The organism is Modestobacter lacusdianchii, assembly GCF_054177765.1.
In genome coordinates this window covers 112,163-168,497 of sequence record NZ_JBJJTJ010000004.1, presented here as the reverse complement: position 1 = coordinate 168,497, position 56,335 = coordinate 112,163, and the positions used below count along the sequence as shown (strand labels likewise).

The 56,335-nt window shown below is 73.9% G+C and carries 55 protein-coding genes and 1 tRNA gene (1 of these 56 only partly in view); 23 read left to right on the top strand and 33 right to left on the bottom strand.

Translation table 11 applies throughout. The annotated features are described in order from the left end of the window. Positions 1-825, bottom strand: the 5' portion of a protein-coding gene (locus ACJTNH_RS04480; RefSeq protein WP_458173068.1) for a dicarboxylate/amino acid:cation symporter. The gene continues 564 nt to the left of window position 1, outside the view; only the first 825 of its 1,389 coding nucleotides appear in the window; the start codon lies at positions 823-825; its stop codon lies off the left edge, out of view. A gap of 456 nt (positions 826-1,281) precedes the next feature. Here ACJTNH_RS04480 and ACJTNH_RS04475 point away from each other — a divergent pair, with 456 nt between their 5' ends. The 3 genes from ACJTNH_RS04475 (at position 1,282) to ACJTNH_RS04465 (ending at position 4,359) form a co-directional block, all read left to right on the top strand. Then, entirely contained in the window at positions 1,282-2,013 is a 732-nt protein-coding gene (locus ACJTNH_RS04475; protein WP_458173067.1) for a YqjF family protein, read from the top strand. A 67-nt stretch (positions 2,014-2,080) separates the two neighbouring features. After that, a complete protein-coding gene (locus ACJTNH_RS04470; protein WP_458173066.1) occupies positions 2,081-3,262 on the top strand; it encodes a sensor domain-containing phosphodiesterase in 1,182 nt (393 codons plus the stop codon). Between the two features lie 68 nt (positions 3,263-3,330). Beyond that, positions 3,331-4,359, top strand: a complete 1,029-nt coding sequence (locus ACJTNH_RS04465) for a Gfo/Idh/MocA family protein (protein WP_458173065.1) — start codon at positions 3,331-3,333, stop codon at positions 4,357-4,359. On the opposite strand, the gene ACJTNH_RS04460 is transcribed toward ACJTNH_RS04465, so the two are convergent. Next, positions 4,356-6,425: a methylmalonyl-CoA mutase family protein gene (locus ACJTNH_RS04460; RefSeq protein WP_458173064.1), complete on the bottom strand. Its 2,070-nt coding sequence runs from the start codon at positions 6,423-6,425 to the stop codon at positions 4,356-4,358. The two genes, ACJTNH_RS04465 and ACJTNH_RS04460, sit on opposite strands and share 4 nt — an antisense overlap. Before the next feature lie 113 nt (positions 6,426-6,538). Between ACJTNH_RS04460 and ACJTNH_RS04455 the strand changes: the two genes are divergently transcribed. Then, entirely contained in the window at positions 6,539-6,859 is a 321-nt protein-coding gene (locus tag ACJTNH_RS04455; protein ID WP_458173063.1) for a hypothetical protein, read from the top strand. Between the two features lie 66 nt (positions 6,860-6,925). On the opposite strand, the gene murA is transcribed toward ACJTNH_RS04455, so the two are convergent. Beyond that, positions 6,926-8,221 carry a UDP-N-acetylglucosamine 1-carboxyvinyltransferase gene (gene murA, locus ACJTNH_RS04450; protein WP_458173062.1) on the bottom strand — a complete coding sequence of 432 codons (1,296 nt, stop codon included), beginning with the start codon at positions 8,219-8,221 and terminating at the stop codon, positions 6,926-6,928. Positions 8,222-8,312: 91 nt separating this feature from the next. Between murA and ACJTNH_RS04445 the strand changes: the two genes are divergently transcribed. Then, positions 8,313-8,921, top strand: coding sequence for a cob(I)yrinic acid a,c-diamide adenosyltransferase (locus ACJTNH_RS04445; RefSeq protein ID WP_458173061.1), 609 nt, complete (start codon positions 8,313-8,315; stop codon positions 8,919-8,921). 69 nt (positions 8,922-8,990) lie between these two features. Here ACJTNH_RS04445 and ACJTNH_RS04440 read toward each other — a convergent pair whose 3' ends face one another. From ACJTNH_RS04440 to ACJTNH_RS04370, 15 genes are all read right to left on the bottom strand, one after another. Next, positions 8,991-9,395 carry a DUF2550 domain-containing protein gene (locus tag ACJTNH_RS04440; RefSeq protein WP_458173060.1) on the bottom strand — a complete coding sequence of 135 codons (405 nt, stop codon included), beginning with the start codon at positions 9,393-9,395 and terminating at the stop codon, positions 8,991-8,993. A 54-nt stretch (positions 9,396-9,449) separates the two neighbouring features. Continuing rightward, positions 9,450-9,839 (bottom strand): F0F1 ATP synthase subunit epsilon, encoded by a 390-nt coding sequence (locus tag ACJTNH_RS04435; protein ID WP_222193973.1) that lies wholly within the window; start codon positions 9,837-9,839, stop codon positions 9,450-9,452. Positions 9,840-10,169: 330 nt separating this feature from the next. After that, the gene (locus tag ACJTNH_RS04430) at positions 10,170-10,418 is read right to left on the bottom strand and encodes a hypothetical protein (RefSeq protein ID WP_458173059.1); all 249 of its coding nucleotides are present in this window, start codon (positions 10,416-10,418) and stop codon (positions 10,170-10,172) included. Between the two features lie 400 nt (positions 10,419-10,818). Beyond that, a complete protein-coding gene (gene atpD / locus ACJTNH_RS04425) occupies positions 10,819-12,264 on the bottom strand; it encodes a F0F1 ATP synthase subunit beta (protein ID WP_458173058.1) in 1,446 nt (481 codons plus the stop codon). Positions 12,265-12,355: 91 nt separating this feature from the next. Further along, positions 12,356-13,327, bottom strand: coding sequence for a F0F1 ATP synthase subunit gamma (locus ACJTNH_RS04420; RefSeq protein WP_458173057.1), 972 nt, complete (start codon positions 13,325-13,327; stop codon positions 12,356-12,358). Position 13,328: 1 nt separating this feature from the next. After that, positions 13,329-14,966: a F0F1 ATP synthase subunit alpha gene (atpA, locus tag ACJTNH_RS04415; protein ID WP_458173056.1), complete on the bottom strand. Its 1,638-nt coding sequence runs from the start codon at positions 14,964-14,966 to the stop codon at positions 13,329-13,331. Between the two features lie 62 nt (positions 14,967-15,028). Then, positions 15,029-15,859 (bottom strand): F0F1 ATP synthase subunit delta, encoded by an 831-nt coding sequence (locus ACJTNH_RS04410; protein ID WP_458173055.1) that lies wholly within the window; start codon positions 15,857-15,859, stop codon positions 15,029-15,031. Beyond that, positions 15,859-16,434, bottom strand: a complete 576-nt coding sequence (locus tag ACJTNH_RS04405; RefSeq protein WP_458173054.1) for a F0F1 ATP synthase subunit B — start codon at positions 16,432-16,434, stop codon at positions 15,859-15,861. Before ACJTNH_RS04405 ends, ACJTNH_RS04410 begins: the two co-directional genes overlap by 1 nt. Positions 16,435-16,486: 52 nt before the next feature. After that, positions 16,487-16,714, bottom strand: coding sequence for an ATP synthase F0 subunit C (atpE, locus tag ACJTNH_RS04400; RefSeq protein ID WP_439957969.1), 228 nt, complete (start codon positions 16,712-16,714; stop codon positions 16,487-16,489). Between the two features lie 119 nt (positions 16,715-16,833). Next, complete coding sequence (gene atpB, locus ACJTNH_RS04395) at positions 16,834-17,661, bottom strand: F0F1 ATP synthase subunit A (RefSeq protein WP_458173053.1); 828 nt, start codon at positions 17,659-17,661, stop codon at positions 16,834-16,836. Next, positions 17,658-17,891 carry an AtpZ/AtpI family protein gene (locus ACJTNH_RS04390; protein WP_458173052.1) on the bottom strand — a complete coding sequence of 78 codons (234 nt, stop codon included), beginning with the start codon at positions 17,889-17,891 and terminating at the stop codon, positions 17,658-17,660. Before ACJTNH_RS04390 ends, atpB begins: the two co-directional genes overlap by 4 nt. 92 nt (positions 17,892-17,983) lie before the next feature. Next, on the bottom strand, positions 17,984-18,475 hold the full coding sequence (locus ACJTNH_RS04385) for a hypothetical protein (protein ID WP_458173051.1): 492 nt from the start codon (positions 18,473-18,475) through the stop codon (positions 17,984-17,986). Continuing rightward, positions 18,472-19,737 (bottom strand): glycosyltransferase family 4 protein, encoded by a 1,266-nt coding sequence (locus ACJTNH_RS04380; RefSeq protein WP_458173050.1) that lies wholly within the window; start codon positions 19,735-19,737, stop codon positions 18,472-18,474. Before ACJTNH_RS04380 ends, ACJTNH_RS04385 begins: the two co-directional genes overlap by 4 nt. A 4-nt stretch (positions 19,738-19,741) precedes the next feature. After that, a complete protein-coding gene (locus tag ACJTNH_RS04375) occupies positions 19,742-21,049 on the bottom strand; it encodes a serine hydroxymethyltransferase (RefSeq protein ID WP_458173049.1) in 1,308 nt (435 codons plus the stop codon). Between the two features lie 131 nt (positions 21,050-21,180). Beyond that, positions 21,181-21,822 (bottom strand): L-threonylcarbamoyladenylate synthase, encoded by a 642-nt coding sequence (locus ACJTNH_RS04370; protein ID WP_458173048.1) that lies wholly within the window; start codon positions 21,820-21,822, stop codon positions 21,181-21,183. Between the two features lie 33 nt (positions 21,823-21,855). Between ACJTNH_RS04370 and ACJTNH_RS04365 the strand changes: the two genes are divergently transcribed. Beyond that, entirely contained in the window at positions 21,856-22,671 is an 816-nt protein-coding gene (locus tag ACJTNH_RS04365) for an endo alpha-1,4 polygalactosaminidase (RefSeq protein ID WP_458173047.1), read from the top strand. Here the strand turns inward: ACJTNH_RS04365 and prmC are convergent. The 9 genes from prmC to argS form a co-directional block, all read right to left on the bottom strand. Beyond that, entirely contained in the window at positions 22,641-23,501 is an 861-nt protein-coding gene (prmC, locus tag ACJTNH_RS04360) for a peptide chain release factor N(5)-glutamine methyltransferase (RefSeq protein WP_458173046.1), read from the bottom strand. The two genes, ACJTNH_RS04365 and prmC, sit on opposite strands and share 31 nt — an antisense overlap. 11 nt (positions 23,502-23,512) lie before the next feature. After that, positions 23,513-24,589, bottom strand: coding sequence for a peptide chain release factor 1 (prfA, locus tag ACJTNH_RS04355; RefSeq protein WP_458173045.1), 1,077 nt, complete (start codon positions 24,587-24,589; stop codon positions 23,513-23,515). Between the two features lie 191 nt (positions 24,590-24,780). After that, positions 24,781-25,005, bottom strand: coding sequence for a 50S ribosomal protein L31 (rpmE, locus tag ACJTNH_RS04350; RefSeq protein WP_458173044.1), 225 nt, complete (start codon positions 25,003-25,005; stop codon positions 24,781-24,783). Positions 25,006-25,192: 187 nt separating this feature from the next. After that, complete coding sequence (rho, locus tag ACJTNH_RS04345; protein WP_458173043.1) at positions 25,193-27,466, bottom strand: transcription termination factor Rho; 2,274 nt, start codon at positions 27,464-27,466, stop codon at positions 25,193-25,195. A 282-nt stretch (positions 27,467-27,748) separates the two neighbouring features. Continuing rightward, positions 27,749-28,690 carry a homoserine kinase gene (gene thrB / locus ACJTNH_RS04340; RefSeq protein ID WP_458173042.1) on the bottom strand — a complete coding sequence of 314 codons (942 nt, stop codon included), beginning with the start codon at positions 28,688-28,690 and terminating at the stop codon, positions 27,749-27,751. A gap of 7 nt (positions 28,691-28,697) precedes the next feature. Continuing rightward, positions 28,698-29,789, bottom strand: a complete 1,092-nt coding sequence (thrC, locus tag ACJTNH_RS04335; RefSeq protein WP_458173041.1) for a threonine synthase — start codon at positions 29,787-29,789, stop codon at positions 28,698-28,700. Positions 29,790-29,826: 37 nt separating this feature from the next. After that, positions 29,827-31,122: a homoserine dehydrogenase gene (locus ACJTNH_RS04330; protein ID WP_458173040.1), complete on the bottom strand. Its 1,296-nt coding sequence runs from the start codon at positions 31,120-31,122 to the stop codon at positions 29,827-29,829. After that, complete coding sequence (gene lysA, locus ACJTNH_RS04325; protein WP_458173039.1) at positions 31,119-32,612, bottom strand: diaminopimelate decarboxylase; 1,494 nt, start codon at positions 32,610-32,612, stop codon at positions 31,119-31,121. Before lysA ends, ACJTNH_RS04330 begins: the two co-directional genes overlap by 4 nt. Beyond that, on the bottom strand, positions 32,609-34,270 hold the full coding sequence (gene argS, locus ACJTNH_RS04320) for an arginine--tRNA ligase (protein ID WP_458173038.1): 1,662 nt from the start codon (positions 34,268-34,270) through the stop codon (positions 32,609-32,611). Before argS ends, lysA begins: the two co-directional genes overlap by 4 nt. Before the next feature lie 216 nt (positions 34,271-34,486). On the opposite strand from argS, the gene ACJTNH_RS04315 reads away from it, so the two are divergent. The 3 genes from ACJTNH_RS04315 to ACJTNH_RS04305 all read left to right on the top strand — a co-directional run bounded on the left by ACJTNH_RS04315 (position 34,487) and on the right by ACJTNH_RS04305 (position 36,325). After that, positions 34,487-35,347 carry a DUF3105 domain-containing protein gene (locus tag ACJTNH_RS04315; RefSeq protein WP_458173037.1) on the top strand — a complete coding sequence of 287 codons (861 nt, stop codon included), beginning with the start codon at positions 34,487-34,489 and terminating at the stop codon, positions 35,345-35,347. A gap of 54 nt (positions 35,348-35,401) precedes the next feature. Beyond that, complete coding sequence (locus tag ACJTNH_RS04310; protein ID WP_458173036.1) at positions 35,402-36,115, top strand: DUF305 domain-containing protein; 714 nt, start codon at positions 35,402-35,404, stop codon at positions 36,113-36,115. 138 nt (positions 36,116-36,253) lie between these two features. After that, positions 36,254-36,325: transfer RNA gene (locus tag ACJTNH_RS04305), tRNA-Arg, on the top strand. 72 nt (positions 36,326-36,397) lie between these two features. Here ACJTNH_RS04305 and ACJTNH_RS04300 read toward each other — a convergent pair. Both ACJTNH_RS04300 and ACJTNH_RS04295 read right to left on the bottom strand, forming a co-directional pair. Continuing rightward, positions 36,398-38,035 (bottom strand): ABC-F family ATP-binding cassette domain-containing protein, encoded by a 1,638-nt coding sequence (locus ACJTNH_RS04300; RefSeq protein ID WP_458173035.1) that lies wholly within the window; start codon positions 38,033-38,035, stop codon positions 36,398-36,400. A 55-nt stretch (positions 38,036-38,090) separates the two neighbouring features. After that, positions 38,091-39,080 (bottom strand): adenylate/guanylate cyclase domain-containing protein, encoded by a 990-nt coding sequence (locus ACJTNH_RS04295; RefSeq protein ID WP_458173034.1) that lies wholly within the window; start codon positions 39,078-39,080, stop codon positions 38,091-38,093. A gap of 389 nt (positions 39,081-39,469) precedes the next feature. Here ACJTNH_RS04295 and ACJTNH_RS04290 point away from each other — a divergent pair, with 389 nt between their 5' ends. The 5 genes from ACJTNH_RS04290 (at position 39,470) to ACJTNH_RS04270 (ending at position 46,422) form a co-directional block, all read left to right on the top strand. Next, entirely contained in the window at positions 39,470-40,504 is a 1,035-nt protein-coding gene (locus ACJTNH_RS04290) for an ABC transporter ATP-binding protein (RefSeq protein ID WP_458173033.1), read from the top strand. Beyond that, a complete protein-coding gene (locus ACJTNH_RS04285; RefSeq protein WP_458173032.1) occupies positions 40,504-41,271 on the top strand; it encodes an ABC transporter permease in 768 nt (255 codons plus the stop codon). The genes ACJTNH_RS04290 and ACJTNH_RS04285 overlap by 1 nt, the downstream gene beginning before the upstream one ends. 216 nt (positions 41,272-41,487) lie before the next feature. Beyond that, positions 41,488-45,390 (top strand): multifunctional oxoglutarate decarboxylase/oxoglutarate dehydrogenase thiamine pyrophosphate-binding subunit/dihydrolipoyllysine-residue succinyltransferase subunit, encoded by a 3,903-nt coding sequence (locus tag ACJTNH_RS04280; RefSeq protein ID WP_458173031.1) that lies wholly within the window; start codon positions 41,488-41,490, stop codon positions 45,388-45,390. 20 nt (positions 45,391-45,410) lie between these two features. After that, a complete protein-coding gene (locus ACJTNH_RS04275; protein ID WP_458173030.1) occupies positions 45,411-45,596 on the top strand; it encodes a DUF6104 family protein in 186 nt (61 codons plus the stop codon). A 121-nt stretch (positions 45,597-45,717) separates the two neighbouring features. Further along, positions 45,718-46,422, top strand: a complete 705-nt coding sequence (locus ACJTNH_RS04270; protein ID WP_458173029.1) for a metal-dependent hydrolase — start codon at positions 45,718-45,720, stop codon at positions 46,420-46,422. Positions 46,423-46,443: 21 nt separating this feature from the next. Here the strand turns inward: ACJTNH_RS04270 and sodX are convergent, their stop codons facing one another. Further along, positions 46,444-46,818 (bottom strand): nickel-type superoxide dismutase maturation protease, encoded by a 375-nt coding sequence (gene sodX / locus ACJTNH_RS04265; protein WP_458173028.1) that lies wholly within the window; start codon positions 46,816-46,818, stop codon positions 46,444-46,446. 50 nt (positions 46,819-46,868) lie between these two features. Between sodX and sodN the strand changes: the two genes are divergently transcribed. The 6 genes from sodN (at position 46,869) to ACJTNH_RS04235 (ending at position 51,591) form a co-directional block, all read left to right on the top strand. After that, positions 46,869-47,273, top strand: a complete 405-nt coding sequence (gene sodN / locus ACJTNH_RS04260; RefSeq protein ID WP_222194002.1) for a superoxide dismutase, Ni — start codon at positions 46,869-46,871, stop codon at positions 47,271-47,273. A gap of 142 nt (positions 47,274-47,415) precedes the next feature. Continuing rightward, positions 47,416-48,648 carry a PP2C family protein-serine/threonine phosphatase gene (locus tag ACJTNH_RS04255; RefSeq protein WP_458173027.1) on the top strand — a complete coding sequence of 411 codons (1,233 nt, stop codon included), beginning with the start codon at positions 47,416-47,418 and terminating at the stop codon, positions 48,646-48,648. Positions 48,649-48,713: 65 nt separating this feature from the next. Continuing rightward, entirely contained in the window at positions 48,714-49,379 is a 666-nt protein-coding gene (locus ACJTNH_RS04250) for a phosphatidylserine decarboxylase (protein WP_458173026.1), read from the top strand. An 11-nt stretch (positions 49,380-49,390) separates the two neighbouring features. After that, positions 49,391-50,188: a CDP-diacylglycerol--serine O-phosphatidyltransferase gene (pssA, locus tag ACJTNH_RS04245; protein ID WP_458173025.1), complete on the top strand. Its 798-nt coding sequence runs from the start codon at positions 49,391-49,393 to the stop codon at positions 50,186-50,188. Then, complete coding sequence (locus ACJTNH_RS04240) at positions 50,185-50,676, top strand: N-acetyltransferase family protein (RefSeq protein WP_458173024.1); 492 nt, start codon at positions 50,185-50,187, stop codon at positions 50,674-50,676. The genes pssA and ACJTNH_RS04240 overlap by 4 nt, the downstream gene beginning before the upstream one ends. Positions 50,677-50,808: 132 nt before the next feature. Continuing rightward, positions 50,809-51,591, top strand: a complete 783-nt coding sequence (locus tag ACJTNH_RS04235) for an HAD-IIA family hydrolase (RefSeq protein WP_458173023.1) — start codon at positions 50,809-50,811, stop codon at positions 51,589-51,591. 102 nt (positions 51,592-51,693) lie between these two features. Here ACJTNH_RS04235 and ACJTNH_RS04230 read toward each other — a convergent pair whose 3' ends face one another. Next, on the bottom strand, positions 51,694-52,176 hold the full coding sequence (locus tag ACJTNH_RS04230; RefSeq protein WP_458173022.1) for a hypothetical protein: 483 nt from the start codon (positions 52,174-52,176) through the stop codon (positions 51,694-51,696). A 78-nt stretch (positions 52,177-52,254) separates the two neighbouring features. Here ACJTNH_RS04230 and ACJTNH_RS04225 point away from each other — a divergent pair, with 78 nt between their 5' ends. After that, positions 52,255-53,211, top strand: a complete 957-nt coding sequence (locus ACJTNH_RS04225; RefSeq protein WP_458173021.1) for a diacylglycerol/lipid kinase family protein — start codon at positions 52,255-52,257, stop codon at positions 53,209-53,211. A gap of 335 nt (positions 53,212-53,546) precedes the next feature. After that, positions 53,547-53,798, top strand: coding sequence for a WhiB family transcriptional regulator (locus ACJTNH_RS04220; RefSeq protein WP_222194009.1), 252 nt, complete (start codon positions 53,547-53,549; stop codon positions 53,796-53,798). A 102-nt stretch (positions 53,799-53,900) separates the two neighbouring features. On the opposite strand, the gene ACJTNH_RS04215 is transcribed toward ACJTNH_RS04220, so the two are convergent. Further along, on the bottom strand, positions 53,901-55,382 hold the full coding sequence (locus ACJTNH_RS04215) for a sensor histidine kinase (RefSeq protein WP_458173020.1): 1,482 nt from the start codon (positions 55,380-55,382) through the stop codon (positions 53,901-53,903). Positions 55,383-55,470: 88 nt separating this feature from the next. Between ACJTNH_RS04215 and ACJTNH_RS04210 the strand changes: the two genes are divergently transcribed. Continuing rightward, positions 55,471-55,965 (top strand): GNAT family N-acetyltransferase, encoded by a 495-nt coding sequence (locus ACJTNH_RS04210; RefSeq protein ID WP_458173019.1) that lies wholly within the window; start codon positions 55,471-55,473, stop codon positions 55,963-55,965. A gap of 22 nt (positions 55,966-55,987) precedes the next feature. Here the strand turns inward: ACJTNH_RS04210 and ACJTNH_RS04205 are convergent, their stop codons facing one another. Next, on the bottom strand, positions 55,988-56,263 hold the full coding sequence (locus ACJTNH_RS04205) for a biotin/lipoyl-binding carrier protein (RefSeq protein WP_458173018.1): 276 nt from the start codon (positions 56,261-56,263) through the stop codon (positions 55,988-55,990). Positions 56,264-56,335 lie beyond the last annotated feature (72 nt).

Sequence of the window (56,335 nt, the reverse complement as noted above, 5' to 3'; positions counted from 1 at the left end):
GGCGCCGGCGTAGAAGCGCAGCGGCGAGAGGCCGTGCAGCTTGAGCAGCACCGGGTAGACGACCAGCAGCACGATCGCCAGGCCGGCGTAGACGGCGCCGACGAAGACGCCCAGCGAGCCGAGGGACTCCCAGCCGTAGCTGGCCACGGCCTTGCCGATCAGGCCGACGGTGCCGATCGGGGCGAGCAGGATGACCCACCAGAGGACCTTCTGCACGATCGCCAGCACCGAGCGGGTGACCGACAGGAACGGGTCGGCGGCCGAGCCCACCTTCAGCGCGGCGATGCCGATGGCCACCGACACCACGATCAGCTGCAGGATGTTGAAGCTGACGCCGTCCGCGTCGCCCTCGAGGCCGAGGAAGTTGGCCGGGACGAGGCCGGTGAGGAAGTCCCACCAGGAGCCGGTCGTGCCCTCGTAGTCGGCCAGGCCGGCGTCGACCGAGCTGCGGTCACCGGGCCGGGTCAGCAGGCCCAGTCCGATGCCGATCGAGACGGCGATCAGGGACGTGATGGCGAACCACAGCAGCGTCTGGCCCGCCAGCCGCGCGGCGTTGGACACCTGCTTGAGGTTGGCGATGGAGACGATGATCGCGGTGACGATCAGCGGGACGACGATCGCCCGGAGCAGCCCGACGAAGGTGTTGCCGATGGTGGTCAGGGTGCTGGTCAGCCAGTTGGCGTCGGTGCCGGGCACCAGCACGCCGTCGACGAAGGAGCCGGAGACCGGGCCCATCGCGCGGGCGACCAGCCCGAGGGCGACGCCGACGACCAGGCCGAGCAGCACCTGGACGGCGAACGGGACGGAACGGAGACGTGCGAGCACGGGGGTGGGTGCCTCTCAGAGCAGGGTGGGGGTGGGCCGGGAGCGGTCGCCCGGACAGCGCTCGGTCGTCACCCGCCCGTGGTCGACGACGCGGCGGCGCGTCAGCCCCCAGAGATCACTCACGCCCAGGACGAAGGCACAGCAGGTGGCCGGCTGTTCCCGCGGGTGACCGGGATCATGATCGTCGACCGCTCCCCTCCGGTGCTCTCGTCGCCGAGCGGCCGAGGGGGGCACGGTCGTCGTCCGGGAGTCGCAGCCGGGTGGTCCTCCCGGTGGAGGGCGACCGCGACCTGACGGTGGATGTGCGCGATGTCCGCGCCGAGCAGGCTCGGGGCATGCCGCTGCCCCTCGCCGCGCTGGGTGAGCCGGTGCGGGCGCTGCTGCACCGCCGCCGCGCCGTCCTCGGCCGGGAGACCCCTGCCGAGGTCCCGGTGGAGGTACCGGCAGGCTGAGCCGGTGAGCTCCCCCGAACCCGTGAGCCGGACGGCGCCGCGGTCGGTGCACCGGACGGTCTTCACCCAGGGCTGGCGCGACGTGACCTTCCTGCACTGGGCGGTGGACCCGCACCTGGTGGCCCCGCTGCTGCCGGCCGGCACCGTGCCCGACGAGCTGGACGGCGCCACGTACGTCGGGCTCATCCCCTTCCGGATGCGGCGGATCGGGCTGCTGGGCGCCCCCGGCCTGCCGTACCTCGGGTCCTTCGCGGAGACGAACGTGCGGCTCTACTCGGTCGACGCCCAGGGCCGGCGCGGCGTCGTGTTCCGCTCGCTGGAGGCCGACCGGCTGCTGCCGGTGCTCGCGGCCCGCTGGGTGGCCCGGCTGCCCTACCAGTGGTCCCGGATGCGCATCGAGCGGGACGGCGACCGGTTCAGCTACCGCTGCGCCCGCCGCTGGCCCGGGCCCCGCGGTGCGGGCGGCACGATCGCCGTCCGGGTCGGTGCGGAGCTGCCCGAGCCCAGCCCGCTGGCGCAGTTCCTGACCGGCCGCTGGGGGCTGCACCAGCTCACCGCCGGACGGCTGGCGTACTGGCCGAACGAGCACCCGGCCTGGCCGCTGCACGCCGCGGAGCTGCTCTCCCTGGACGACGACCTGGTCGCCACGGCCGGGCTGCCGCCGGTGGACGGGCCGCCGGACAGCGTGCTGTTCTCCCCCGGCGTCGACGTCCGGTTCGGCCCCCGGCTCCGCTGACCGCGACGGCCGCGGCCATCGGGACGAAGGCGTTCCGTCCAGGCGAGGGCTGCGTCACACTGCGGGGGTGACCGCGAACCCACCGTCGCCGTCCGCGCCGCCCGTCGCCCTGTCCCCCGCCTGGCTGCACCGCGTCCTCGACTCCGCGCGCACCCGGCTGGGCATGGACGTCGCCTGGATGTCGACGTTCACCGAGACCGCGCAGCAGATCCGCGCGGCCACCGGTGCGCTGGACGAGATGCACGTGCACGAGGGCTTGGAGCCCTCGCTGGAGGGCTCGTTCTGCGTGCGGGTGCTCAGCGGGCAGCTGCCCCCGGTGGTCACCGGTGCCCGCCGCCACCCCGGCACCCGCGACCTGGCGGTCACCGCCGAACTGGGCATCGGCTCCTACGTGGGCGCGCCGGTGCGCAGCTCCGACGGCCGCCCGGTCGGGATGCTGTGCTGCGTCAGCCGGGACGACGGCGCGCACCTGGACGGTGCGGCCGTCCGCACCCTGGAGCTGCTGGCCGACGTCATCGCCGACCGGCTGGCCGAGCCGCTGCCCACCCTCCCGGCCGACCCTGCCGAGCGGGTGCGGGAGGTGCTGCGCGAGGGCGCGGTCGTCACCCACGTCCAGCCGATCGTCGACCTGGCTACCGAGGAGGCGGTGGCCTACGAGGCGCTGGCCCGGTTCCCCGACGTGGCGGAGGGACCCGTCCGGCTGTTCAGCGCCGCGGCCGCCGCGGGGCTCGGGGTCGAGCTGGAGGAGCTGGCCGCCCGCGCCGCGCTGGCCGTCGCACCCCGGCTGCCGGCCGGGCGCCCGCTGGGGGTGAACCTCTCCCCGCAGGCGCTGCTGTGCCCCTCGGTGACCGGCCTGCTGCTCGACCACCGGGCGCTCGACCTCGCCGTCGAGATCACCGAGCACAGCCCGGTCGACGACTACGACGCCCTGGACCGGGCCCTGGGCTGCCTGCGCGAGGCCGGCATCGGGCTGACCGTCGACGACGCCGGCGCCGGCTACGCCAGCCTGCGGCACGTGCTGCGGCTGCGCCCGGACGTCATCAAGCTCGACATCGCCCTGGTGGCCGGCGTGCACGCCGACCCGGCCAAGCGCGCGATGGTCAGCGCGATGGTCGGCTTCGCCGACGAGACCGGGTCCCGGCTGGTGGCGGAGGGGATCGAGGAGGCCGCCGAGGTGGCGACGTTGCGCTCGCTGGGCGTGCGCCACGGGCAGGGCCACCTGCTCGGCCGTCCGGCGCCGCTGCTCTGAGCCGCCCGGTGCCGCCGGCGAGCGGCAGGGGATGATCCGCGGCAGACGTCGTCGAGGTGGGGAGCAGCGTGGTGGAGCCCGTTCGGTTCGGACTCGTGGGGTACGGCTTCGGTGGCCGGTGGTTCCACGCCCCGCTGCTCGCCGCCGCGGCGGAGTGCGACCTCGTCGCCGTGGTGACCTCCTCGACCGAGCGCCGCGAGCTGATCGGCCGGGAGCACCCCGGCGTGGCCGCCGTCGGCTCGCTGGCCGAGCTGGCCGCGGCCGGCGTCGAGGCGGTGGCGATCTCCACCCCGGCAGGCACGCACTCCGCGCTCACCGACGAGGCGCTGGACCTCGGCCTCGCCGTGGTCTGCGACAAGCCGTTCGCCCTCGACGCCGCCGCCGCGCGGGCCAGCGTCGAGCGGGCCGAGCGGCTGGGCCTGCCGCTCGCGCCGTACCAGAACCGGCGCTGGGACTCCGACTTCCGCACCGTGCGGGCGCTGGCCGAGGCCGGCACCCTCGGCACGATCACCCGGTTCGAGTCCCGGTTCGAGCGGTTCACCCCCGAGCCCGGGCCGGCGCCCTCCGGCGGCGGCACGCTGCTGGACTTCGGCAGCCACCTGGTCGACCAGGCGCTGGTGCTGCTCGGCCCGGTCACCTCCGTGTACGCCGAGTGGCGGGTGCGGGAGAGCGGCCTGGACGACGACGTCTTCGTCGCCCTCACCCACGCCTCCGGTGCCCGCTCGCACCTGGCCGGCAGCTGGAGCGAGGGCGCCCCCGGCAACCGGTTCCGGGTCACCGGCACCGCCGGCAGCTACGTCGTCGGCGGCCCGATGGACGGCCAGGAGGACGCGCTGATCGCCGGTGAGACACCCGCCACGCTGGGCCCGGACTGGGGTGCCGAGCCCGAGGCCCGCTGGGGCCGGGTGCGCCGCGGCGACCACGAGGACCGGGTGCCCACGCTGCCCGGCGCCTGGGACACCTTCTACCCCGCCTTCGCCGCCGCGGTGCGCGGCCAGGGCATCGTGCCGGTCGACCCCCGGGACGCGATCGCCTCCCTCACCGTGCTCGACGCCGCCCGGCGCAGCGCCACCGAGGGCGTCGTCGTCCGCCTCTAACCCGGGAGCCTCTGACCCGGGAGCCTCTGACCCGGGAGCCTCTGACCCGGGAGCACGGCCTCCCGGCGGTCCGGGTCGAGGTGGTTCGCGGCCCGGACGACGGCCACCACCTCGGCCATGATGTCGGTGATCCCGAAGTCCTTCGGGGTGAACACCCGGGCCACCCCCAGCTCGCGCAACCGGCGGGCGTCACCGTCCGGGACGATCCCGCCGACCACCACCGGGACGTCGTCCAGCCCGGCCGCCCGCAGCCCCTCGAGCACCGCCGGGACGACCTGCAGGTGCGACCCGGAGAGCACCGACAGCCCGACGACGTGCACGTCCTCCTCGACCGCGGCCGAGACGATCTGCGCCGGGGTCAGCCGGATGCCCTGGTAGACGACCTCGAACCCGGCGTCCCGGGCCCGGACGGCGATCTGCTCGGCGCCGTTGGAGTGCCCGTCCAGACCGGGCTTGCCGACCAGGAAGCGCAGCCGGCCGCCCAGCTCCTCCCCCGTCGTGCGCACCCGCTCGCGCACCTCGGCCAGCGTGGTGTCGCCCTCGCCGGCGCCCGCCGCGCCGACCCCGGTCGGGGCCCGGTACTCACCGAACACCTCGCGCAGCACGCCGGCCCACTCCCCCGTCGTCACGCCGGCGCGGGCGCAGCGCAGGGTCGCCGGCATCAGGTTCCCGGTGCTGCCGGCAGCGGCGCGCAGGGCGTCCAGTGCCTCGGCCACCGGGCCGGGCTCCCGGGCTGCCCGCCACTGCCGCACCGCGCGCTGGGCCGCGGCCTCCACCGCCGGGTCGACGGTCTGCACCGCCGTCCCCAGGTCGGTCGTCAGCGGGCTGGGCTCGGTCGTCTCGAACCGGTTGACCCCGACGACGACGTCCGCGCCGCTCTCCATCCGGCGCCGGCGCTGCGACAGCGAGGCGACCAGCTGGCCCTTCATGTAGCCCGACTCCACGGCGGCCACCGCCCCGCCCAGCTCCTGCACCCGGGCCATCTCGGCCGTGGCACCCTCGACCAGCTCGGCGACCTTGGTCTCCACCACCACCGACCCGGTGAAGAGGTCGTCGTACTCCAGCAGGTCGGTCTCGAAGGCGAGCACCTGCTGCAGCCGCAGCGACCACTGCTGGTCCCAGGGGCGGGGCAGCCCGAGGGCCTCGTTCCAGGCCGGCAGCTGGACGGCGCGGGCGCGGGCGTCCCGGGACAGGGTGACCCCGAGCATCTCCAGCACGATCCGCTGCACGTTGTTCTCCGGCTGGGCCTCGGTCAGCCCGAGGGAGTTGACCTGCACGCCGTACCGGAACCGCCGTTGCCCGGCGTCCTGCACGCCGTAGCGCTCCCGGGTCAGCTCGTCCCAGAGCCGGCCGAAGGCGCGCATCTTGCACATCTCCTCGACGAACCGGACGCCGGCGTTGACGAAGAAGGAGATCCGGGCGACGACGTCCCCGAAGCGCTCGGGGGGCACCTGGCCGGAGTCGCGGACCGAGTCCAGCACGGCGATCGCGGTGCTCATCGCGTAGGCGATCTCCTGCACCGGCGTCGCCCCGGCCTCCTGCAGGTGGTAGCTGCAGATGTTGATCGGGTTCCAGCGCGGCATCGCCGTCACGGTGTAGGCGACCACGTCGGTGATCAGCCGCATGCTCTGCGCCGGCGGGAACACGTACGTCCCGCGGGACAGGTACTCCTTGACGATGTCGTTCTGCGTCGTCCCGGCGAGCCGGGCGACGTCGTGCCCGTGCTCCTCGGCCACCGCCTGGTAGAGCGCCAGCAGCCACATCGCCGGGGCGTTGATCGTCATCGACGTGTTCATCTCGTCCAGCGGGATGCCGTCGAAGAGCGCCCGCATGTCACCCAGGTGGCTCACCGGGACGCCGACCTTGCCCACCTCCCCCACGGCCAGCTCGTGGTCGGGGTCGTAGCCGGTCTGGGTGGGCAGGTCGAAGGCCACCGACAGGCCGGTCTGGCCCTTCGCCAGGTTGCGGCGGTAGAGGGCGTTGGACTCGGCGGGTGACGAGTGGCCGGCGTAGGTGCGCATCACCCAGGGCCGGTCGCGGTCCTTCGGCGCTGAAGGGAACGGCATGCCCGCGGAGTGTAGGGCGGTTACCCGCCAGTAGCCACGGGCTGCCCGGGGCGGTGGCACACTCGGCAGCGGGTCTGGGGCCGACCGGTCACACCCGCTCCCGGGAGGTCAGCGTGCCGATCGACGCGGGCAGTCTGCACTTCCTGGTGGGGCCGGCCATCGCCGCGCTGATGGTCGGCCTGCTGCTGCTGTTCCTCCGCTGGGCCTTCTCCTCCGGGGGCTCCTCGGGCAAGCCGGTGCAGCGGGAGGAGCTGCTGACCCCGGTGGCCACGCTCACCCGCCGGGAGTCCGCGCTCGCGTTGCGCGCGGTGCTCTCCGACGCCGGCATCCGGTCCACCATCCGCGAACCGGCCGCCCACCGCGCCGACGTCCTGGTCTTCCCCGAGGACCTCGCCCGGGCCCGGGCGCTGGCCCTCTCGTTCGGCGGCCGCTGACGAGGGACCCCCCTCGCCCCCAGACCCCGCTCCGCTCGGCCCGGGCCCCTGCGAGGGGGCCGATCGTCAGCTCGGACGCTGGGTGCGCTCGATCTGCACGCCGACGCCGCGCAGCTGCTCGGTGAAGTCGGGGTAGCCACGGTCGACGTGGTGCACGTCCTGCACCTCGGTGACCCCGTCGGTGAGCAGCCCGGCCAGCACCAGGCCGGCGCCGGCCCGGATGTCGGTGGCCAGCACCGGGGCGCTGGAGAGCCGCTCCCGTCCGCGCACCACCGCGTGGTGGCCGTCGATGCGCACGTCCGCGCCGAGCCGGACGAGCTCGTTGACGAACATGAACCGGCCCTCGAACACGTTCTCGGTGATCAGCGCCGTGCCGGTGGACACCGCGGCGAGCGCCACCGCCATCGGCTGCAGGTCGGTCGGGAACCCGGGGAAGGGCAGCGTGACGACGTCGACGCCCTTCGGCCGCTCGTCCATCGCCACCCGGACGCCGTCCGGGCCGGGCTCCACGGTGGCCCCGGCGCTGACCAGCTTGTCCAGCGGCACGGTCAGGTGCTCGGCGACCGCCCGCTCGATGACCAGGTCGCCGCGGGTCATGACCGCGCCGATGGCCCAGGTACCGGCGACGATGCGGTCCGGCACCACCGAGCAGGCCACCGGGCGCAGGCCGCCCACGCCCTCCACGGTGATCGTCGAGGTGCCGGCGCCCTCGATGCGGGCGCCCATCGCCACGAGCATCGAGCACAGGTCGACGATCTCCGGCTCGCGGGCGGCGTTGTCCACGATCGTCGTGCCCTCGGCGAGCACGGCCGCCATCACCAGGTTCTCGGTGGCCCCGACCGACGGGAAGTCCAGCCAGATCGAGGTGCCGACGAGCTTGGGGGCGGTGGCGATCAGGAAGCCGTGCTCGCTCACGATGCTGGCGCCCAGCCGCTCCAGGCCGGCGATGTGCATGTCCAGGCCGCGGGAGCCGATCGCGTCACCACCGGGCAGGGCCACCTTCGCGGTGCCCAGCCGGGCGACCAGCGGACCGAGCACGCTGATCGAGGCGCGCATCCGGCGGACCAGGTCGTAGTCGGTCTCGCTGGAGGGCCGCTCGGGGACGTCGATCAGCACCCGCCCCCCACCGCTCGGGCTGCCGCCGGGCTCCAGCGGGTAGCGCTCGAAGACCACGCCGCAGCCCAGGCGCCGCAGCACCTCGCTCATGATCGTGACGTCGAGGATGTCGGGCACCTCCTCCAGCGTCGTCCGCCCCGGGGCCAGCAACGCGGCCGCCATGAGCTTCAGGGCGCTGTTCTTGGCACCGGTGACGCGGACCCGACCGCGCAGCGACGCCCCGCCGGTCACCTCGAAGCACTCCACTCGACCACCCTACGGGTGGCCCTGCTGCAGGGTCCCGCCCCGAGCCTGCGAGGGGTGGGGGCAGCAGGGTCCTCCAACTAGGCTCGGCCGCATGACCGTCCGGCTGACCCGCATCTACACCCGCACCGGCGACGCCGGGCAGACCCACCTGGGCGACATGTCCCGGGTCAGCAAGACCGACCCCCGCCTGGTCGCCTACGCCGACGTCGACGAGGCCAACAGCTGCCTGGGTGTCGCGATCGCCCTGGGCAGCCCCTCGGCGGAGCTGACGGAGCTGCTGCGCAGCATCCAGAACGACCTGTTCGACGTCGGTGCCGACCTCTCCACCCCGGTGCACCCCGACCCGGAGCACCCGCCGCTGCGGGTCACCCCCGCCTACACCGAACGGCTCGAGGCGGCGTGCGACGTCGCCAACGCGGAGCTGCCGGCGCTGACCTCGTTCGTGCTGCCCGGCGGCACCCCGCTGGCCGCGCTGCTGCACACCGCGCGGACGGTCGCCCGCCGGGCCGAGCGCAGCGTGTGGGCGCTGCTGGAGGCCGACGGGGAGCGCACCAACCCCGAGACCGCGCGGTACCTCAACCGGTTGTCGGACCTGCTGTTCATCCTGTCCCGGGCGGCCAACCCCGACGGCGACGTGCTCTGGGAGCCCGGCGCGCACAGCGGCGTGCACGCCCAGCGCGCCGCTCGCAGCGAGGGCTGAGCGCGGACCGGCCCCGCCGCAGGGGCCCGCGCTGAGCCTGCGGAGCGTGGGGGGCGGCGGGGTCCTTCGTCAGCGGTCGACGGGCGGGGCCGACTCGATCCAGGACAGGAAGCCGGTCACCGTCGAGGTGTCCATCGCCAGCTCCTGCGGCCCGGCACCGGTGCGGCAGGTCAGGATCACGCTCTCGTCGGGCAGTGACAGGTCGTCGGCGGTGGGCCGGCGGCGCGCGTCCACCTGGAACTGGGAGCGGCACAGCCGCCGGTTGGGCCGTACCGAGAGCGACAGGGCCCGGTACCAGAGCAGCGTCTCCCCCGAGTACCAGGCGACGCCGACCGACCAGCGGGGCGCACCGGGGGCCCGCAGCCACATGGTGACCGCGCCCAGCCCGGAGAGCAGGAAACGGCGCCGCAGCAGGAAGGCCGCCACCAGGCCGACGAGCAGCACCCCGACGAGGACCAGGACGACGGTGGTCACCGGGCGGGTGCTGGGGGCCGCGAGCGGATCGGGACGGAGCTCAGCCGGCTGCGGTCAGGCGTCCTGGCCGGCGGCGCGGAGCCGGGACTGCGCCCGTCGGGCGGCGGCGAGCGCCTCGGGGTCGTCGCCGGCCTGCTCGGCCCGGCGGAGCGCCTCACGGGCCCGCTCCACGTCGATGTCGGTGGAGATCTCCGCGGTCTCGGCGAGGATCGACACGCCCCGCTCGGTCACCGAGAGGAAGCCACCGTGCGCCGCGACGACGAGGTCGTCACCGGACTCCGGTCGGATGCGGACCACGCCGCCGGGGGCCAGCTCGCCCAGGAGCGGCGCGTGACCGGGCAGGACACCGAGCTCGCCCTCGGTCGTGCGGGCGATGACCATGCTGGCCTCACCGGACCAGATCATCTTCTCCACGGCCACGAGCTCGACCTGCAGGGTCGCCACGTCAGTCCTCCAGGGTCATCGACCGGCCGTTCGGGCCTGTGATGCGGGCCGCCGGTCCGGTCGGACGCGGCAGCGGGTCGATCCCACTGTACCGGCGCACCGGGGACGTCCCCGCCACAGCCCGGCTGGAGCCCGCCTCGAGCCGGGCGCGGACGCGATCCACGACCCGAGCGCGCGCCTCATGCCGCGGCGCCGACCCGGTGGCTCCGGCCCACTCCGGACAGCGTCCAGTGACGGTCCGGCGGCATGGTCGCGCTGCGGCCCCCGACGCCACCCGCGCGGACGGGGTGACGCGGCCGTGCGGCGCCGCTGAGGGCCGGTGACGTTCCCTCATGCGGCGCGGCGGTAGACCACGGTCCACCGGCCCACTCGGACCTGCGGGTGCCAGACCACCGAGCGGGGAGCCCACTCGGCCACGTCGAACGGCTCCGCGGCGGGCTCGACCGGCGCGTAGGGCGGCCAGCTCCAGTCCAGTGCGTCCTCGGGCAGCGGACCGGGGGCGGTCTGGTCGGGGCGGCTCGGCGCGAGCGTCGCCGTCCCACTGCGCCGCAGCACCGCCGCGAGGCCTGTCCTGTGCACCGTCGTACTCCCGTTCCTGGCGCCCGCCGACCGGACGCACCGACCACATGATCGACACCGCCACGGGGTTGCTTGAACTCCGTTCGACGCGACCACCCGATCGGATGGAGCCTGCCCCGCCGTGCCACCACGCCAGGTCACCGCCCCGCACCGGAGTGCGGGCACGCCTGGGTCCACGACCGGCCGACACCGCAGCGCTGCCCGGGCCGGCTGACCTCCGGCCGACGCCGTGCCACGCCACCGGGCGGTGCCGGCCGGTCGGCGTCAGCGCTGAGCCCGCCCGGCCCGACCCGGTCGACCGGGACCCCTCCGGGAACGGCGACGGCCGGGCTCCCCGCAGGGAGCCCGGCCGCGACCGGAGTGCAGCGCCCCCGCGGGAGCGCAGTCGTCGGACTGGCGACTAGCTCTTCTTGAGCTTGTCGTAGTTCCGCTCGAGGTCCTCGAGGCCACCGCACATGAAGAAGGCCTGCTCGGGCACGTGGTCGTACTCGCCCTGGGTCAGCGCCTTGAACGCCTGGAGCGTCTCCGACAGCGGCACGTACGAGCCCGGCTGACCGGTGAAGGCCTCCGCCACGAACATGTTCTGGGAGAGGAACCGCTCGATCCGCCGTGCGCGGTTGACGGTGACCTTGTCCTCCTCGCCCAGCTCGTCGATGCCGAGGATCGCGATGATGTCCTGCAGCTCCTGGTACCGCTGCAGGATCCGCTTCACCTCGCTGGCGATGTCGTAGTGCTCCTGCCCGACGTACTGCGCGTCGAGGATCCGGCTGGTGGAGTCCAGCGGGTCGACGGCCGGGTAGATGCCCTTCTCCGAGATCGGCCGCGACAGGTTCGTCGTGGCGTCCAGGTGGGCGAAGGTGGTGTGCGGCGCCGGGTCGGTGATGTCGTCGGCGGGCACGTAGATCGCCTGCAGCGAGGTGATGGACCGGCCCCGGGTCGAGGTGATCCGCTCCTGCAGCTCGCCCATCTCGTCGGCCAGGGTCGGCTGGTAGCCCACCGCGGAGGGCATGCGGCCCAGCAGCGTGGAGACCTCGGAGCCGGCCTGGGTGAACCGGAAGATGTTGTCGATGAAGAGCAGCACGTCCTGGTCCTGCTCGTCGCGGAAGTACTCCGCCATCGTCAGGGCGGACAGCGCCACGCGCAGCCGGGTGCCCGGCGGCTCGTCCATCTGGCCGAAGACCAGCGCGGTCGAGTTGATGACGCCGGACTCGGTCATCTCGGTGATGAGGTCGTTGCCCTCACGGGTGCGCTCGCCGACGCCGGCGAACACCGAGACGCCACCGAACTCCTGGGCGACGCGGCGGATCATCTCCTGGATGAGCACGGTCTTGCCCACACCCGCACCGCCGAACAGGCCGATCTTCCCGCCGCGGATGTACGGGGTGAGCAGGTCGATCACCTTGATGCCGGTCTCCAGCATCTCGGTGCGGCCCTCGAGCTGGTCGAACTTCGGCGCGTGCCGGTGGATCTCCCAGTGCGGGGCGTCGGTGCCGTAGCCGGGGGTGTCCAGGCACTCGCCGAGGGCGTTGAACACGTGCCCGGTGACGGCCTCGCCGACGGGGACGTTGATCGCCTTGCCGGTGTCGGTCACCTCGGCGCCGCGGACCAGGCCGTCGGTCGGCTGCATGGAGATGGTGCGGACCACGTTGTCGCCCAGGTGCTGGGCGACCTCGAGGGTCAGCGTCTTGCCCAGGTCGGCCAGGGTGACCTCGACCTTGAGCGCGTTGAAGATCTCGGGCATCGCGTCGCGGGGGAACTCGACGTCGACGACCGGGCCGGTGACCCGGACGACCCGGCCGGCGCCGGTGGTCGACTGGGTGCTCGGGCGGTCCTCGGTGACGGTCATCAGTACTGCTCTCCTGCCCTGGGGCTCGGTGGTCTCGCGTCTTCGGTGTCCCCGGTCGGGGCGGCGGGTGCCGCCCCGACCGGGGCGGTGCTCAGTTGTCGGAGCTGCTGGACACCAGCGCGTCGGCGCCGCCGACGATCTCGCTGATCTCCTGGGTGATGCCGGCCTGGCGGGCCTGGTTGGCCTGCCGGGAGAGGTTCTTGGCCAGCTCCTCGGCGTTGTCCGAGGCCGACTTCATCGCCCGCCGGCGCGAGGCCGACTCCGATGCAGCCGACTCCAGCAGCGCCGCGTAGATCCGGGTGGTGACGTACTTCGGCAGCAGCGCGTCCAGCAGCGCCTCGGCCGACGGCTCGAACTCGTAGGAGGTCGGGACCTCGCTGGAGCGACCCGACTGGTCCTGTCCGGTCCCGGCCTCGTCGCCGAGGTCGTCGACCTCCTCGACCACCAGGGGGGCCATCCGCTTCGCCACCGGCACCTGGGCCAGCAACGAGCGGAACTCCGTGTAGACGATGTGCAGCTCGTCGACGCCGGGGACGCCGTCGGCACCGCCGTCGCCGTCCGCGTCGTCCTCACCGGCGGTGAAGGCGTCGATCAGCGTCCGGCCGACCTCCTGCGCGTCCTCGTAGGAGGGCTGCTCGGAGAAGCCGGTCCAGGACTCCTCGATCGGCCGGTCGCGGAACCGGTAGTACGTCTCGCCCTTGCGGCCGATGACGTACACCAGCGGCTCCTTGCCCTCGTTCCGCAGCAGCCCGAGGAGCTCCTCGGTACGCCGCAGGACGTTGACGTTGTAGGAGCCCGCGAAGCCCCGGTCGGAGGTGATGACCAGGACGGCGACCCGCTTGGGCTCGGGCCGCTCGGTCAGCAGCGGGTGGTCCAGGCTGGCCGAACCGGCCAGCGCGGACAGCACCCGGGTGATCTCCCGGGCGTAGGGCTGGGAGGCCTCCACCCGGGCCTGGGCCCGCACGATGCGGGCGCCGGCGATCAGCTCCTGGGCCGAGAAGATCTTCTTCGTCGACCGCGTGGAGCGGATCCGGCGCCGCAGCGCGCGCAGGGAAGCGGCCATGTCAGGCGCTCCGCTTGACCCGGACGGTCTCCTGGCCGCGCTGGCTGGCGTCCATGGCCTCGACCTCGGGCTCGTTGACCTGCAGGGACTCGCCGTCGGAGGTGGTGAACTGACCGTAGAAGGTCTCCACCGCCGCCTCGAGGCTGCTCACCACGTCGTCCTCGAGCTTCTTGGACGTCCGGATCGTGTCGAAGACGACGTTGTCGCCCCGGCCGATGAAGTCCAGGAACTCCAGCTCGAAGCGACGGACGTCGCCGACGGGCACCCGGTCCAGCTTGCCGGTGGTGCCCAGCCACAGCGAGACGACCTCGCGCTCGACGGGGAACGGCGAGTACTGGCCCTGCTTGAGCAGCTCGACGAGACGCTGGCCGCGGTCCAGGGTGGCGCGGCTGGAGGCGTCCAGGTCGGAGGAGAAGGACGAGAAGGCCTCCAGCTCGCGGAACTGCGCCAGGTCCAGGCGCAGGCGCCCGGCGACCGACTTCATCGCCTTGATCTGCGCCGAACCACCCACCCGGGACACCGAGATGCCCACGTTGATCGCCGGGCGGACACCGGAGTTGAACAGACCCGTCTCGAGGAAGATCTGCCCGTCGGTGATCGAGATGACGTTGGTCGGGATGTAGGCCGACACGTCGTTGCCCTTGGTCTCGATGAGCGGCAGCCCGGTCATCGAGCCGGCGCCCAGCTCGTCGGAGAGCTTCGCGCAGCGCTCCAGCAGGCGGGAGTGCAAGTAGAAGACGTCGCCGGGGTAGGCCTCGCGGCCCGGCGGACGGCGCAGCAGCAGCGAGACGGCGCGGTAGGCCTCGGCCTGCTTGGACAGGTCGTCGAACACGATCAGGACGTGCTTGCCCTCGTACATCCAGTGCTGGCCGATGGCCGAGCCGGTGTAGGGGGCGATGTACTTGAAGCCCGCGGCCTCCGAGGCCGGTGCGGCGACGATGGTCGTGTACTCCATCGCGCCGGCCTCCTCGAGGGCGGCGCGGGTGGCGGCGATGGTCGAGCCCTTCTGACCGACCGCCACGTAGATGCAGCGCACCTGCTGCTGCGGGTCGCCGGTCGCCCAGGCCTGCTTCTGGTTGATGATCGTGTCCAGCGCGATGGCCGACTTGCCGGTCTGCCGGTCACCGATGATCAGCTGGCGCTGACCGCGGCCGATCGGGGTCATGGCGTCGATGGCCTTGATGCCGGTCTGCATCGGCTCGTGCACCGACTGCCGCTGCACCACGGTGGGCGCCTGCAGCTCGAGCGCGCGGCGGCTGGAGGTCTCGATCGGGCCGGCCCCGTCGATCGCGTTGCCCAGCGGGTCGACCACGCGGCCGAGGAACCCGTCGCCCACGGGGACGGAGAGGACCTCGCCGGTCCGGCGGACCGTCTGGCCCTCCTCGATGCCGGCGAAGTCACCGAGGATGACGACACCGACCTCACGCACGTCGAGGTTCAGGGCCAGGCCCCGCACGCCGCCCTCGAACTCGAGGAGCTCGTTGGTCATGACCGAGGGCAGGCCCTCGACCCGGGCGATGCCGTCGCCGGCCTCGGTGACGACCCCGACCTCCTCGCGGGAGACGTCCGGGGTGTAGTCGGAGACGTAGTTCTGGATGGCACTGCGGATCTCGTCCGCGGAGATCGTCAGCTCGGCCATGGCTCTCGCGTCCTCTTCTGCTGGTGTCTGTGGTGATGCGGTGGAGCGGTCGATCGGTGCCGTCAGCCGGCCAGTCGGCGGCCGGCGTCCTCGAGCCGGTGGGCGATGCTGCCGTCGATGACCTCGTCACCGACCCGGACGACCAGACCGCCGAGGACGTCGGGGTCGACCTGCACCTGCAGGCCCATGGTGCGCCCGTAGATGCGCTCGAGCACACCCACCAGCCGTTGTTCCTGAACGGCCGACAGGGGGACGGCGCTGATCACGTGGGCGACCGACCGACCACGCCGGCGGGCCGCCATCGTGGAGAGCCGCTCGATCTCGTTCTCCGCGTTGTGCACGTGCGAGCTGGTCAGCGAGTTCCGGACCAGGCGCTCGGTGACCGGGCTGACCTTCCCGGACAGCAGCCGGTCCAGCAGCGCGGTCTTGCCCTCGCGGGGCGCCGAGCGGTTGCCCAGGATGCGCGCCAGGTCGGCGTCGCCGGCGACGATCCGGCCGAACCGGAAGAGCTCGTCCTCCACGCCCTCGAGCTCACCGCGGGCGTCCGCGGCGTCCAGGGCCGCCTCCGTGGCCAGCGTCTCGGTGGCCTCGACCAGGTCGAGCGGACGGGACCAGCGCTGCTGGGCGACCGTCTCGACCACCGCGAGGGTGGCTGCGGAGACCTGCGCCGACAGCAGCCGGCGGGCCAGGCCCGCCCGGTCCTCCGGCCGCACCGAGGCGTCCGAGAGGGCACGCCGCAGCGACGGCTGGCCGTCGAGGAGGTGCGCCACGGCGAACACCTCGTCGGCCAGGGTCAGCAGCGCCTCACCGCGGTTGCGGCTGCGGGCGCCCCCGGTCTGCTCGAGGAGGCTCGCCCGCGAGGCCTCCATCGCTGCCCGGCTGGAGGCGTGCATCAGCGGGCGTCCTGCGGGACGTACGCCGAGCTGCCGCCGCGGCCGTCACCGGCAGCGGACATGCCGTCCAGCTGGTCCAGGAACCGGTCGACGGTGCCGCTGCGCCGGGCGTCGTCGGCCAGCGACTCGCCGACCAGCCGGCCGGCGAGGTCGACGGCCAGCGTGCCGATCTGACCGCGCAGCTCGTTGATCACCTGCTGGCGAGAGGCAGCGAGCTGCTCCTCGCCGCGGGCGACGATCCGAGCCGACTCCTCCTGCGCCTGGGCGCGGAGCTCCTCGATGATCTGCTGCCCCTCCGCACGCGCGGCGTCGCGGATCTGCGCCGCCTCGGTGCGCGCCTCGGCGAGCTGAGCGCGGTACTGCTCCAGCGCGGCCTTGGCCTCGGCCTGCATGGCCTCGGCCCGCTCGATGCCGCCCTCGATCGCCGCGCGACGGGCCTGGAAGACCTGCTCGAAGCGCGGTGCGACGAACTTGATCACCACGAAGGCCAGGACCGCGAACGCGATCAGGCCGACGATGATCTCGCCGAAGGGCGGGATGAGCGGGTTCGCGCTCTCCGCAGCCAAGATGCTCATGCTGTCAACGTCCTCGTCTGGATGTCAGTGACCGAACTCGTCAGCGAGCGGATCAGGTGCCGTAGACGAGGGGGGCGACGAAGCCGATCAGCGCCAGCGCCTCGGCCAGGGCGAAGCCCAGGAAGGCGTAGGTGCGGGTGAGGCCGGCCGACTCGGGCTGACGGGCGGTGGCCTGGATGTAGGCGGCCCAGACCAGACCGACACCGATGCCGGGGCCGATCGTGGCGATGCCGTAGCCGACCGAACCGATGCTGCCTTCGAGCTCTGCGAGAACGTCCATCATCGCGGGGTGTTCCTCCTGTGTCGTCGCCCGGCGGTGGGCCGGGCGGCTGGCGGGGTCGTGCGGGTGGTGCGGTGGTGCAGTTCAGGTGACCGACCGGTGGAGCCGGCCGGCGCGGGTCAGTGAGCGGCCTCGACGGAACCGTTGAGGTAGGTGCCCATCAGCATCGTGAAGACGTAGGCCTGCAGGAAGATGACCAGCAGCTCGAAGAACGTCATCACGATCGCCATCAGCGCCGACACCGGGCCGAAGACCACGGAGAAGTTGTCGACGGAGAGCAGGTAGGTGGCGCCGAGCGCGAACGTCACCAGCAGCATGTGGCCGGCGAACATGTTCGCGAAGAGCCGGATCGCCAGCGTGAACGGCCGCACGATGAAGTTCTGCAGCAGCTCCAGCGGCGTGATCAGGATGTACATCGGCTTCGGCACGCCGGGCAGGAACATGATGTCGCGGAAGTAGGGCCACAGGCCCTGGTTCTTGATCCCGACCGCGATGTAGAGGACCCAGCAGATCAACGCCAGCACCAGCGGGAAGGCGAACTTCGACATCGGCGAGATCTGGGCGAGCGGGATGATCGCCATCAGGTTGTTCGCCAGGATGAAGAAGAACAGCGAGGCGAGGAACGGCGCGAACGGCAGGCCCTTCGGGCCGACGACGTCGCGGGCGATCCCGTCCCGCACGAAGGAGTAGCCGGTCTCGCCGATGAACTGGAGCTTGCCGGGGACGATCTCCGGCTTGCGCACCGCGGCGACCAGCAGGGCGATCATCGCCGCGGTCGCCACCCAGGCGATCAGCGTGATCCGGGTGATCTCGAAGTCGACACCCAGCAGGGAGAAGCTGGTGAGCGCCTCGGGGTAGAACTCTCCGATGCCCGGGGGCGTGAAGCCGCCACCGGGGTCGCTCTCCACAGCGAGCACGTCGCCGAGCGCGTGGGCGCTGGAGGTCACCGTTGTCCCTTCTGCGTCCTGGGCCGGCTCTGTCGGCCGCCCGGGGGCTGTGCGGCGGCCTGGTCGGGCCCGCCGTATCGCTTGATGACCACGTAGATGGCCACCGCCACGCCGAGGATGACCCCGACCGGGAAGAACACTCGCGTGTCCAGCCACTGGTCGACCAGCCACCCGGCCCCGCCCCAGACGGCCATCCCGGACAGGATCGTCCCGGTGACCCCCCAGCCCATGTCGGCCCCGCTGGGCTGACGAGCAGGCTGTTCAGGGCGTGGTCGAGTGGCCCCGGTTTCGGGACTGTCCTCGGCCATCGCGTCGGACACTATCAGCCGCCTGTCGGGCGGATCCCCGGGTCGTCCTGCCGGGGGACCCCGGCGGCTGCCGGTGCACTCGGCGGGGGGACGTAGTACAGCTGCCGGGTCCAGACCCAGCGCAGCTGCACCACGCTCCACAGCAGGGCCCCGGCGATGACGGTCCAGGCCAGCACCCGGCGGTCCAGCCAGCCGTCCTCCGGCAGGCCGGTGAGCAGCGGGAACAACAGGAACGCCTTCAACCCGAAGGTGCCGAGGGCGGCGGGCATCGTCCAGGTGTCGTCCACCTTCCCGGCCCAGGCGATGACCACCCCGGAGACGCAGAAGAAGGCGGTCACGACCGCGGCGCCGACCACCACCCCGAGCGCCTCGGTCCACCCGGCCACCGCCCCGACCACCGGGGTGGCCACGGCGGTCGCGACCAGCGCCACCAGAGCGCCCACCCGGAGGAAGGACAGGTCCCAGGGTGCGTCGCTGCGCGGCCGCTGCGCGGACGAGGCGCTCACCGGGGTGCCCCCGCCGCCGCGGACGACGAGCGTGCGGCGGCACCGGCCGGCACCGACCCGCCGCCCGGTCCTGCGCCGTCCCGGAGGACACGACTGGCCGGGTGGGCGGCACGGCTGCGTTCCTTCATGGCCGCCAACTCTGCCTCCCGGGCGGCGATGGCCGCCCGCCGGGCCCGCGGGCTGAGCACGACGACGACGCCGACGACCAGCAGCGCCCCGATGATGACCAGCACCTCGACGGTGCCGCCGGTGATCGACAGGGCCACGGCGCCGGAGCTGAGCAGCGCGGCCCAGAAGTACATGATCAGCACCGCTCGACGGTGCGAGTGGCCGATGGACAGCAGCCGGTGGTGCAGGTGCATCTTGTCCGGGCTGAAGGGCGACTGGCCCTTGCGGGTGCGGCGGACGACCGCCATCAGCAGGTCGATGAACGGGATGAAGAGCACCGCGACCGGCACGAGCAGCGGCAAGGTCAGCGGCAGCAGGCTCGCCGCCGAGCCGAGGGTCTGCGAGTCGGTCTGCCCGGTCGCCGACACGGCCGCCGCGGACAGCATCAGCCCCACGAGCATCGACCCGGAGTCGCCCATGAAGATCCGCGCGGGGTTGAAGTTGTGCGGCAGGAAGCCCAGGCAGGCGCCGGCCAGCACCGCGGTGATCAACGCCGGGGCGCTCGCCACGTCGTCGTAGCCCACCGCCCCCAGGTGGTAGCTGTAGGCGAAGAAGGCGAGGGCGGCGATCGCCGAGACGCCGGCGGCCAGGCCGTCCAGCCCGTCGATGAAGTTCAGCGCGTTCACCGTCAGGACGGTGAGCAGGATCGTCGCCGGCACCCCGACGTCGGAACCGAGGGACAGCGTGCCGATGTCGGCGACCGGCAGGAACACGTAGGCCAGCTGCACGCCCAGCAGCACCATCACCCCTGCCGCGGCGATCTGGCCGGTGAGCTTGGTCAGGGCGTCCAGCCCGAACCGGTCGTCCAGGACGCCGAGCAGGCAGATGAGCCCACCGGCGACCAGCACGGCGATGGTCTGGCTGTTGAACTCGAAGCTGCGCTGCAACGAGGGCAGCTGGGAGGCCACGAGCACGCCGGCGGCCACCCCCAGGTACATCGCCACTCCCCCGCCCCGCGGGGTCGGGATGACGTGCACGTCGCGGTCCCGGACCGCGGCCATCACCCGCAGCCGGACCGCCGCCACCCGCACCACCGGGGTGGCCAGGAAGGTGACCAGGCCGGCGGCGAGGAGGACGACGGCGTACTCGCGCATCGGCTCAGACGGTCCGGGTCGGCTCGGGGTACGCGGGATGCGCCGCGACCAGCTCGCGCACGCCGGCGGCGACCTCCGCCGTCCGGGAGCCGTCGGCGTCCCGGATCGCGGTGCCGATGAGCGAGGCGATCGCCCGCATGTCGGTCTCCGTCATCCCCTGGGTGGTCACCGACGGGGTGCCGACGCGGATGCCGGAGGCGATCGACGCCGGCTGCGGGTCGAAGGGGATGGCGTTCTTGTTCATCACGATGCCGGCGGCGTCGCAGCGGGCCTCGGCCACCTTGCCGGTGACCAGCTCACCGGCGGTGTCGGTGACCTCGCGCAGGTCGAGCAGGGCCAGATGGGTGTCGGTGCCGCCGGCGACCGGGCGCAGCCCCTCGGCGGCCAGGCCCTCGGTGAGCGCCTGGGCGTTGGTGATCACCTGGCGGGCGTAGGCCTGGTACTCGGGCTGCAGGCACTCCTTGAGGTTGACCGCCTTGGCTGCGATGGCGTGCATCAGCGGGCCGCCCTGCATCATCGGGAAGGCCGCCTTGTCGATGGCCTTGGCGTGCTCGGCCCGGCAGACGATCGCTCCCCCGCGCGGGCCGCGGAGGACCTTGTGCGTGGTGAAGGTGACCACGTCGGCGTGGGGCACCGGCGAGGGGATCGCCTTGCCGGCGACCAGCCCGATGAAGTGCGCCGCGTCGACCATGAAGACCGCGCCGACCTCGTCGGCGATCTCCCGGAAGGCGGCGAAGTCGATCAGCCGTGGGATCGCCGACCCGCCGGCGACGATCAGCTTGGGCCGGTGCTCGCGGGCGAGGTCACGGACCTGGTCGTAGTCGATGTGCTCGGTCTTCTCGTCGACCCCGTACTGGACCGCGTTGAACCACTTGCCGGAGAACGAGACCTTGGTGCCGTGGGTCAGGTGGCCGCCGTGCGGCAGCGCCATGCCCAGCAGGGTGTCCCCCGGCTGCAGGAAGGCACCGTAGGCGGCGAGGTTGGCGCTGGCCCCGGAGTGCGGCTGCAGGTTGGCGTGCTCGGCGCCGAAGAGCTCCTTGGCCCGCTCGATGCCCAGGGACTCGGCGCGGTCGACCACCTCGCAGCCGCCGTAGTAGCGGCGGCCGGGGTAGCCCTCGGCGTACTTGTTCGACAGCGTGCTGCCCAGCGCGGCGAGGACGGCCGGGCTGGTGAGGTTCTCGCTGGCGATCAGCTGCAGGCCGCCGCGGAGCCGGTCGAGCTCGTCGGTGACGACGCCGGAGATCTCCGGGTCGAACGCCGCCAGGGCGTCGAAGTCGGGCCCCCAGTAGGGGATCGCGGCCGGGGTGCTCATCGCGGGTGCACTCCTGCGGGTCGGTGCGCGGGCCCGCGTGCACCGGGACGAGGGCACGCGGATGTCGCCCCACGGTAACGCCGCGGCGCCGCGATGCCTCGCATCGCACCGCGCCGGGGGCAGGCCCGGCGTCAGTCGGTGATCTCGGGGACGACCTCGCGGAGCCGGTCGAGGTCGATCGCGCCGATCCGGAGCACCCGCGGGGCCGGGACGGTGCAGTCGATGATCGTGCTGGCCGCCGAGCCGGCGCGGGGGCCCCCGTCCAGCACGACCGCGGCGTGCTCACCGAGCTGGTCGGCCGCCTCCTGCGCGGTGGTCGCGGCCGGCCGGCCGGAGCGGTTGGCGCTGGACACCGCCAGCGGCCCGGTCGCGCGGAGCAGGTCGCGGGCGACGTCGTCGTCCGGCAGCCGGACGGCGACGGTGCCGTCGGCGTCCCCGAGGTCCCAGGCCAGGGTGCTGGCGTGCTCGACCACCAGGGTCAGCCCGCCCGGCCAGAAGGCCTCGGCCAGGTCGTGGGCCACGGCCGGGACGGCGTCCACCAGACCGGCGAGGGTGGAGGCCTCACCGATCAGCACGGGCACCGGCATGCTGCGGCCGCGGTTCTTCGCCGCGAGCAGCCGGGTGACCGCGGCCGGGGTGAAGGCGTCGGCCGCCACGCCGTAGACGGTGTCGGTCGGGAGGAGGACCAGCTCGCCGCGGGCCAGCGCCCGGGTGGCGGCGGTCAGGCCCGCCTCGCGCTGGTCGGGGTCACTGCAGTCGAAGACGTCGGCCACGGCTGGGGAGTCTCCCCCACCTACTCTGTCGCCGTGCACAGGTGGGGGGTCGCGACGTCGATCGCGGCGACGCTGCTGGTGCTGGCCGGTTGTGGTGGGTCCGACCCCGCGACCCCTCAGGCGGCACCCGACCCGGCCCGGTCGGTCCCCGGCCTGCCACCCGGCGCCCGGGTCGACTACCAGCTGGGCGGCGCGTACCCGCCGGCCGACGGGGTCGCCGGCGTCGTCCGCGACCGCACGGACCCGCCGGCGGCCGAGCTGTGGTCGGCCTGCTACGTCAACGCCTTCCAGACCCAGCCGGGCAGCTCCGAGTGGCCCGAGGAGCTGCTGCTGCACGACGCCGACGGGCAGCGGGTCGCGGACCCGGACTGGCCCGACGAGTTCCTGCTGGACGTCTCCACCGCCGGCTCCCGGTCGGCCGTCCTCGACGTCGTGGGTCCGTGGTTCGACGGCTGCGCCGCCGACGGGTTCGACGCGGTGGAGCCGGACAACCTCGACAGCTGGACCCGGTCCGGCGGGCTGCTGGACGCCGAGGACGCCGCCGCCATGGCCGGCCTGCTGGTCGACCGGGCGCACCACAACGGCCTGGCCGTCGCCCAGAAGAACGCCGCCGAGCTGACCGACGCCGGCATCGGCTTCGACTACGCGGTGACCGAGGACTGCGGCCAGTTCGACGAGTGCGGCGCCTACACCGACGTGTACGGCGCCGCGGTGGTCGACGTGGAGTACACCGACGAGGGGTTCGAGCACGCCTGTGGCGAGCCGGGCATCAGCGTGCAGCGGCGCGACCTCGCGGTCACCGTCCCCGGGGGCCGGGGCTACGTCGCGGCGTGGTGCCCAGCCAGCTGAGCGGTCGTGTAGCGCGGCCGGCCGGCCAGGTCGGCGTGGTCGGCGACCCCGGCCCACCGGCCGTGCCTGCGCACCATCTCCGGCAGCGAGCTGCCCTGCTGGTCGGCGTGCTCGATGCCCAGCCAGCCACCCGGGCGCAGCAACCGCGCGGCGGTGCCGAGCAGGCCACGGACGACGTCCAGCCCGTCCGGGCCACCCCACAGCGCCAGCGGCGGGTCGTGGTCGGCGACCTCCTGCGGCAGCCGGGCACCGTCGGGCACGTACGGCGGGTTGGAGACGACCACGTCGACCGTGCCGTCCAGCTCGGTCAGCAGCTGCGGGTCGGTCATGTCCCCGGCCAGCACCTCGACCGGGGTGTCGCCGGCCGCGGCCCGGGTGGCGGCGTTGTGCCGGGTCCACTCGATCGCACCCGCGTCGCGCTCGACGGCGACCACCCGGGCGCCGGGGTGCTCGTGGGCCACCGACAGCGCGATCGCCCCGGACCCGGCGCCCAGGTCGACCACGGTGGGCCCGGTCAGGCCGGCGATCCGGTCGAGCACCCAGCCGGCGATCAGCTCGGTCTCCGGCCGGGGCACGAAGACCCCCGGCCCGACCGCCAGCTCGACGTGCCGGAACGGGGCGGTCCCGGTGAGGTGCTGCAGCGGCACCCGGGCGGCGCGCTCCTCGACCAGGGCGGCGAACCGGTCGGCCGGCCCGGCCGGCACCTCACCGAGGGTCAGCAGCGCGGTGCGGGTGGTGCCCAGGACGGCGCACAGCAGCAGCTCGGCGTCCACCCGCGGCGACTCCACGCCGGCCGCGGCGAGCCGGCGGGCGGCGTCGGCGACCAGCACCCGGGCGGCGGTCAGGAGCCGGCCGCCAGCAGCTCGGCGGTGGCGGCCGCGGTGAGCGCGTCCAGCACCGGGTCGAGGTCGCCGTCCAGCACCTGGTCCAGGTTGTGCGCCTTGAAGCCCACCCGGTGGTCGGACAGCCGGCTCTCCGGGAAGTTGTAGGTGCGCACCCGCTCGCTGCGGTCGACCGTCCGCACCTGGCTGCGCCGCTGGTCGGAGGCGGTGGCCTCGGCCTCCTCGCGGGCGGCGGCCAGCAACCGGGCGCGCAGCACCCGCAGCGCCGACTCCCGGTTCTGCAGCTGGCTCTTCTCGTTCTGCGAGCTGACCACGATGCCGGTGGGCAGGTGGGTGATCCGGACGGCGGAGTCGGTGGTGTTGACGCTCTGCCCGCCGGGCCCCGACGAGCGGAAGACGTCGATCCGCAGGTCGCCCGGGTCGACGCTGACGTCGACCTCCTCGGCCTCGGGCAGCACCAGGACGCCCACCGCCGAGGTGTGGATGCGCCCCTGGGACTCGGTCACCGGGACCCGCTGCACCCGGTGTACGCCGGCCTCGAACTTCAGCCGGGCGAACACGCCCTCGTCCGTGCGGGACTTGATCGCCACGGCGACGTCCTTGTAGCCGCCCAGCTCGGCGGGGACGGCGTCGAGCACCTCGGTGGCCCAGCCGCGCCGCTCGGCGTACCGCAGGTACATCCGCAGCAGGTCGCCGGCGAACAGCGCCGACTCGGCCCCGCCCTCCCCCGCCTTGATCTCGAGGATGACGTCCTTGTCGTCGTCGGGGTCCTTGGGCAGCAGCAGCTCGGTCAGCCGGGCGGTCAGCTCGGTGACGGTGCCCTGCAGGTGCTCGGCCTCGCGCGCGAACGACGGGTCCTCGGCGCCCAGTTCCCGTGCCGTGGCCAGGTCGTCGGTGGCGGCGTCCAGGGCCCGGGAGGTCTCCACCACCGGGGCGAGCTGGGCGTAGCGCCGGCCCAGCCGCCGGGCGCGCGCGGCGTCGGCGTGGACCGCGGGGTCGGCCAGCTCGGCCTCCAGCTCGCGGTGCTCGGCGAGCAGGCCGGCGAGCCGGTCGCTGCCGGCGTCGGTGCTGCTCACTCGGGCTCCTCGAGTACTCGTTCGCGCGAGACCACGCGCGTGATCGCGCGAGACCGCGGGTGCTTTATCGCGCGAAACCGCGGGTGCTTTATCGCGCGAGAGCGTGGGTGTCCGATCCGCGCGGTGGGGCGGACATGACGACGGCGCCCGCCCCGCCCCGGGAAGGGGCGGTGCGGGCGCCGTCGAGGGTGCTACTTGTCGGCGCCGGCGTTGCGCTTGCCGAACCGCTTCTCGAAGCGGGCGACGCGGCCACCGGTGTCCAGGATGCGCTGCTTGCCCGTGTAGAAGGGGTGGCAGGCCGAGCAGGTCTCGACGGTCATCGTGCCGCCGGGCGCCGTGCTCTTGGTCTGGAACGTGTTGCCGCAACCGCAGGTCACCGTGGTGACGTGGTAGTCCGGGTGGATGTCGGCCTTCATGCCGGTACACCCTCTCTCTGGTCTCGGGATCTGGTCGTTCGGACGCCGCCGGTGACGGCGACGGAGGCTCGACGGGCCAGTGTACGGCCCGGGCGACGTACGGGGACGGCCCCCTTGCAGAGGCCGCCCCCGGCCTCCCTGCAGGGCCCCGTCGCGAGCTTGCTCGTGGCGGGGGGCAGGGAGGCCCTCAGTCCTTCTCGTTGACGCCGAGCGTGGTCTTCTGCACCTGCATCAGGAACTCGACGTTGTTGCGCGTCTTGCGCATCCGGTCGAGCAGCAGCTCCAGCGCCTGCTGGGGCTCCAGGGCCGACATCACCCGGCGCAGCTTGATCACGATGGCCAGCTCGTCGGGCGAGAGGAGGATCTCCTCCTTGCGGGTGCCCGAGGCGTTGACGTCGACGGCGGGGAAGACCCGCTTGTCGGCCAGCCGCCGGTCCAGCTTGATCTCGGCGTTCCCGGTGCCCTTGAACTCCTCGAAGATGACCGTGTCCATCGTCGACCCGGTCTCGACGAGCGCCGAGGCGATGATCGTCAGCGAGCCGCCGTTCTCGATGTTGCGGGCGGCGCCGAGGAAGCGCTTGGGCGGGTAGAGCGCCGTGGAGTCGACACCACCGGAGAGGATGCGCCCGGAGGCGGGGGCCGCCAGGTTGTAGGCGCGGCCCAGCCGGGTGATCGAGTCCAGCAGGACGACGACGTCGTGGCCCATCTCGACCAGGCGCTTGGCCCGCTCGATCGACAGCTCGGCGACCGTGGTGTGGTCGGCCGGGGGCCGGTCGAAGGTCGAGGCGATGACCTCGCCCTTCACCGAGCGCTGCATGTCGGTGACCTCTTCGGGCCGCTCGTCGACCAGCACCACCATGAGGTGGACCTCGGGGTTGTTGGTCGTGATCGCGTTGGCGATCGACTGCAGCACCATCGTCTTGCCGGCCTTCGGCGGGCTGACGATCAGCGCCCGCTGCCCCTTGCCGATCGGCATGACCAGGTCGATGAGCCGGGTGGTCATCAGATGCGGCTCGGTCTCCAGCCGCAGGCGGTCCTGCGGGTAGAGCGGGGTCAGCTTGGTGAACTCGGGCCGGTTGCGGGCCTGCTCGGGATCCAGGCCGTTGACCGAGTCGAGCCGGACCAGTGCGTTGTACTTGTCCTTGCGCTCGCCCTCACGGGGCTGGCGGACGGCGCCGGTGATGGCGTCGCCGCGACGCAGGCCGTACCGGCGCACCTGGGACAGCGAGACGTAGACGTCGTTCGGCCCGGTCAGGTAACCCGAGGTGCGGACGAACGCGTAGCTGTCCAGCACGTCGAGGATCCCGGCGACCGGGAGCAGGACGTCGTCCTCGCTGACCGTGGGCTCGCCCTGGTCGAAGCGCTCGCGCCCGCCGCCGGCGTTGCCACCGCGACGGTTCCGGTCGCGGTACCGCCGGCCGCGGCGACCGCGACCGCCCTCGAAGTCGTCGTCGTCCTCGTCGTTGCGGGAGTCGTTGCGGGCGTCGTTGCGGTTGGCGCCAGCGTCGTTGCGGTTGCCGTCCCGGCCGCTGTCATTGCGGTTGCCCCGCTCGTTGCGGCCGTTGCGGCCCTCGCCCTCGGCCCGGTTCCGGCCGTTCTCGCCGTCGCCCCGGTTCCGGCCGTTGTCGGCCTCGCCGCGGTTCCGGCCGTTGTCGGCCTCGCCGCGGTTCCGGCCGCTGTCACCGTCGGCCCGGTTGCGACCGCCGCGCTCCTCGGCGTCCCGGCCAGAACCGTCACGAGCAGAGCCGTCACGGGCAGAACCGTCACGGGCCGAGCCGTCACGGGCGGAGCCATCGCGGCTGCCGCGGTCGTCGCGGTCGCTGCCGTCCCGGGGGGCACGGTCCCCGCGCTCCCGGCGGCTGCGCTGCGGACGCTCGCCCTCGCCGCGCTCCTCACCGGCCGCGGCCGGCGACTCGCCGGCGTCGGTGGTCTGCACGTCGGCGGCTGCGGCCGGTGCCGCCTCCGCGGCGGGGGCGTCAGCGGCCGGCGCGCCGGCCGGGCGGCTCGCACCCCGGCGGCGACGGCCGGTGGGGGCACCCTCGGTCGGGGTGTCGTCGCTGCGCTGCGCCGGGCCGGCGGTGATCGGGCCACCGTTGCCGCCGCCGCTGATCGGCGCCTCCAGCGGGGCGGCCGAGGTGGCCACACCACCGGTGACGGCGTCCTCGGTGCGCGGCGCAGGGGCGGCCGGGGTGGTCGCGGCGGGGGTGCTCGAAACCGGGGCCGAGCCCGCGTCGCCGCCGACCTGCCGCTCGGAGATGGCGGCGACCAGGTCGCTCTTGCGCATCTTGCCGGTGCCGGGGATGCCCAGTTCGGCGGCCAGGCGCTGCAGCTCGGGCAGCAGCATGCCGGACAGCCCGCTGCCACGGCGGCGGGAACGGGGAGCCGTTCCGCTGCCGGCAGCTGCCTCGTCGGACGGGGCGGCGTCGTGCGCGCCGTCGAGGAGGTCGGTGGTCTCGCTCACGTACAGGTCCTTCCCTGCGGTGACCTGCGCCTGGCAGCGCAGGAGGGGACCCGGTCCCAGACGGCGGGAGCCCGCTCGTGGACTCGAGGCGTCGATCGGGAGAGCACGGGTCTGTGGATGCGGGGCGAGGATCAGCGGCGACGGATCGACCGTCTGCGACGCTCCCGCGTGGAGCAACGCCCGGAGGCGGCTACGTCGTCAGCCTAGACACAGGCCGACATCGCCCACAACACAGTCCGTCACCGGTGTGTTCCAGACGCCCGGAACGATACCGCACCGTGATCACCTGCCCGCTGGGAGCACGACCGCCCCCGCGGCGTCGACCTGCAGCGGGCGGCACTCCCACCCCGGCGGCGTGGCGGCCCGCAAGCGGGTGACCTCGACGGAGGCACCCAGGTCAGCGGCGCCCTCCGCCTCGTCCAGGACGGCCAGCGCGAGCACGCACGGGCCCGCCCCCGACACCACCGCGGCGTGACCGTCGGCCCGCAGCCGGGTCAGCAGCGCCGCGCTGTCCGGCATCGCCGGGGCCCGCTGCGCCTGGTGCAGCCGGTCCTCGGTCGCCTCGGTCAGCAGCCCGGGATCGGCGGTCAGGGCGTGCACCAGCAGCGCCGCCCGGCCCGCCGCGTGGGCGGCGTCGGCGTGCGGCACGTGGGCCGGCAGCAGCCCCCGGGCCAGGTGGGTGGAGAGCGTCGTGCCCGGCACGAACAGCACCGGCACGATCCGCGGGTCGACGTCCAGCCGCACGGCGCGGGCACCGGTGGACGTCGTCCAGGACAGCGTGGCCCCGCCGAGCAGGCACGGGGCCACGTTGTCGGGATGCCCCTCCAGCGCGGAGCACAGCCGCAGCACGGCCGCCTGGTCGATCTCGGCCACGTCGGGGCACAGCGCCCAGGCGGCGAGCACCCCGGCGGTCACCGCGGCGGCCGAGGAGCCCATCCCCCGCCCCTGCGGGATGCCGTTGTGCGCGCTCAGGCGCAGGCCCGGCGGCGTCCAGTCCAGCTCCGCGCACGCCGCCCGGAACGCCTGGACCACCAGGTGCGACTCGTCGGCCGGCAGCTCGCCGGCGCCCTCACCGGTGACCTCGACGACCAGCCCGCCGTCGGTGACCGCGACGTCGAGGGAGTCCCAGCAGCTCAGCGCCAGGCCGGCGCAGTCGAACGCCGGCCCCAGGTTGGCACTCGTCGCCGGCACGCGGACGCCGACGGCGGTCGGGCGGGCGCTCACGACGGCGTCAGAGCCCGAGCTGCGCGGCAGCGGCGGCGGCGTCGACCGGGATGGTGACCGGCGCCGGCGCGCCGGAGATGGCCCACTCCGGGTCCTTGAGGCCGTTGCCGGTGACCGTGCAGACCACCCGCTGGCCGGGCTCCAGGCCGCCGGCCTCGGCGACCTGCAGCAGGCCGGCGACCGAGGCGGCCGAGGCGGGCTCCACGAACACGGCCTCGCTGCGGGCCAGCAGCCGGTACGCGGCCAGGATCGCCCGGTCGGTGACCGCGTCGATCCGGCCACCGGAGTCGTCGCGGGCGGTGAGCGCCTTGGTCCAGGACGCCGGGTTGCCGATCCGGATCGCGGTGGCGATGGTGCTGGGCTGCTCGACGACCGCGCCGGTGACGATCGGCGCCGCACCGGCGGCCTGGAAGCCCCACATCCGCGGGGTGCGGGTGGCCGGACCGTCGGCGGCGTACTCGCGGTAGCCCTGCCAGTAGGCGGTGATGTTGCCGGCGTTGCCGACCGGCAGGCAGTGCACGTCGGGGGCGTCGCCGAGGACGTCGACGATCTCGAACGAGGCGGTCTTCTGCCCCTCGATCCGGTACTGGTTGACGCTGTTGACCAGGCTCACCGGGTAGTCGATGGCCAGCTTGCTGGCCAGCGCCAGGCAGTCGTCGAAGTTGCCCTCGACCTGCAGCAGCTTCGCCCCGTGCACCAGCGCCTGGGCGAGCTTGCCGGTGGCGATCTTGCCCTGCGGCACCAGCACGGCGCACACCAGCCCGGCCCGCGCGGCGTAGGCGGCCGCGCTCGCGCTCGTGTTGCCGGTGGAGGCGCAGATGACCGCCTTGGCGCCCTCCTCCAGCGCCTTGGTGATCGCCATGGTCATTCCGCGGTCCTTGAACGACCCGGTCGGGTTGGCGCCCTCGACCTTCAGCCACACCTCGCAGCCGGTGCGCCGGGAGAGCTCCGCGGCGTGCACCAGCGGGGTCGCCCCCTCCTGCAGGGTCACCACCGGCGTGGCCGGGCTCACCGGCAGCCGGTGCCGGTAGGCCTCGATCAGGCCGGGCCAGTACGGCGAGACCGCGCCGCGCAGGCCGGTCGGCAGCTCCGTGCTCATGACAGCCTCACCCGTCCACTCCCGCGGATCGCCCCGCTCACAGTCCCTCCACCCGCAGCACGCTGGTCACGCCCCGGACGGCCGACATGCCCCGCAGCCGGGTCACCGTCGCCGCCAGCGCGGAGTCCGGCGCCCGGTGGGTGACGATCACCAGCGTGGCGGCGTCGCCGTGCCCGTCCTGGCGGACGGTGGCGATGCTGACGCCGTGCGCGGCGAACTCCTGCGCCACGGTCGCCAGCACACCCGGCACGTCGGCCACGTCGAGGCTCACGTGGTAGCGGGTGGGGGTGTCGGCCATCGGCCGCACGGTGAGCCCGGCGTAGCCCGTCGTCCCCGGCCCGGCGGCACCGGCCAGCCGGTTGCGGGCCACGGCCACCAGGTCACCGAGCACGGCGCTGGCGGTCGGTTCCCCCCCGGCGCCCTGCCCGTAGAACATCAGCTCGCCGGCGGCCTCGGCCTCGACGAAGACGGCGTTGAAGGCGCCACCGACGGCGGCCAGCGGGTGGGTGGTCGGGATCATCGCCGGGTGCACGCGCACCGCGACCGCGTCGTCCGCGCCGTCGGCCCCGGGCACCCGCTCGCAGATGGCCAGCAGCTTCACGGTGCAGCCGATCTCGGCGGCGCGGGCCACGTCGGTGGCCGAGACCGCGGAGATGCCCTCGCGGTGCACGTCGCCGGCGGTGACCGGGGAGTGGAAGGCCAGCGAGGCCAGGATCGCGGCCTTGGCGGCGGCGTCGAACCCGTCGACGTCGGCGGTCGGGTCGGCCTCGGCGTACCCGGCCTCGGTCGCCTCGGCCAGCGCCTCGCCGAACCCCGCGCCGGTCTCGGCCATCCGGGACAGGATGTAGTTCGTCGTCCCGTTGACGATGCCGACGACCCGGCGCAGCTGGTCGCCGGCGAGGGACTCGCGCAGCGGGCGCAGCAGCGGGATCGCCCCGGCGACGGCGGCCTCGTAGTAGAGGTCGACGCCGGCCTCGGCCGCGGCGGCGTGCAGCGCGACGCCGTCCTCGGCCAGCAGCGCCTTGTTGGCGCTGACCACGGACTTGCCGGCACCGATGGCCGCCAGGACCAGCGTCCGCGCCGGCTCGATCCCACCGATCACCTCGACCACCAGGTCGACGTCGGGGCGGGTGACCAGGCCCTCGGCGTCGGTGGTCAGCAGGTCGGCCGGCACCTCGGGGTGCCGGTCGGGACGGCGGACGGCGACGCCGGCCACCTCGACCCGGCGGCCGATCCGGGCGGCGAGGTCGTCGGACTGCTCGGACAGCAGCCGCAGCACGGCCCCGCCGACGGTGCCGCAGCCCAGCAGGGCCACCTTGAGGGAGTCACTCACGACTGGGCTCCAGCGGGGTGCTCGGGGGCCGGCTGGTCGATCGCCGGGCTCGGGGCGGGCAGGTCGGCCAGGACGGCGTCCAGGGCGAACACGTCCGACAGCGTCTGGCGCCGGACGATCTCGGTGGCGGCACCGTCGCGGACGGCGACCACCGGCGGCTTGAGCAGGTAGTTGTAGTTGCTCGCCATCGACCAGCAGTAGGCGCCGGTGGCCGCGACCGCGAGCAGGTCGCCGGGCTGGACGTCGGAGGGCAGCCACAGGTCGCGCACCAGCACGTCGCCGCTCTCGCAGTGCTTGCCCACCACCCGGCACAGCGCCGGCGGGGCGTCGGAGTCGCGGTTGGCCAGCACGCAGGTGTAGCTGGCGTCGTAGAGGGCGGTGCGGATGTTGTCGCTCATCCCGCCGTCGACGGAGACGTAGTTGCGCACCACGGGGGTGCCCGGTGCGCCGCTGGCGCCCAGCCGCACCGGCTTGATGGTGCCGATCTCGTACAGGGTCACGGTGCCCGGCCCGGCGATCGCCCGGCCCGGCTCGACGGCCAGCCGCGGCACCGGCAGCCCCAGCGCCGCGCACTCGGCGGCGATCACCGAGCGCAGCTTGGCCGCGACGTCCTCGGGGGTGACCGGGTCGTCCTCGGCGAGGTAGGCGATGCCGAAGCCACCGCCGAGGTTGAGCTCGCCGAGCACCTCACCGGTGGCCTGGTGCACCTGGCCCATCAGGCCGACCACCCGGTGCGCGGCGGCCTCGAAGCCGGCGGTGTCGAAGATCTGCGAGCCGATGTGGCTGTGCAGGCCGGCCAGGTGCAGCGCCGGCTCCCGGATCACCCGCACCGCCGCGGTCAGCGCGTCACCGGTGGCCAGCGAGAAGCCGAACTTCTGGTCCTCGTGCGCGGTGGCGATGAACTCGTGGGTGTGCGCCTCGATGCCCACGGTCGACCGGATCAGCACCGGCACCGGCGCGCCACCGGCGGCCACCCGGGCCTCGGCCAGCGGCACCAGCCGGTCGATCTCGTCGAAGGAGTCGAGCACGACGTGCCCGATCCCCACCTCGACGGCCAGCTGCAGCTCGACCAGCGACTTGTTGTTGCCGTGCAGCGCGATCCGCTCCGCCGGGAAGCCGGCGGCCAGCGCCACGGCCAGCTCGTTGCCGCTGCAGGCGTCCAGGTGCAGGCCGTCGTCGGCGATCCAGCGGGCCACCTGGCCGCAGAGGAAGGCCTTGGAGGCGTAGTGCACGTCGGCGCCGGTGAAGGCGGTGGCGAAGTCCGCGGCCCGGCCGCGGAAGTCGTCCTCGTCCAGCACGAACAGCGGGGTGCCGTGCGCGCGGGCCAGGTCGGTCACCCGGCGTCCGCCCAGCTCGAGCTCGCCGTCGACCCGGCGGGCCGACCGCGGCCAGACCAGCGGGTCGAGTGCGCCCAGCTCGGCCGGCGCCGGCCCGGCGGCCGGAGGCGGCGCGATGTTGCCGTGCAGCGGACCCGCCGGGTGGGCCCTCACATCCGCTCCGGTGCGCTGACCCCGAGCACGGCCAGGCCGTTGCGCAGCACGGTGGCGGTGGCCGCGCACAGCCACAGCCGGGAGGTGGTCAGCGGGGTGGCCTCCTCGTCGGCGCGCGGCAGCACCCGGCAGGTGTCGTAGAACCGGTGGTACGTGCCGGCCAGCTCCTCCAGGTAGCGGGCCACCCGGTGCGGGGCGCGCAGCTCCGCGGCGGAGGCGACCACCCGCGGGAACTCGCCCAGCGCGGTGAGCAGGTCGCCCTCCCGCGGGTGCTCCAGCAGGCCGGCCTGCACGTCGCCGGTCTCGCCCAGCGGCAGGCCGAGGTCGGCGGCGTTGCGCAGCACCGAGGAGATCCGGGCGTGCGCGTACTGCACGTAGAAGACCGGGTTGTCGTTGGTCTGCCGGCTCCACAGGTCGAGGTCCAGGTCGATCTGCTGGTCGACGGAGGCCCGGGCCAGCGCGTACCGGGCGGCGTCGGCACCGACCGCGGCGACCAGGTCCTCCAGCAGGACGACGGTGCCGGCCCGCTTGCTCATCCGCAGCGGCTCGCCGTCCCGGACCAGGTTGACCAGCTGGCCGATCAGGATCTCCAGGTTGGTGTCCGGGTCGTCGCCGAGTGCGGCGACCAGCGCCTTGTACCGGCCGATGTAGCCGTGGTGGTCGGCGCCGAGCATGATCACGACCTTGTCGAAGCCGCGCTCGCGCTTGTCCAGGTAGTAGGCGCAGTCGGCGGCGAAGTAGGTCGTCTCACCGTCGCCCTTGACCAGCACCCGGTCCTTGTCGTCACCGAAGGTGGTCGTCCGCAGCCAGACGGCACCGTCGGCCTCGAACACGTGCCCCTGCTCCCGCAGCCGGGCGATCGCCTTCTCCAGCGCGCCCGTCTCGTGCAGCGTGCGCTCGGAGAAGTAGACGTCGAAGACGACGCCGAAGTCGGCCAGCGTCCGCTTGATCTCGGCGAACATCAGGTCGACCCCGAGCACCCGGAACCGCTCCTGCTGCTCGGCCTCGGGCAGCTCCAGCACGCCGGGCTCGGCGGTGACGACCTGGGCGGCGATCTCCCCGATGTAGTCGCCGGCGTAGCCGTCCTCGGGGACCGGGCGGCCGTGGGCGGCGGCCAGCAGGCTGAGGGCGAACCGGTCGATCTGCGCGCCGGCGTCGTTGAAGTAGTACTCCCGGGTGACCTGCGCCCCGCTGGCGGTCAGCAGCCGGCCGAGCGCGTCACCGACCGCGGCCCACCGGGTGCCGCCGATGTGCACCGGCCCCGTGGGGTTGGCCGAGACGAACTCCAGGTTGAGCCGCTGGCCGGCGAGCACGTCGGTGCGTCCGTAGGCCTCCCCCGCGGCGACCACCCGGACGGCGATCTGCCCCAGCGCGTCCTTGGCCAGGGTGATGTTCAGGAACCCCGGGCCGGCCACGTCGACCGACGCGACCCCGTCGTGGTCGCGCAGCTGCCCGGCGAGCACCTCGGCGACCTCCCGGGGCGGGCGGCCGGCGGTCTTGGCCAGCCGGAGCGCCACGTTGGTGGCGTAGTCACCGTGCTCCGGGTTGCGCGGGCGCTCGATCACGACGTCCTCCGGGACGGCGACGGCGAGGTCACCGCGCTCCACGGCCGCCGCGACAGCGGACCGGACGACGTCACTGAGCTGCTCGGGTGTCACCGCTCGATCGTACGGAGCGGGGCATCCCCGTTCCGAGCTGCCCGGTCGCCGTCCCACAGGGTGAGCACGGCGACACCCGCAGCGCCACTCGACGGCCGGGTCCGCACAGGCCGGCGACCTACACTCGCTCGCGCCGTACGGGACCGGCCCGGCACGGACCAGCGGCGCACCGATCACCGGGCGGCCGCGAGCGACGGACAGCAACGAGGAGCGGCAGTGGCCAAGGACCCCCAGCCCGAGAACGGCCGCGGAGCAGGCGGCGCGTCCCGCGGAGGGTCCGGCTCCAGCCGCTCCGGTGGCGTGCCCGGCAAGGGCGCCGGCGGCCGCAGCACGTCCGCCCGCGCCACCGGCCCGCAGGGCAAGGGGCGCACCCGCCCGCCGGCCAACGTGGTCACCCAGCAGAAGCCGTGGGGCCTGATCGCCGCGGCGGTCGCGGTCGCGGTCTTCGCCGCGGCCGTGCTCACCTACGCCGTCCTGCAGGTGAACGAGTCCAACGCCAACCGGGTCACCAGCATCGACCAGCTCGCCGACCTGCAGTCCTACGAGTACGCGGCCGGCCAGGAGCACGTCACCACCGACGTCGACTACACCGAGTCCCCGCCGGTCGGTGGGCCGCACGACGGCGAGTGGGCCGACTGCACCGGCACGGTCTACGACGTGGACATCCGGCACGAGAACGCGGTGCACAGCCTGGAGCACGGGGCGACCTGGATCACCTACGACCCGGAGGCGATCAGCGACACCGACCTCAGCACCCTCGAGGAGCTGGTCGACGGCCGCTCGGGGCTCATGCTCTCGCCCTACGCCGGGCTCGGCTCGACGATCAGCCTGCAGTCGTGGAACCACCAGCTGTCGGTCGACTCGGCCACCGACGAGCGGGTGGAACAGTACGTCGACTTCATGACGTTCAACTCGGAGATCGAGAACGCCTACCCCGAGATCGGGGCCAGCTGCGAGAACCCGCTGTTCATCAGCGACCCGATCGTGGAGGGCGACCCCAGCCGGGGCACCGACGCGATGGTCACCGACGCCCCGACCACCACGTCGCCGGCCGCCGAGGACACCAGCACCCCCTGACCTCCAGCGCCCCGTGACCCCGGCCGCGGTCCGCCACCCGAGCACCGAGGAGCCATGACCGACCCCGCCGCCACCCCGTCCCCCGCCCCCCGGCAGCGCAGCTGGACGACCGCCGTCCTGGTGACGGTGATCGCGCTGGGCATGCTGGTGGCCGGTGGCGGGCTGGCGGTGGCACTGGGCATCGGCCGCACCGCCGAGCCCACCAGCGACTCGGTGGACGCCGGCTTCTCCCGGGACATGTCCCGGCACCACCTGCAGGCGGTGGAGATGGCCAACCTGGCGCTCACCCGCAGCGAGGACGCCGAGGTGGGGCAACTGGCCTTCGACATCTCCGCCACCCAGACGAACCAGGCGGGCCGGATGCAGGGCTGGCTGTCGCTGTGGGGCCTGCCGGCCACCGGCGGGGGGACGATGGCGTGGATGACCGGGGACGGGATGACCGGGGACGGGATGACCGGGGACGGGATGAGCGGGCACGACATGTCCGGGCACGGGTCCGGCGGTGCGGTGATGCCCGGGATGGCGACCGAGGCCGAGCTCGCCGAGCTGCGGTCGCTGTCGGGCACGCCCTTCGACGTGCTGTTCCTCCAGCTGATGATCCGGCACCACCAGGGCGGGTTCGAGATGGCCCAGCAGGGTGCCGAGCGGGCTGAGGTCGACGCCGTTCGCCGCCTGGCCCGGTCGATCGCGGAGACCCAGGCGGCCGAGACGACCACGATGGCGACGATGCTGCGCGCCCGTGGCGGCGAGCCGCTGCCGGCTCCGTGACCGGCGGCGCCGCGGTGGGCGGGCCCGCTGCCGGAGCCGCCCGCGCCGACTGGTAACGTGCTGACGGCGCCGAGGGAGACCAGGCGCCGGCAACACCGCATCACAGCAACACCGCATCACAGCAACACCGCGGAACGAGCCCCCGTAGCTCAGGGGATAGAGCACTGCCCTCCGGAGGCAGGGGCGCAGGTTCGAATCCTGCCGGGGGCACACCAGCCCAGCTCGCACCGCACTCCCCCGCCCGCCCAGGCCTCGGCCCGGGCGGGCGGTGTCGTCTCCCGGTCAGCTCTCCTGCACCCGCCCACCGGCCACCGCGAACCGCCGGGTGGTGCGCACCGCCTCGAGCATCCGGCGGTCGTGGGTGACCAGCAGCAGGGTGCCGGCGTAGTCGGCCAGCGCCTGCTCCAGCTGCTCGATCGCCGGCAGGTCGAGGTGGTTGGTCGGCTCGTCGAGCACCAGGACGTTCACGCCGCGGGCCTGCAGCAACGCCAGCGCCGCCCGGGTGCGCTCCCCCGGCGAGAGCGTGCCGGCCGGCCGGACGACGTGGTCGGCGCGCAGGCCGAACTTGGCCAGCAGGGTCCGCACGTCCGCGTCGGGGAGGTCGGGCACCTCGGCGCCGAACGCGGCCGCCAGCGGCTCGTCGCCGACGAAGAGCCCGCGCACCTGGTCGACCTCGCCCAGCCGCACGCCCGAGCCCAGCGACGCCGTGCCCTCGTCCAGCGGCAGCCGGCCCAGCAGCGCGTCCAGCAGCGTGCTCTTGCCCGAGCCGTTGGCCCCGGTGATCGCCACCCGGTCACCCCAGTCGACCTGCAGGTCGACCGGCCCCAGGGTGAAGGCACCCCGGTGGACCACCGCCCCGCGGAGCGTGGCGACCACGGCACCGGCCCGCGGGGCGGCGGCGATCTCCATCCGCAGCTCCCACTCCTTGCGCGGCTCCTCGACCACCTCCAGCCGCTCGATCCGCCGCTCGGTCTGCCTGGCCTTGGCCGCCTGCTTCTCCGAGGAGGACCGGTTGGCGGCCTTGACGTGCTTGTCGCCGTCCTTGGACCGCTTGATCGAGTCGCGCACGCCCTTGGCCATCCAGTTGCGCTGCATCTGGCCGCGCGCCTCCAGCGACGCCTTCGTGTCGGCGTACTCCTCGTACTGCTCGCGCGCGTGCCGGCGGGCCACCTCCCGCTCGGTCAGGTAGGCCTCGTAGCCGCCGTCGTGCACCCGCACGAGCTGCTGGGCGAGGTCGAGCTCGACCACCCGGGTGACGGTGCGGGCCAGGAACTCCCGGTCGTGGCTGACCAGCACGACCCCGGTGCGCAGGTCGGTGACGAAGCGCTCCAGCTGCTCCAGGCCGGCCAGGTCCAGGTCGTTGGTGGGCTCGTCGAGCAGCAGGACGTCGTACCGGGACAGCATCAGCGACGCCAGCCCGACCCGGGCGGCCTGCCCACCGGAGAGGCCGACGGTGAGGGCGTCCAGCGCGACCCCCGGGGCGACCGAGGCGACCACCGCCTCGGCCCGCTCGGCCAGGTCGGCGCCGCCGAGGGCCAGCCAGCGCTCGAGGGCGTCGCCGTAGCGGTCGTCGGCGCCGGGGGCCCCAGCGGTCAGCCCCTCGGTGGCCTCCTCCATCGCCTGCTCGGCGGCGGCCACCCCGGTGCGGCGGGCCAGCAGGTCCAGCACGGTCTCCCCGGGCCGGCGGTCGGTCTCCTGCGGGAGGTGGCCGACGGTCGCCGACGGCGGGCTGAGCGTGATCTCACCGGACTCGGCGGGCAGGACGCCGGCCAGCGTCCGCAGCAGGGTCGACTTGCCCGCGCCGTTCACCCCGACCAGGCCGACCACGTCGCCGGGGGCGACGACGAGGTCGAGGTCGGTGAACAGGACCCGGGCGCCGTGACCGGCGGCCAGTCCACGGGCGAGCAGCGTGGCGGACACCCGCTCATGGTCCCGATCACCGCCGGCGCGGTGCACCCGGGTGCCCCGGGTGGGTTCAGGACCCGGCGTCGCCGGCTGCCGGGTCGTCGCCGAGCACGTCGTCGGCGATCTCGTCGAGCAGCTCCTCGAACGCGGTCACCCCGGGCGCGGTGCCCTCCTCGGCGCTGCGGCGGCGGACCAGCCAGGGCTGCAGGTGGTCGTAGCCGCGCACCGAGACCCGGCGCAGCGGCCGCACCCGGTAGTCGCGCACCCCGCGCAGCTGGCGGGCGAGCTCGTGGTCGACCAGCACGGTGGAGGGCCGGGCCAGGGAGGTCAGCCGGCTGGCCAGGTTCACCACCGGCGAGTAGACGTCGCCGAGCCGGGTGAGCACGGTGCCGAACGCGGCGCCGACCCGCAGCGGCGGCCGGTCGGCCGCGGCCCACTCCTCGGGCAGGCGCAGCGCGATCTCCACCGCCGCGATCGGCTCCTCGCTGGTGAACAGCACCCCGTCGCCCACGGTCTTGACCACCCGGCCGCGGAGCCGGGCGATCACGTCGGCGGCCGTGCCCTCGAAGTCCTCGACCATCGCGCCCAGCTCGCGCCCGCCCATCCCCCGGCTGCGCGAGGTGTAGCCGACCAGGTCGGCGAAGCCCACCGCCAGCTCCCGCCGGTCGACCGCGCCCGGGGCGGTCAGGAAGAGCCGGCCGGCGTTCGCCGCGAGGTGGCGGCGCCACACGTAGTCCTGCAGCTCGCGCATCAACGGCAGCAGCTGCTCGGTGGAGCGGACGACCTCGGCCTCCACGTCGGGGCGGGCGTCCTCCCCTTCCGCGGCCGCCGCGACCAGCGCGGCCAGCATGTCGGTCTGCCAGTCCGCCAGCCGGGACAGCGACTGCCCCATCGCCCGGGCGATCGACGCCTCCGCACCGGGAGCGACGAAGCCGGAGTCGATCAGCGCCGACAGCCGGGCGAGGGCGGTGATGTCGGCGTCGGTGAACGCCGGGTCGTCCTCGGGCACGTCGGCGAAGCCCAGCGCCCGCCACAGCCGCTGGGTGCGCTCGGCCGGCACGCCGGCCAGCTCGGCGACCTGGTGCCGGGTGTAGCGCCGCGGCCCCTCGAGGAGCAGTCGCTCGAGGGACTCGCGGGGATCGGGGCCGCCGGTGGGAGGACCGGGCCGGTCGTGCGGCAGGGGTCAGCCCGTCGTCTGCGGGAGGACGGCGACCGGCCGCGGGGCGCGGGCACCGGGCGACCCCGACCCCGGGCGGACCGGCGACCGGTCCTCGGGCGAGCTGGCGGGCACGGGACCTCCTCGCGGGCGCTCGCCGGCACCGGCCGCGCCGCTGCCGTGTCGGTCCGGTGGCCGAGCGGCTGGCTCGCCCACCGGCGCGGAACCTACCGAAGGACGCGGGCCGGCCGTGTGCCGGGGGTCACGCCCGGGGGCTCGCCGGGGCACGGAGAGTGCTGGCCGCGGGCCCCCCGGGTGCGCTTGGATGGCCGCGGTGCCGGACCCGCCGGCGGGACGAGGGGGACGAGATCAGCAGCGCCAGAACGGCCGCCGTCGAACCCGTCCGGGTCGACGTCGACGGCCTCACCAAGACCTTCGGCAAGGTGCGCGCGGTCGACGACCTGAGCTTCACCGTCGAGCCGGGGCAGGTGACCGGCTTCCTCGGGCCCAACGGCGCGGGCAAGACCACGACCCTGCGCATGGCCCTGGGCCTGATCACGCCCGACACCGGCACCGCGACGTTCAACGGCGTCCGGTACGCCGGGCTGCCCGCCCCGATGCGCCAGGTCGGCGCGGTGCTGGAGACCGCCTTCCACCCGGCGCGCAGCGGCCGGGACCACCTGCGGGTCTACTGCCGGGCCACCGGCCTGCCGGTCGGCCGCGCCGACGAGGTGCTCGACCAGGTCGGGCTCGGCCCGGCCGGGCGGCGCCGCGCCGGCGGCTACTCCCTGGGCATGCGCCAGCGCCTGGGGCTGGCCACGGCCCTGCTGGGCGACCCGTCCGTGCTGGTGCTCGACGAACCGGCCAACGGGCTGGACCCCGAGGGCATCCAGTGGCTGCGCGGGTTCCTCCGCCACCTGGCCCACGACCAGGGCCGCACCGTGCTGGTCTCCAGCCACCTGCTGTCCGAGGTCGAGCAGACCGCCGACCGGGTGGTCATCGTCGGCGCCGGCCGGCTGGTCCGCCAGGGGTCGCTGGCCGAGCTGCGGGCCGGCAGCGCCGGCAGCGTGCTGGTCCGCAGCCCGCAGGTCGCCACGCTGGCCGACCTGCTCCGCGCCGACGGGACGACGGTCGAGCGCACCGACGGGGCCCCGGACGGGGTGACGGTCAGCGGGCTGACCACCGACGAGGTGGGCCGGCGGGCGTTCGCCGCGGGGATCGAGCTGCACGAGCTCCGGTCGCACACCAGCGGCCTGGAAGAGGTCTACTTCCGGCTCACCACCGGCCAGGAGCAGTACGCCGCCCGCACCGAGCAGGGAGCAGCCTGATGGGCACCGTCCTCATCCGGCTGGTCCGCGCCGAGTGGGCCAAGCTGTTCAGCACCCGGGTCTGGATCGGCCTGCTGGTCGGCGGCTGCGTGCTGTCCGGGGCGTTCGCGGCGCTGTTCACCGCCTTCGCCGGCAACCCCGACAGCGGGCTGCCGCCGCTGGACTCCCCCGAGTACGGGCAGCTGGCCTTCTCCCTCGCCACCAACGCGACGGTCATCTCCGTCGTCCTGGGCATCATCGGGATCACCCAGGAGTACCGGCACCGGACCGCCACGCCCACCTTCCTCGCCACGCCCCAGCGCGGCCGGGTGGTGGTCGCCAAGCTGCTGGCCTACGCGCTGGCCGGGGTCGGGTTCGCGGTGGTCGTGTGCGCGGTCACCACCGCCGTCGTGCTGGTCTACGGCAACGCACGGGGCGACGCACCCGACCTGACCGGCGACAACCTCCGGGTGCTCGCCTTCGCCGGGCTCGCGCTGGTCATCTACACGGTGATCGGCGTCGGGCTGGGCGCCCTGCTGAAGAACCAGGTCGGGGCGATCGTCGCCGCACTGGTCTACCTGTTCGTCGTCGAACCGCTGCTGCGCAGCATCCCGGCGACCGCCGGGGCCTACAAGTGGCTGCCCGGCGGCGCGCTGGAGGCGATGACGGCCACCTTCCAGGGCCCGGACCTGCTCGAGCAGTGGCAGGGTGCGCTGCTGCTGCTCGGCTACGGGCTGGCGGCCGCTTTCCTCGGCACGCTGCTGGCGGTCCGGCGGGACGTGGTCTGACGACCCGCCGCACCCGCCGGCGGTCCACGGCAGCGATCCCACGGACCGGCCGGTGCCGGATCTGCGTCCTCCCACCAGGCCTCCCAGCCGCCCGGTGACCTGGGACACGTGCGCCACCCCACCGAGCGCCGACCCCGCCCGACGGCGCGGGCGTAGAGTCGGCACCCGGTCCAACGACGTCCCTCGACGAAGAAGGCACTCGACCCCGTGTCAAGCGTGAGCTCATCCCAGCCGTCCGCCTCCAACAGCAACCCGGTGGCCGGCTTCGGCACCAACGAGTGGCTGGTCGAGGAGATGTACCAGCAGTACCTCGCCGATCCACGCAGCGTGGACCAGGCCTGGCACGACTTCTTCGCCGACTACCGCCCGGGCAGCCCGGTCGCCGACGGTCAGGACCGCGACACGCCGTCCACCCCGGCGCCGTCCCCTGCCGCGCCCCCGGCTCCGTCCCCGGCTCCGGCTCCGAGCGCGGCCACCCCGGCCGCGACCTCCTACGCCTCCCCGGCCCCCGCCCGCGAGGTGACCCCGCCGGCCGGCGGGGAGGACGCGCCGACGGCGGCAGCGCCGCAGCAGCCGGCGCCGAAGGCCGACCGCCCAGCGCCGGACACCACCGCCCCCGCTCCCTCCCGAGCCACCCCCGTCGACGCCCGATCGGAGGGCACCGTGGTCAACCGCGCAGCAGAGCGCGCCTCCCAGCAGCAGCCGGCCGCCCCGGCCAAGCCGGCTCCCAAGCCGGCCGCCGCCCGCCCGGCCAACGAGGACGGCGGTCCCACGCGCTCCCCGCTGCGCGGTGCCGCCGCCAGCGTGGTCAAGAACATGACCGCGTCGCTGACCGTGCCGACCGCGACCAGCGTGCGTGCGGTGCCGGCCAAGCTCCTGGTCGACAACCGCATCGTCATCAACAACCACCTGGCCCGCGCCCGCGGCGGCAAGGTCTCCTTCACCCACCTCATCGGCTACGCGCTGGTCCGCGCGCTGGACGACTTCCCGAACATGAACGCGGCCTTCGCCGAGGTCGACGGGAAGCCGACGCACGTCCAGCCCGAGCACCTGAACTTCGGCCTGGCCATCGACCTGCCCAAGGCCGACGGCTCCCGGTCGCTGGTGGTCGCCTCGATCAAGGCCGCCGAGGAGATGGACTTCGCCGCCTTCTGGGGCGCCTACGAGGACATCATCCGGCGGGCCCGCGGCGGCAAGCTGACGATGGACGACTTCTCCGGCACCACGATCAGCCTGACCAACCCGGGCACCATCGGCACCAACCACTCGGTGCCGCGGCTGACCACCAACCAGGGCACGATCGTCGGCGTCGGCGCGATGGACTACCCGGCCGAGTTCCAGGGGATGAGCCCCGAGGCGCTGGCCGAGATGGCCGTCTCGAAGATCATCACGCTGACGTCGACCTACGACCACCGGATCATCCAGGGCGCGGAGTCCGGCGACTTCCTGCGCCGGATGCACCAGCTCCTGCTGGGCCAGGACGGGTTCTACGACGAGGTCTTCCGCTCGCTGCGGGTGCCCTACGAGCCGGTGCGCTGGGTCCCGGACAAGCGGGTCAGCCACGAGGGCCAGATCGACAAGAACGCCCGCGTCATCGAGGTCATCGAGGCCTACCGGCGCAACGGCCACCTGATGGCCGACACCGACCCGCTCGAGTTCAAGGTCCGCACCCACCCCGACCTGGACATCGTCCAGCACGGGCTGACCCTGTGGGACCTCGACCGGCAGTTCCCGGTCGGCGGCTTCGCGGGCGAGCGCACGATGCTGCTGCGCGACATCCTCGGCGTGCTGCGCAACTCCTACTGCCGCACCGTCGGCATCGAGTACATGCACATCACCGACCCCGAGGAGCGCAAGTGGCTCCAGGAGCGGATCGAGGTCAAGCACGACCAGCCGACCCGCGACAAGCAGAAGCGGGTGCTGAACCGGCTCAACGCCGCCGAGGCGTTCGAGACCTTCCTGCAGACCAAGTACGTCGGCCAGAAGCGGTTCAGCCTCGAGGGCGGCGAGTCGGTCATCCCGCTGCTGGACGAGGTGCTCACCTCCTCCACCGAGCACGGCCTGGACGAGGTCGCGATCGGCATGGCCCACCGCGGCCGGCTCAACGTGCTGGCCAACGTGCTCGGGAAGAGCTACTCGAAGATCTTCGGGGAGTTCGAGGGCAACATCGACCCGGGCACCGTCCAGGGCTCCGGTGACGTGAAGTACCACCTGGGCGCCGAGGGCAGCTTCGAGCACGGCGGCCGGTCCATCTCGGTCTCGCTGGCCAGCAACCCCAGCCACCTGGAGACGGTCAACCCCGTCCTGGAGGGCATCGTCCGGGCCAAGCAGGACATGATCGACAAGGGCGAGGGCGGCTTCACCGTCCTGCCGGTCCTGCTGCACGGCGACGCGGCGTTCGCCGGCCAGGGCGTGGTCCAGGAGACGCTCAACCTCTCGCAGCTGCGCGGCTACCGCACCGGCGGCACCGTGCACGTGGTCATCAACAACCAGGTCGGCTTCACCACCAGCCCGGCGCAGTCGCGGTCGACGCTGTACTCCACGGACGTGGCGCGGATGATCGGCGCCCCGGTCTTCCACGTGAACGGCGACGACCCCGAGGCGTGTGTCCGGATGGCCAAGCTGGCGGTCGACTACCGCCAGGAGTTCCAGAAGGACGTCGTCATCGACCTGGTGTGCTACCGCCGCCGGGGCCACAACGAGGGCGACGACCCGTCGATGACCCAGCCGCTGATGTACGACATCATCGACCGCAAGCGCTCGGTCCGGAAGCTGTACACCGAGGCGCTGGTCGGCCGGGGGGACATCACCCTGGCCGAGGCCGAGGAGGCGCTGAAGGACTACCGCGGGCAGCTGGAGCGGGCCTTCGCCGAGACCCACGACGCCCGCGACGCCTCGGCCCCCGAGCCGGTGATGGACCCCCGCTCGCCGCAGGAGGCGACCGTGGACACCGCCATCACCCCCGAGGTGCTCAAGACCGTCGGCGACGCGCACGTCTCGCTGCCCACCGACTTCACCGTGCACCCCAAGCTGCAGCGGATGCTGGAGCGGCGGGCCGCGATGGCCAGCGAGGGCGGCATCGACTGGGCGATGGGCGAGCTGCTGGCCTTCGGCTCGCTGCTCATGCAGGGCGTCCCGGTGCGGCTCGCCGGCCAGGACTCCCGCCGCGGCACGTTCGTCCAGCGGCACTCGGTGCTCATCGACCGGGAGACGGCCAGCGAGTACACCCCGCTGCTGAACCTCACCGAGGACCAGGCGAAGTTCTTCGTCTACGACTCGCTGCTCAGCGAGTACGCCGCGCTCGGTTTCGAGTACGGCTACTCGGTGGCCAACCCCAAGGCCCTGGTGCTCTGGGAGGCCCAGTTCGGCGACTTCGTCGACGGCGCGCAGATGGTCATCGACGAGTTCATCAGCTCCGGTGAGGCCAAGTGGGGTCAGCGCTCGGGCGTGGTCCTGCTGCTGCCGCACGGCCTGGAGGGCCAGGGCCCGGACCACTCCAGCGGCCGGATCGAGCGCTTCCTGCAGCTGTCCGCCGAGAACAACATGACGGTGGCCAACTGCTCGACGCCGGCGAACTACTTCCACCTGCTCCGCCGGCAGGCGCTTTCGGAGGTGCACCGCCCGCTGGTGGTGTTCACCCCCAAGTCCCTGCTGCGCGCCAAGGTCGCGGTCAGCCCGGTCACCGACTTCACCGAGCAGCGGTTCCGCCCGGTGCTGCCCGACCCGGGCGTCGGCGGTCGGCAGCTGGACGGCCAGGCCGTCCGCCGGGTGCTGCTGTGCAGCGGCAAGGTCGGCTACGAGCTGTTCGCCCAGCGGGAGTCCCAGGGCACCACCGACACCGCGGTGCTGCGGGTCGAGCAGCTCTACCCGCTGCCGGCCGAGGAGATCGCCGAGGCGCTGGCCGAGTACCCGAACGCGACCGACGTCGTGTGGGTCCAGGAGGAGCCGGCGAACATGGGTGCCTGGCAGTTCATGGCCTGCAACCTGCCCGAGCGGCTGCCCAGCGGGCGCACCCTGCGCCGGGTGTCCCGCAAGGCGTCGGCCAGCCCGGCCGTCGGCTCGGCGAAGGTGCACGAGGTCGAGCAGCGGCAGCTGGTCGCCCAGGCCTTCGCCGACTGAGGCAGCGGGCAGGCACGTCGATGTACTTCACCGACCGCGGTCTCGAGGAGCTGGCCGGCCGGCGGGGCGAGGAAGAGGTGACCCTCGCCTGGCTGGCCGACCAGCTGCAGGCCTTCGTCGACCAGCACCCCGACTTCGAGGTGCCGATCGAACGGCTGGCCACCTGGCTGGCCCGGGGCGGCACGGACGACGACGACGAGGACTGAGGAAGGCCACCCCTTCCCACCACACCTCGCACGCTCGGCGCGGGCGCCTGAAGGGCGGCCGTTCCCGCCTTGCTGAGCGCGCCTCCGGCGGTTCGGGCGGGCGCGGCGGCACGCTGGGTGGGTGCTCGGTCACTCGCACGCCCTCTCCGGCCTGGCCGCCGGCGCCGCCACGCTGCCCTGGGCGCCGGTGGACGGCGCGGTGGCCCAGGTCGCCTGGGTGTCCGCGGTCGGCGGGTTCGCGATGCTGCCCGACCTCGACCAACAGGGTTCGACGATCTCCCGGATGTGGGGGCCGCTGACCGATGCCCCCTCGGGGGTGGTCAACGTGATCGCGCGCGGCCACCGGTGGGGCACCCACGACGCCGTCCTGGCCCCTGTCGTGTTCGGCCTGATCGCCTGCGCAGCCGCCTGGCAGCGCTGGTCCAGCCTGCTGGTGCTGGCGCTGGCCATCGGCCTCGCGCTGCGGGCCCTGCACTTCGTCATCCCCGGCCGGGCCGAGAACACCGTCATCGGCAACCTGGTGCTGTCCTGGGGTGGCGCCTGGCTGCTGCTGGACCACAGCCCGAGCCCTGCCTGGCTGCCGCTCGCCGTCGCCGCCGGCGTGCTCACCCACATCGCCGGTGACTGGCTGACCCGGGAGGGCGTGCCGGTGCCGGTCTTCTGGCTGGTCCGCCGCAGCCGGCTGGCGCCGGTGCACCTGCGCACCGGCGCGGTCGTGGAGAAGGCGGTGCTCGTCCCGCTCTTCGCCCTGGCGACCGTGGTGCTGCTCTACCGCAACACCGGCGCCCGGGACCTGGTCGACCCGCTGTTCGCCCAGCTGGGCTGAAGGGCCCGCCCCGGCGGCCGGTCAGGGTGGTGGCGCGGGCAGCCGTCCTGGCCGCGGCCGCAGCCGGGCCACCACCCGGCCCAGCACCACCGCCGTCCCGAACGCCCGGGAGTCGTCGGTCACCAGCGGGTTGTCGCCCTCGACCCAGTGGCCCCCGGCCGTGGCGTGCCGCACCCGCTTGACCACCAGCAGCTCCGGCCGGGACGGGAAGCGGGCGAGCACCACCTCACCGGGGCGCACCACCGCCCCGGGCCGCAGCCGGCGGACGAGCAGCCGGTCGCCGTGCCGCACCGTGGGCGACATCGAGGGCCCGCTGACCCGGGCCAGCACCCAGCGGGTCGCCAGCCCGGGGACGTCGTCCGGGCCACGACTGCTCGACGTGTTCGCGCTGATCACCGCGGGTAGGGTCGCAGAAGATCCATCCCCACGAACCCGGAGGCACCCCCATGCGTCTGTTCCGCATGTTCTCCGCCGTGGAGGCCACCGCACACTGCGACCTCCCCTGCGGCGTCTACGACCCGGCCCAGGCCCGCATCGAGGCCGAGTCGGTCAAGGCCATCCAGGAGAAGTACCAGAGCAACGAGGACCCGGTCTACCGAACCCGGGCGATCATGATCAAGGAGCAGCGGGCCGACCTGGTCAAGCACCACCTGTGGGTGCTGTGGACCGACTACTTCAAGCCCCCGCACTTCGAGAAGTACCCGCAGCTGCACGAGCTGTTCAACAAGGCGACCAAGCAGGCCGGCGCCGCCGGCGGCAAGGGCAGCATGGACCCGGCCGAGGGTCAGAAGCTGCTCGACTACATCGCGGAGATCGACAAGATCTTCTGGGAGACCAAGGCCGCTGCCTGACGAAGGACCCGCTGTTGCCACCGCTCGCGGCGGCAGCAGCGGGGCTCGACTGCCGGGTCGCCCTCCGGGGTGGCCCGGCAGTGTCGTACCTGTCGCCCAGGTCCCGGTGGCAGCAGTCCACCATGACCCGGGAGACCCGCACGTGAGCCCCCGATTCGACCTCCGTGCACTGCTCGAGCGCGTGGAGGCAGCAGCCCCCGTCGACGCCGTCGCCGCGGTCGCGGACTCCCTCGCCGAGCTCACCGGGGCGATGGAGGTCTCCTTCCTGATCGCCGACTTCAGCGGGCACGCGCTGGTCCGGCTGAGCACCTCGACGCGCACGCCGGCCGGCACCAGGGTGCGCGGAGCAGAGTCGGCGGAGACGCTGCCGCTGGAGGGCACCGAGCACGCCGAGGTGCTGCGCACCCAGCGGGCCGCCGTCTCGGTGACCGAGCGCGGGGTGTGCATGATCGTCCCGGTCACCGACCGCGGCGACGCGATGGGCGTGCTGGAGCTGGTGCTCCCCGAGCCACCCGATGCGCAGGTGCAGGCCGACGTCCGCGCCGCCGGGCACGCACTGGCCTACGTGGTCATCGCCAACCGCCGGCACACCGACCTGTTCGAGTGGGGCCAGCGGACGACGCCGTTCTCCCTGGCCGCGGAGATCCAGCGGCGCCTGCTGCCGCCGGCGTTCACCTGCGAGGCCGGCCAGTTCACCCTCGCCGGGTGGCTGGAGCCGGCCGCCACCGTCGGCGGCGACACCTTCGACTACGCCCTGGACCGCAGCTCGCTGCAGCTGTCGATCACCGACGCCGTCGGCCACGAGGTCGGGGCCGCCCTGCTGGCCACCCTGCTGGTCGGCAGCCTGCGCAACGAGCGCCGGCGCGGGCTCGACCTGGCCGGGCAGACCCGCACCGCCAACGACGCGCTGGTCGCCCACGCCGCTCCCGGTCAGTTCGTCACCGGTCAGGTGCTGCGGGTCGACCTCGACGCCGAACGCGCGCAGATCGTCAACGCCGGCCACCCCTTCCCGTTGCGGCTGCGCGACGGCGTGGTCGAGGAGGTCGAGCTCGCCATCGACCTGCCCTTCGGCGTGGAGCAGGGCACGGAGTACCGGGTGCAGGAGTTCCCGGTGCGCCCCGGCGACCGGATCGTCTTCGTCACCGACGGGATGCAGGAGCGCAACGCCGCCGCGCTGGACGTCGCCGCAGCCCTGGCCGGCACGGCCGCCCTGCACCCTCGCGAGGTCGTGCACGCCCTCGGCGCCGCGGTGATGCGGGCCACCGGGGGCGTGCTGCGGGACGACGCGACGGTGCTGTGCCTGGACTGGTACGGCGGCCCGCAGCGCCGGCGGGACAGCTCCGGCGGCGCCAGCGGGCACCTCGCCTCCAGCTGATCCCCGCCGCCGGCTGCCCGCGCCAGGAGGGCCGGGTGGCGGCCTCCCGGTAACCTCGGTCTGCGATGCGCATCGACCGGGCCGGGTGGCCCTTCCTCGCCGTTCCGCTGGGCCTGTCAGCGGCGGTCTCCGCCATGGGCCGGGTCACCGGCCGGCGGTGGGCCCGGCTCGTGGCGTGGCCGTTCCTGGCCCTGTCCGGCTACATGGCGGTGTTCTTCCGCGACCCGCAGCGGCAGTGCGACTCGGTGCCCCCGGCCGACACGGACGTGGTCTCCCCCGCCGACGGCGTGGTGATGGTGGCCGGTGAGCCGCAGCCCGGCGTCGCGCCCGAGGGCGACTGGCAGCAGGTGAGCGTGTTCCTCTCCGTGGTCGACGTGCACGTCAACCGCGCTCCGTACCGCGGCGAGATCACCTCCTCCACGTACCGGCCAGGGAGCTTCCTGGCCGCCTACCGGGCGGAGAGCGCGCACCGCAACGAGCGCAGCGAGCTGTGGGTCCGCGACGGCGACCGCACGGTGGTGTTCCGGCAGATCGTCGGGGTGCTCGCCCGGCGGATCGTGACCCGGGTGGTGCCCGGTGACCGGGTCACCACGGGCCAGCGGATCGGCCTGATGAAGTTCGGCTCCCGGATGGACGTGTTCGTGCCGCCGGAGTGCACGGTCCTGGTCAGCAAGGGGCAGCGGGTGCGGGGCGGCGAGACCGTCATCGCCCGCTGGCCCGGGTCCAGCTGAGGAGCCGACGGATGCCAGGCAGGCGCACCACCACCGTCGAGTTCGTCCGGGGATCGGTGCGGGGCGGACGGCGGCGGGCCCGCTCGTGGCTGCCCAGCCTGTTCACCCTCGCCAACATGATGTGCGGCTTCGCCGCGATCCTGGTCGCCTTCCGCGGTGAGTACCGGCTGGCCTGCCTGCTGATCGCGCTGTCGGTCGTGTTCGACATCGCCGACGGCGCGGTGGCCCGGCTGGTGGGGGCGGTGTCGCCGTTCGGGCTGCAGTTCGACTCGCTGGCCGACCTGGTGTCCTTCGGGCTCGCACCGTCGCTGCTGGCCTTCGCCCTGTTCTCCGACGGCCGCGACCAGCTCGACCCGCTGGGCTGGGTGGCCTGCTTCCTGTGGGTGGCCTGCGCGGCGATCCGGCTGGCCCGCTTCAACACCACGATCGACCCGACGGCGGACAAGCGGTGGTTCACCGGGCTGCCCAGCCCTGGTGCAGCCGGCGTGGTGCTGGCCAGCGTCTTCGCCTTCGCCGACCAGATGCAGGGCCGGGACCGGGTCTGGGTGCTGCTGGTGGTCGTCGTCCCCGGGCTGCTCATGATCAGCAACGTGCGGTACCGGTCGTTCCGGTCGCTGGTGAGCCCCAAGAGCGGCAAGCCCTACGGCCTGGTCGTCACCGTGCTGCTGGTGGTCGTCGGGCTGCTGACCGTGCCGACGGTGACCTGCTGCGTGGTCGCCTACAGCTACCTGGTGTCGCCGTTGGTCATGCCGGTGCTCACCCCCCTCGGCCGGCTCGTCCCGGCCCGGGTGAAGGAGGTGCTGTCGTGACCGTGCGCCGGGTGCGGCCGGACGACGTCCCCACCGTGCTGGGGCTGGTCCGCGAGCTGGCCGCCTACGAGCAGGCCGAGCACGAGGCGCAGATGACCGCCGACCAGCTGCACGAGGCGCTCTTCGGTGCCACGCCGGCGCTGTTCGGCCACGTGGCCCAGACCCCGGACGGCGAGGTCGCCGGGTTCGCGCTGTGGTTCCTCAACTTCTCCACCTGGCGCGGCACGCACGGCATCTACCTGGAGGACCTCTTCGTCTCCCCCGCGCACCGGGGCACCGGCCTGGGCCGGGAACTGCTGCGCACGCTGGCCCAGGAGTGCGTCGACCGCGGGTGGTCCCGGCTGGAGTGGACGGTGCTGGACTGGAACACGCCCTCGATCGAGTTCTACCGGGCGGCCGGGGCCGTGCCGATGGACGAGTGGACGGTGCACCGCCTGACCGGCGACGCGCTCACCTCCTTCGCCGCCGACGTCCGCGCCGCCCGCTGACCCCGGGACCGGCATGATCGGCACGGCTACAGCGCGGCAGACGCCGTGCCGATGCAGCAGGAGCCGGCCCACCGCTGGACCGGCCACGACCCGGCGGGCATGGTGCCCCACCCGAGCGACAGGAGAGACGGCGTGACGACCGAGCGCGGCGAGTCCCAGTGCTGGCTGACCGACATGGACGGCGTGCTGGTGCACGAGGGGCACGCCCTGCCCGGGGCCGCCGACTTCCTGGCCCGGCTGGTGGAGCGGCAGCGCCGCTTCCTGGTCCTGACCAACAACTCGATCTTCACCCCGCGGGACCTCTCCGCCCGGCTGGCCCGCAGCGGGCTGGAGGTGCCCGAGGAGGCGATCTGGACCTCGGCGCTGGCGACGGCCGACTTCCTGTCCCAGCAGCTGCCCGGCGGTTCGGCCTACGTGATCGGTGAGGCCGGCCTGACCACCGCGCTGTACGAAGCCGGTTACACGCTGACCGACACCTCCCCCGACTACGTGGTGCTCGGGGAGACCCGCACGTACTCCTTCGAGGCGATCACCCGGGCCATCCGGCTGGTCGGCGCCGGTGCCCGGTTCATCGCCACCAACCCCGACGTCACCGGCCCCTCCCCCGAGGGTCCGCTGCCGGCCACCGGCTCGGTGGCCGCGATGATCACCAAGGCCACCGGCGCGGAGCCCTACTTCGTCGGCAAGCCCAACCCGATGATGTTCCGCAGCGCGATGAACCGGATCGAGGCCCACTCGGAGTCGACGACGATGATCGGCGACCGGATGGACACCGACGTCGTCGCCGGCATCGAGGCCGGGCTGGACACCGTGCTGGTGCTCACCGGGTCGACCCGCGCCGAGGACGTCAGCCGCTTCCCCTTCCGGCCCAGCCGGATCCTGCCGTCGATCGCCGACGTCATCGAACTGGTCTGATCGAGGACCCCGTCCTCCTCGTCCCTCGCACGCTCGGGACGCGCCTCTGGACGGGGCCGTCGGCGCGGGCTCCGGAGAGGGGCCGGAGAGCGGGGTCCTTCTTCAGCGCTCGAAGAAGGCGAGCCGCGCCTCGAAGGTGGCCAGCAGGTAGAGCTCGACGGCCACCAGCGCCAGCACCGGCACACCGATCAGCGGCTGGCCGGCCTGGAACGCCGTCGTGTAGCCGAAGACCCCCAGCAGCAGCTGCAGCGCCACCACGGGGCCGCGGGCCCAGCCGGACACCCGCCACAGGCCCACGGCCGCACCGGTGAGCAGCGCTGCGCCCAGCCCGACGTAGACCACCTCGGCCAGCGCCCGGCCCACGCTGTCCGGGTCGCCGGTCACGGTGAGCACGAGGAGCACCCCGGCCAGGACGGCGAGGGCGGCGGCCTCCACGGCGACCACCAGCGCGGCCCGGCGGACCGCGGCCGGCGCCGGCTCGCGGACCCGTTCGGGGCGTGGCGCGGCAGGTCGGGCGGCGCCGCCGAGCAGCCCCTCCGCGCGGGGTCGACGACGACCGGGAGCGTCCTCCTGCTGGCCTGGCACGGCGCCGAGGTTACGCCGGGGGGCTCCAGCGGGACGTGCTGCGCCACCCACCGGGCGGCGCTGGTTATGTTGGTCGGCATGCGTGGGCTGCTGGTGGCGAACCCGGCGGCCACGACCACCACCCGCAAGGTGCGTGACGTGCTGGTCCGCGCGCTCTCCAGCGAGCTGAAGCTGGACGTCGCCGAGACCGAGCGCCGCGGTCACGCCCGCGACCTCGCCGCCCAGGCCGCCGCCGACGGGGTCGACGTGGTGGTGACCCTCGGCGGCGACGGGACGGTCAACGAGGCGGCGAACGGGCTGCTGCAGCACGGGCCCGGCCCGGGCGTGCCCGCGCTCGCCGTCGTCCCCGGTGGCTCGACCAACGTGTTCTCCCGGGCCCTGGGCCGCAGTCGCGACCCGGTCGAGGCGACCGGCGAGATCATGGACTCCCTGCGCGTCGGCCGCACCCGGCTGGTGTCGCTGGGCACCGTCAGCGCGCGCACCGGCGACGCCGAGGACTGGACCGCACCCCGCTGGTTCGTCTTCGCCGCCGGCATGGGCTTCGACGCCGACGTCATCTCCCGGGTGGAGGCGCAACGCGCCCGCGGACGACGGTCGACCGGCGCGCTGTACGTGCGCGCCGGCGTGAACGCGTTCCTGCTCGGCCGGGACCGGCGGCGGCCGCCGATGACCCTCCAGCTGCCCGGGGAGCCCCCGGTGGACGGGCTGTTCCTGGCGCTGGTGTCGAACGTCAGCCCGTGGAGCTACCTGGGGGCCCGGCCGATCGTGCCGAGCCCGGAGGCGTCGTTCGACACCGGGCTGGACGTCTTCGCGATGGGCCGGGTCGGGGTGCCCCGGATGCTGCACCACCTGCGGCAGACCATGTCGGCCCGGCCCGACGCCCGGGGCCGCGGGGTGCACCGTTGGCACGACCTCGGTGAGCTGACCCTGACCGCCGCCCGGCCCCAGGGCTGGCAGGTGGACGGCGACCACCTGGGCACCGCCACCGCACTGCGGGTGCGCTCGGTCCCCGAGGCGCTCCGCGTCGTCGTGTGACGAGGGCGCTCGGGCTCGTCGGCTGGCGACGCCGCGCGTCGTCCTGTGACGCACCAGGCGGGCCGGCACCCCGCTGGGTGATGCGGGGTCCGCGCGCCTCGGGTAGGAACGAGTGGCGGGGGCACCGCGGGCGTGGTGAGGTTGCTCACGAGCCCCGCTGAACGCCCGGCGAACTGCTTGACAGTGCGTCGTCTCGTGAAACCATCACAAGCAAGCAACCTGCTGGTAACAAGCAGGCGGTCGCCGTACGTCGCGCTGATCAACAAGCGCACTCACCTACGGGAACGGTCCACGGACCGCCGACCGACCCAGACGAGATCGAGGAGTACACCGCCATGGACTGGCGCCACCGCGCGCTCTGCCGGGACGAGGACCCGGAGCTCTTCTTCCCGATCGGGACGACGGGCCCCGCGGTCGTTCAGATCGAGCAGGCCAAGGCTGTGTGCCGCCGGTGCCCGGTCGTCGAGTCCTGCCTGGACTGGGCACTGAGCTCCGGTCAGGACTCCGGTGTGTGGGGTGGCCTCTCCGAGGACGAGCGCCGCGCCCTCAAGCGCCGCACCGCGCGCACCCGGGTCCGCACCGCCTGACGAAGGACCCCGCTGCCCCCCAACGCTCGCAAGCTCGCGTCGGGGCCCTGCAGCGGGGCCGTACAGCAAGAGCCGCTCCCTCAGGGAGCGGCTCTTGCTGTCTCAGCGGCGAGGGCGGCCGGCGCCGGGGAGGCTGAGGACGGCCTCGGTGCCCGGGCCGCCACCGGCCGGCGGGCCCATCTCCAGCGTCCCGTGCAGCTCGCTGGTCACCAGCGTGCGGACGATCTGCAGGCCCAGCCCGGTGCTCGCCGCCGGGTCGAAGTCCGGGGGGAGCCCGCGGCCGTCGTCCCGCACGCGGACGACGAGGTCGTCGCCGTCCCGCGCGGCGTGCAGCACGATGCTGCCGGGCTCCCCGTCGGGGAAGGCGTGCTCGGCGGCGTTGTGCAGCAGCTCGGTCACCGCCATCACCAGCGGCGTCGCGGCGGCGGCCGGCAGCTCGCCGAACGCGCCGTCGCGGGTGAACCGGGCCGGTCGGCCGACCGCCGTCACGTCGCCGAGCATGGGCAGCACCTGGTCCAGCACGTCGTCGACCTCGACGACGTCCTCCCGGCTGCCGGCCAGCGTCTCGTGCACCACGGCGATCGAGGCGACCCGCCGCACCGACTCCTCCAGCGCCGCCCGCGCGGCCGGCTCGGTCATCCGCCGGGCCTGCAGCCGCAGCAGGGCGGCGACGGTCTGCAGGTTGTTCTTCACCCGGTGGTGGATCTCCCGGATGGTCGCGTCCTTGGTCATCAGCGCGCGGTCCCGGCGCCGGACGTCGGTGACGTCCCGGACCAGCACCAGCGCACCCTCCTCACCACCGGGCGTCTGCAGCGGCAGGGCCCGGACCAGCATGGTGGCCGCGTCGTTCTCCACGTCCATCGGCTCCGGGAAGCGGCCGGCGACCGCGGCGTCGATGCTGGCCGCGACCGCCTCGCCGGACACCCGGTCGGCGGAGACCCCGCGGGTCACCTCGGCCAGCGGCGAGCCGACCACGTCGCCGGTCACGCCCATCCGCCGGTAGGCCGACAGCGCGTTGGGGCTGGCGTACACGGCGGTGCCGGAGGAGTCCAGCCGGACCAGCCCGTCGCCGACCCGGGGGCTCATCTCGGCGTCGTCCAGCATCCGGGGCGGGAAGGTGCCGGAGGCGACCATCAGCGACAGGTCGGCGGCGATGTCGAGGTAGGTGAGCTCGAGCGTGGACGGCGAGCGGGTCGCCGCCAGGTTGGTGTCCTTGGCCAGGACGGCGACCACCACGCCGTCGTGCCGCACCGGGATGACCTCGCGCCGCAGCGGCGCGGCGCCGGACCAGTCCGGCTCCCCCTCGGTGATCGGGCGGCCCTCCCGCTGCGCCTGCAGGAACGGCTCGACGTCGGCGCCGGTGACCTCGCTGCCGATCAGGTCGTCGGGCTGGCTGGTGGGGGCGGTCAGCGGGCGCACCTGAGCGACGCACCACCAGGCGCCGCTGCGCAGCGGCACCCACAGCGTCAGGTCGGCGAAGGAGAGGTCGGCCAGCAGCTGCCAGTCGGCGACCAGCCGGCGCGCGTGGTCGACCTGGGACGGGCTCGCCGAGCCCCGGGTGAGACGTTCGGACAGGCTGCTCATCGTGCTCCGGAGCGTAGTTGACCGGCCTCGCCGACCCCCTCGACCGAGGCCGCGCGCACCGGGCCCGGAGCCGACCTAGGCTGCTGCCGTGGTCTCCCCCGCCCTGCTCGTCGGCCCGGCCGGGCCCGCCGACTTCCCCCGGATCGCCGAGCTGACGGTCGGTGTCTACACCGCCGAGGACCTGGTCTCCCCCGGTTACGTGCCGCAGCTGGCCGACGTGGCCGGACGCGCCGAACGGGCCGACCTGCTGGTGGCCCGCGACGCCGACGGGCAGATCGTCGGCAGCGTCGCACTGGTGCTGGAGGGCGACTTCGGCGAGGTCACCGAGTCACCGGACGAGGCGGCGTTCCGGATGCTCGCCGTCGACCGCGCGGCCCGCGGCCGCGGGGTGGGCGAGGCGCTGGTGCGTGCCTGCCTGGACCGGGCGCGCGCGGCCGGACGGCACCGGATGGTGCTCTCCACCGGCGACCGGATGCACGCCGCACACCGGCTCTACGAGCGGCTGGGCTTCACCCGGCTGCCGGAGCGGGACTGGACGCCGGTGCCGGGCATCGACCTGTGGGTGTACGCGCTCGACCTCTGAGCCGGCGCCCCGGCCGCAGCGGTCAGGCGGGGACGACGGTGGCGATGAGGTCGCCCTCCTGGAGCACCTCGCCCTCCACCACGTGCAGCTCGGCGACGGTGCCGGTGAACTCGGTGAGCACGGGGATCTCCATCTTCATCGACTCGAGGATCACCAGCGTGTCACCGGCGGCGACCTCGGCCCCGGGGGCGACGAGCACCTTCCACACGCTGGAGACCATCTCGGCGTGGACCTCCTGGACCGCCACCGGTGCCTCCTGTTCCGCGAGCTGCACCGCCGGGCTCGACGGTGTGCTCATCCAAGCACGCGCCGGCGTCGGTCCCGACGCGCGATCGGCGGGGACGCCCGCCGGCTCAGCGTCCGATCCGGC

Coding starts and splice junctions, on each gene's coding strand:
- ACJTNH_RS04460 (WP_458173064.1), bottom strand. CDS start 6,425: ATGCCGTTCCCTTCAGCGCCGAAGGACCGCGACCGGCCCTGGGTGATG.
- ACJTNH_RS04445 (WP_458173061.1), top strand. CDS start 8,313: ATGACCGTCCGGCTGACCCGCATCTACACCCGCACCGGCGACGCCGGG.
- atpD (WP_458173058.1), bottom strand. CDS start 12,264: ATGACCGTCACCGAGGACCGCCCGAGCACCCAGTCGACCACCGGCGCC.
- ACJTNH_RS04420 (WP_458173057.1), bottom strand. CDS start 13,327: ATGGCCGCTTCCCTGCGCGCGCTGCGGCGCCGGATCCGCTCCACGCGG.
- atpA (WP_458173056.1), bottom strand. CDS start 14,966: ATGGCCGAGCTGACGATCTCCGCGGACGAGATCCGCAGTGCCATCCAG.
- ACJTNH_RS04410 (WP_458173055.1), bottom strand. CDS start 15,859: ATGCACGCCTCCAGCCGGGCAGCGATGGAGGCCTCGCGGGCGAGCCTC.
- ACJTNH_RS04405 (WP_458173054.1), bottom strand. CDS start 16,434: ATGAGCATCTTGGCTGCGGAGAGCGCGAACCCGCTCATCCCGCCCTTC.
- atpE (WP_439957969.1), bottom strand. CDS start 16,714: ATGGACGTTCTCGCAGAGCTCGAAGGCAGCATCGGTTCGGTCGGCTAC.
- ACJTNH_RS04390 (WP_458173052.1), bottom strand. CDS start 17,891: ATGGGCTGGGGGGTCACCGGGACGATCCTGTCCGGGATGGCCGTCTGG.
- ACJTNH_RS04380 (WP_458173050.1), bottom strand. CDS start 19,737: ATGCGCGAGTACGCCGTCGTCCTCCTCGCCGCCGGCCTGGTCACCTTC.
- ACJTNH_RS04375 (WP_458173049.1), bottom strand. CDS start 21,049: ATGAGCACCCCGGCCGCGATCCCCTACTGGGGGCCCGACTTCGACGCC.
- rpmE (WP_458173044.1), bottom strand. CDS start 25,005: ATGAAGGCCGACATCCACCCGGACTACCACGTCACCACGGTGACCTGC.
- thrC (WP_458173041.1), bottom strand. CDS start 29,789: ATGAGCACGGAGCTGCCGACCGGCCTGCGCGGCGCGGTCTCGCCGTAC.
- ACJTNH_RS04310 (WP_458173036.1), top strand. CDS start 35,402: ATGACCGACCCCGCCGCCACCCCGTCCCCCGCCCCCCGGCAGCGCAGC.
- ACJTNH_RS04285 (WP_458173032.1), top strand. CDS start 40,504: ATGGGCACCGTCCTCATCCGGCTGGTCCGCGCCGAGTGGGCCAAGCTG.
- ACJTNH_RS04275 (WP_458173030.1), top strand. CDS start 45,411: ATGTACTTCACCGACCGCGGTCTCGAGGAGCTGGCCGGCCGGCGGGGC.
- sodN (WP_222194002.1), top strand. CDS start 46,869: ATGCGTCTGTTCCGCATGTTCTCCGCCGTGGAGGCCACCGCACACTGC.
- ACJTNH_RS04250 (WP_458173026.1), top strand. CDS start 48,714: ATGCGCATCGACCGGGCCGGGTGGCCCTTCCTCGCCGTTCCGCTGGGC.
- pssA (WP_458173025.1), top strand. CDS start 49,391: ATGCCAGGCAGGCGCACCACCACCGTCGAGTTCGTCCGGGGATCGGTG.
- ACJTNH_RS04225 (WP_458173021.1), top strand. CDS start 52,255: ATGCGTGGGCTGCTGGTGGCGAACCCGGCGGCCACGACCACCACCCGC.
- ACJTNH_RS04220 (WP_222194009.1), top strand. CDS start 53,547: ATGGACTGGCGCCACCGCGCGCTCTGCCGGGACGAGGACCCGGAGCTC.
- ACJTNH_RS04215 (WP_458173020.1), bottom strand. CDS start 55,382: ATGAGCAGCCTGTCCGAACGTCTCACCCGGGGCTCGGCGAGCCCGTCC.
- ACJTNH_RS04205 (WP_458173018.1), bottom strand. CDS start 56,263: ATGAGCACACCGTCGAGCCCGGCGGTGCAGCTCGCGGAACAGGAGGCA.